The organism is Aquabacterium sp. (assembly GCF_041909175.1).
Taxonomy (GTDB): domain Bacteria; phylum Pseudomonadota; class Gammaproteobacteria; order Burkholderiales; family Burkholderiaceae_C; genus Aquabacterium.
Map to the genome: position 1 here is coordinate 114,133 of NZ_JAYRDZ010000006.1, position 57,671 is coordinate 171,803.

At 61.0% G+C, this 57,671-nt stretch carries 48 protein-coding genes (2 of these 48 only partly in view); 20 read left to right on the plus strand and 28 right to left on the minus strand.

Annotated features, from left to right (window positions below; translation table 11 throughout):
- Positions 1–39, minus strand: the 5' portion of a protein-coding gene (locus ACE3PH_RS10465) for a DUF465 domain-containing protein (RefSeq protein ID WP_374318632.1). Its footprint begins 165 nt before the window's first position; the window shows 39 of its 204 coding nt (coding positions 1–39); it begins with the start codon at positions 37–39; its stop codon lies off the left edge, out of view.
- Between the two features lie 101 nt (positions 40–140).
- Between ACE3PH_RS10465 and ACE3PH_RS10470 the strand changes: the two genes are divergently transcribed.
- Complete coding sequence (locus ACE3PH_RS10470; RefSeq protein ID WP_374318635.1) at positions 141–908, plus strand: PP2C family serine/threonine-protein phosphatase; 768 nt, start codon at positions 141–143, stop codon at positions 906–908.
- A 14-nt stretch (positions 909–922) separates the two neighbouring features.
- Entirely contained in the window at positions 923–2,062 is a 1,140-nt protein-coding gene (locus tag ACE3PH_RS10475; protein WP_374318636.1) for an acyltransferase family protein, read from the plus strand.
- 1 nt (position 2,063) lies between these two features.
- Here ACE3PH_RS10475 and zapE read toward each other — a convergent pair whose 3' ends face one another.
- The 8 genes from zapE to ACE3PH_RS10515 all read right to left on the minus strand — a co-directional run bounded on the left by zapE (position 2,064) and on the right by ACE3PH_RS10515 (position 12,136).
- Complete coding sequence (gene zapE, locus ACE3PH_RS10480; protein WP_374318639.1) at positions 2,064–3,182, minus strand: cell division protein ZapE; 1,119 nt, start codon at positions 3,180–3,182, stop codon at positions 2,064–2,066.
- 86 nt (positions 3,183–3,268) lie between these two features.
- A complete protein-coding gene (gene lpdA / locus ACE3PH_RS10485; protein ID WP_374318641.1) occupies positions 3,269–4,696 on the minus strand; it encodes a dihydrolipoyl dehydrogenase in 1,428 nt (475 codons plus the stop codon).
- A gap of 26 nt (positions 4,697–4,722) precedes the next feature.
- Positions 4,723–5,031 (minus strand): PspC domain-containing protein, encoded by a 309-nt coding sequence (locus tag ACE3PH_RS10490; RefSeq protein WP_374318643.1) that lies wholly within the window; start codon positions 5,029–5,031, stop codon positions 4,723–4,725.
- A gap of 76 nt (positions 5,032–5,107) precedes the next feature.
- Complete coding sequence (odhB, locus tag ACE3PH_RS10495; protein WP_374318645.1) at positions 5,108–6,376, minus strand: 2-oxoglutarate dehydrogenase complex dihydrolipoyllysine-residue succinyltransferase; 1,269 nt, start codon at positions 6,374–6,376, stop codon at positions 5,108–5,110.
- A 109-nt stretch (positions 6,377–6,485) separates the two neighbouring features.
- The gene (locus ACE3PH_RS10500; RefSeq protein WP_374318647.1) at positions 6,486–9,341 is read right to left on the minus strand and encodes a 2-oxoglutarate dehydrogenase E1 component; all 2,856 of its coding nucleotides are present in this window, start codon (positions 9,339–9,341) and stop codon (positions 6,486–6,488) included.
- Positions 9,342–9,636: 295 nt separating this feature from the next.
- Positions 9,637–10,218, minus strand: a complete 582-nt coding sequence (locus ACE3PH_RS10505; RefSeq protein ID WP_374318649.1) for a superoxide dismutase — start codon at positions 10,216–10,218, stop codon at positions 9,637–9,639.
- A gap of 107 nt (positions 10,219–10,325) precedes the next feature.
- Complete coding sequence (gene xseA / locus ACE3PH_RS10510) at positions 10,326–11,651, minus strand: exodeoxyribonuclease VII large subunit (protein ID WP_374318651.1); 1,326 nt, start codon at positions 11,649–11,651, stop codon at positions 10,326–10,328.
- A 302-nt stretch (positions 11,652–11,953) separates the two neighbouring features.
- A complete protein-coding gene (locus ACE3PH_RS10515; protein ID WP_374318654.1) occupies positions 11,954–12,136 on the minus strand; it encodes a hypothetical protein in 183 nt (60 codons plus the stop codon).
- Between ACE3PH_RS10515 and ACE3PH_RS10520 the strand changes: the two genes are divergently transcribed.
- From ACE3PH_RS10520 to hemH, 11 genes are all read left to right on the plus strand, one after another.
- The gene (locus tag ACE3PH_RS10520) at positions 12,135–12,683 is read left to right on the plus strand and encodes a MotA/TolQ/ExbB proton channel family protein (protein WP_374318656.1); all 549 of its coding nucleotides are present in this window, start codon (positions 12,135–12,137) and stop codon (positions 12,681–12,683) included. The two genes, ACE3PH_RS10515 and ACE3PH_RS10520, sit on opposite strands and share 2 nt — an antisense overlap.
- Positions 12,684–12,716: 33 nt before the next feature.
- Positions 12,717–13,154 (plus strand): ExbD/TolR family protein, encoded by a 438-nt coding sequence (locus tag ACE3PH_RS10525; RefSeq protein ID WP_374319004.1) that lies wholly within the window; start codon positions 12,717–12,719, stop codon positions 13,152–13,154.
- A 16-nt stretch (positions 13,155–13,170) separates the two neighbouring features.
- On the plus strand, positions 13,171–14,256 hold the full coding sequence (gene lpxK, locus ACE3PH_RS10530) for a tetraacyldisaccharide 4'-kinase (protein ID WP_374318658.1): 1,086 nt from the start codon (positions 13,171–13,173) through the stop codon (positions 14,254–14,256).
- A gap of 11 nt (positions 14,257–14,267) precedes the next feature.
- The gene (locus ACE3PH_RS10535; RefSeq protein ID WP_374318660.1) at positions 14,268–14,513 is read left to right on the plus strand and encodes a Trm112 family protein; all 246 of its coding nucleotides are present in this window, start codon (positions 14,268–14,270) and stop codon (positions 14,511–14,513) included.
- Positions 14,510–15,271, plus strand: a complete 762-nt coding sequence (kdsB, locus tag ACE3PH_RS10540; RefSeq protein WP_374318662.1) for a 3-deoxy-manno-octulosonate cytidylyltransferase — start codon at positions 14,510–14,512, stop codon at positions 15,269–15,271. Before ACE3PH_RS10535 ends, kdsB begins: the two co-directional genes overlap by 4 nt.
- 164 nt (positions 15,272–15,435) lie before the next feature.
- Positions 15,436–16,092 carry an adenylate kinase gene (adk, locus tag ACE3PH_RS10545; RefSeq protein WP_374318664.1) on the plus strand — a complete coding sequence of 219 codons (657 nt, stop codon included), beginning with the start codon at positions 15,436–15,438 and terminating at the stop codon, positions 16,090–16,092.
- An 88-nt stretch (positions 16,093–16,180) separates the two neighbouring features.
- Positions 16,181–18,235 carry a DNA primase gene (gene dnaG, locus ACE3PH_RS10550; protein ID WP_374318666.1) on the plus strand — a complete coding sequence of 685 codons (2,055 nt, stop codon included), beginning with the start codon at positions 16,181–16,183 and terminating at the stop codon, positions 18,233–18,235.
- A 94-nt stretch (positions 18,236–18,329) separates the two neighbouring features.
- The gene (gene rpoD, locus ACE3PH_RS10555; RefSeq protein ID WP_374318668.1) at positions 18,330–20,573 is read left to right on the plus strand and encodes an RNA polymerase sigma factor RpoD; all 2,244 of its coding nucleotides are present in this window, start codon (positions 18,330–18,332) and stop codon (positions 20,571–20,573) included.
- Between the two features lie 133 nt (positions 20,574–20,706).
- Complete coding sequence (locus ACE3PH_RS10560; protein WP_374318670.1) at positions 20,707–21,648, plus strand: FHA domain-containing protein; 942 nt, start codon at positions 20,707–20,709, stop codon at positions 21,646–21,648.
- Between the two features lie 64 nt (positions 21,649–21,712).
- On the plus strand, positions 21,713–25,354 hold the full coding sequence (locus tag ACE3PH_RS10565; protein ID WP_374318672.1) for a PAS domain S-box protein: 3,642 nt from the start codon (positions 21,713–21,715) through the stop codon (positions 25,352–25,354).
- Positions 25,351–26,394 (plus strand): ferrochelatase, encoded by a 1,044-nt coding sequence (gene hemH / locus ACE3PH_RS10570; RefSeq protein ID WP_374318674.1) that lies wholly within the window; start codon positions 25,351–25,353, stop codon positions 26,392–26,394. Before ACE3PH_RS10565 ends, hemH begins: the two co-directional genes overlap by 4 nt.
- Before the next feature lie 10 nt (positions 26,395–26,404).
- Here hemH and rmuC read toward each other — a convergent pair whose 3' ends face one another.
- From rmuC to ACE3PH_RS10595, 5 genes are all read right to left on the minus strand, one after another.
- Positions 26,405–27,907 (minus strand): DNA recombination protein RmuC, encoded by a 1,503-nt coding sequence (gene rmuC / locus ACE3PH_RS10575; protein WP_374318676.1) that lies wholly within the window; start codon positions 27,905–27,907, stop codon positions 26,405–26,407.
- 82 nt (positions 27,908–27,989) lie between these two features.
- On the minus strand, positions 27,990–28,634 hold the full coding sequence (locus ACE3PH_RS10580; RefSeq protein WP_374318678.1) for a CoA transferase subunit B: 645 nt from the start codon (positions 28,632–28,634) through the stop codon (positions 27,990–27,992).
- Positions 28,635–28,636: 2 nt separating this feature from the next.
- Entirely contained in the window at positions 28,637–29,344 is a 708-nt protein-coding gene (locus tag ACE3PH_RS10585) for a CoA transferase subunit A (RefSeq protein WP_374318680.1), read from the minus strand.
- Positions 29,345–29,539: 195 nt separating this feature from the next.
- Positions 29,540–30,004, minus strand: a complete 465-nt coding sequence (locus ACE3PH_RS10590) for an acyl-CoA thioesterase (protein ID WP_374318682.1) — start codon at positions 30,002–30,004, stop codon at positions 29,540–29,542.
- Between the two features lie 46 nt (positions 30,005–30,050).
- The gene (locus ACE3PH_RS10595; protein WP_374318684.1) at positions 30,051–30,836 is read right to left on the minus strand and encodes an SDR family oxidoreductase; all 786 of its coding nucleotides are present in this window, start codon (positions 30,834–30,836) and stop codon (positions 30,051–30,053) included.
- Between the two features lie 226 nt (positions 30,837–31,062).
- Here ACE3PH_RS10595 and ACE3PH_RS10600 point away from each other — a divergent pair, with 226 nt between their 5' ends.
- Together ACE3PH_RS10600 and ACE3PH_RS10605 are read left to right on the plus strand one after the other, a co-directional pair.
- Positions 31,063–32,748: an FAD-dependent oxidoreductase gene (locus ACE3PH_RS10600; RefSeq protein WP_374318686.1), complete on the plus strand. Its 1,686-nt coding sequence runs from the start codon at positions 31,063–31,065 to the stop codon at positions 32,746–32,748.
- A 98-nt stretch (positions 32,749–32,846) separates the two neighbouring features.
- On the plus strand, positions 32,847–33,968 hold the full coding sequence (locus ACE3PH_RS10605; protein WP_374318688.1) for a beta-ketoacyl-ACP synthase III: 1,122 nt from the start codon (positions 32,847–32,849) through the stop codon (positions 33,966–33,968).
- A 78-nt stretch (positions 33,969–34,046) separates the two neighbouring features.
- Here ACE3PH_RS10605 and tadA read toward each other — a convergent pair whose 3' ends face one another.
- Positions 34,047–34,613 (minus strand): tRNA adenosine(34) deaminase TadA, encoded by a 567-nt coding sequence (gene tadA / locus ACE3PH_RS10610; RefSeq protein ID WP_374318690.1) that lies wholly within the window; start codon positions 34,611–34,613, stop codon positions 34,047–34,049.
- Positions 34,610–34,825 carry a hypothetical protein gene (locus tag ACE3PH_RS10615; protein ID WP_374318692.1) on the minus strand — a complete coding sequence of 72 codons (216 nt, stop codon included), beginning with the start codon at positions 34,823–34,825 and terminating at the stop codon, positions 34,610–34,612. Before ACE3PH_RS10615 ends, tadA begins: the two co-directional genes overlap by 4 nt.
- A 113-nt stretch (positions 34,826–34,938) precedes the next feature.
- Here ACE3PH_RS10615 and ACE3PH_RS10620 point away from each other — a divergent pair, with 113 nt between their 5' ends.
- Positions 34,939–35,412 (plus strand): ribonuclease HI family protein, encoded by a 474-nt coding sequence (locus ACE3PH_RS10620; RefSeq protein ID WP_374318694.1) that lies wholly within the window; start codon positions 34,939–34,941, stop codon positions 35,410–35,412.
- A gap of 32 nt (positions 35,413–35,444) precedes the next feature.
- Here the strand turns inward: ACE3PH_RS10620 and guaA are convergent, their stop codons facing one another.
- Genes guaA through guaB form a run of 3 tightly spaced genes read right to left on the minus strand, consistent with a single transcriptional unit; the run spans position 35,445 to position 39,802 of the window.
- On the minus strand, positions 35,445–37,049 hold the full coding sequence (gene guaA / locus ACE3PH_RS10625; protein WP_374318696.1) for a glutamine-hydrolyzing GMP synthase: 1,605 nt from the start codon (positions 37,047–37,049) through the stop codon (positions 35,445–35,447).
- A gap of 48 nt (positions 37,050–37,097) precedes the next feature.
- On the minus strand, positions 37,098–38,330 hold the full coding sequence (locus ACE3PH_RS10630) for an MFS transporter (RefSeq protein ID WP_374318698.1): 1,233 nt from the start codon (positions 38,328–38,330) through the stop codon (positions 37,098–37,100).
- A complete protein-coding gene (gene guaB / locus ACE3PH_RS10635; RefSeq protein ID WP_374318700.1) occupies positions 38,330–39,802 on the minus strand; it encodes an IMP dehydrogenase in 1,473 nt (490 codons plus the stop codon). Before guaB ends, ACE3PH_RS10630 begins: the two co-directional genes overlap by 1 nt.
- 137 nt (positions 39,803–39,939) lie before the next feature.
- Here guaB and ACE3PH_RS10640 point away from each other — a divergent pair, with 137 nt between their 5' ends.
- On the plus strand, positions 39,940–40,455 hold the full coding sequence (locus ACE3PH_RS10640; RefSeq protein WP_374318702.1) for a DUF4124 domain-containing protein: 516 nt from the start codon (positions 39,940–39,942) through the stop codon (positions 40,453–40,455).
- 30 nt (positions 40,456–40,485) lie between these two features.
- Here the strand turns inward: ACE3PH_RS10640 and ACE3PH_RS10645 are convergent, their stop codons facing one another.
- Both ACE3PH_RS10645 and ACE3PH_RS10650 read right to left on the minus strand, forming a co-directional pair.
- Positions 40,486–40,863, minus strand: coding sequence for an RnfH family protein (locus ACE3PH_RS10645; protein ID WP_374318703.1), 378 nt, complete (start codon positions 40,861–40,863; stop codon positions 40,486–40,488).
- The gene (locus ACE3PH_RS10650) at positions 40,850–41,320 is read right to left on the minus strand and encodes a type II toxin-antitoxin system RatA family toxin (RefSeq protein ID WP_374318705.1); all 471 of its coding nucleotides are present in this window, start codon (positions 41,318–41,320) and stop codon (positions 40,850–40,852) included. The genes ACE3PH_RS10645 and ACE3PH_RS10650 overlap by 14 nt, the downstream gene beginning before the upstream one ends.
- Before the next feature lie 47 nt (positions 41,321–41,367).
- Between ACE3PH_RS10650 and smpB the strand changes: the two genes are divergently transcribed.
- The gene (smpB, locus tag ACE3PH_RS10655; protein WP_374318707.1) at positions 41,368–41,832 is read left to right on the plus strand and encodes an SsrA-binding protein SmpB; all 465 of its coding nucleotides are present in this window, start codon (positions 41,368–41,370) and stop codon (positions 41,830–41,832) included.
- Positions 41,833–41,838: 6 nt separating this feature from the next.
- On the opposite strand, the gene pbpC is transcribed toward smpB, so the two are convergent.
- The 7 genes from pbpC to ACE3PH_RS10690 all read right to left on the minus strand — a co-directional run bounded on the left by pbpC (position 41,839) and on the right by ACE3PH_RS10690 (position 56,225).
- The gene (gene pbpC, locus ACE3PH_RS10660) at positions 41,839–44,052 is read right to left on the minus strand and encodes a penicillin-binding protein 1C (RefSeq protein WP_374318709.1); all 2,214 of its coding nucleotides are present in this window, start codon (positions 44,050–44,052) and stop codon (positions 41,839–41,841) included.
- Positions 44,052–50,084 (minus strand): alpha-2-macroglobulin, encoded by a 6,033-nt coding sequence (locus ACE3PH_RS10665; protein WP_374318711.1) that lies wholly within the window; start codon positions 50,082–50,084, stop codon positions 44,052–44,054. Before ACE3PH_RS10665 ends, pbpC begins: the two co-directional genes overlap by 1 nt.
- A gap of 62 nt (positions 50,085–50,146) precedes the next feature.
- Positions 50,147–51,373: a PLP-dependent transferase gene (locus tag ACE3PH_RS10670; RefSeq protein WP_374318713.1), complete on the minus strand. Its 1,227-nt coding sequence runs from the start codon at positions 51,371–51,373 to the stop codon at positions 50,147–50,149.
- A 28-nt stretch (positions 51,374–51,401) separates the two neighbouring features.
- Positions 51,402–52,823: a 30S ribosomal protein S12 methylthiotransferase RimO gene (rimO, locus tag ACE3PH_RS10675; RefSeq protein ID WP_374318716.1), complete on the minus strand. Its 1,422-nt coding sequence runs from the start codon at positions 52,821–52,823 to the stop codon at positions 51,402–51,404.
- Between the two features lie 68 nt (positions 52,824–52,891).
- Entirely contained in the window at positions 52,892–53,548 is a 657-nt protein-coding gene (ribA, locus tag ACE3PH_RS10680) for a GTP cyclohydrolase II (protein WP_374318718.1), read from the minus strand.
- Positions 53,549–53,613: 65 nt separating this feature from the next.
- On the minus strand, positions 53,614–54,246 hold the full coding sequence (locus tag ACE3PH_RS10685; protein WP_374318720.1) for a response regulator transcription factor: 633 nt from the start codon (positions 54,244–54,246) through the stop codon (positions 53,614–53,616).
- The gene (locus tag ACE3PH_RS10690) at positions 54,243–56,225 is read right to left on the minus strand and encodes a sensor histidine kinase (protein ID WP_374318722.1); all 1,983 of its coding nucleotides are present in this window, start codon (positions 56,223–56,225) and stop codon (positions 54,243–54,245) included. The genes ACE3PH_RS10685 and ACE3PH_RS10690 overlap by 4 nt, the downstream gene beginning before the upstream one ends.
- 129 nt (positions 56,226–56,354) lie before the next feature.
- Here ACE3PH_RS10690 and ACE3PH_RS10695 point away from each other — a divergent pair, with 129 nt between their 5' ends.
- Both ACE3PH_RS10695 and ACE3PH_RS10700 read left to right on the plus strand, forming a co-directional pair.
- Complete coding sequence (locus ACE3PH_RS10695; protein WP_374318724.1) at positions 56,355–57,368, plus strand: TRAP transporter substrate-binding protein; 1,014 nt, start codon at positions 56,355–56,357, stop codon at positions 57,366–57,368.
- 87 nt (positions 57,369–57,455) lie between these two features.
- Positions 57,456–57,671, plus strand: the start of a protein-coding gene (locus ACE3PH_RS10700; RefSeq protein ID WP_374318726.1) for a TRAP transporter small permease. The gene runs 393 nt beyond the window's last position; 216 of the gene's 609 nt are visible here — the first part of the coding sequence; its start codon is at positions 57,456–57,458; the stop codon falls past the right edge of the window.

The window sequence follows — 57,671 nt, forward strand, 5'->3', positions numbered from 1 at the left end:
GATCAGCTGACGATGCGGTGAATGAAGGTTTTCGTCCATCCTTGACGCCATGTTGGTGACGGCCAAAGCCGCCTGACTGCGGGATCACCCGATATACATCTGCATACGGCGCAATCCCAATTAGGCATTATAGTTTTCCAATGATGTCGACCCCATCCAGTTATCGCCTTGTTGCCTCAACAGGTCTGCACCGTGGAGATCGTGCTTATCAGCAGGATCAGGTGGAGATCATTCCGCATCCACGGGAAAAAGGTTGCCTGATGGCGGTGGTGGCCGACGGGATGGGTGGCAAAAGTGGCGGCCGCAAGGCAGCTGATCAGGTCATCCTGACAGCCCGCCAGACCTTCGACCGGTATGTGCCCTCCAAGGAGGATGCGGCGGTCACCCTGCAGCAACTGGTGCAGGAGTCCCATCTGATGATCAAGCTGACGGCCATCGCCTTCGAGGAAGAGCCGCACAGCACCATCGCTGCCTATATCGTCAACCCCGATCTGTCTGCCGCCATCGTTCACGCCGGTGACTCCCGCATCTACCACTTCCGCGGGCCGGAAATGCTCTACCGCACACTGGACCATTCCTACGTGCAGCGACTGGTGAGCGAAGGGCAAATCACCGAGGAAGAAGCCAACGTTCACCCGCAGTCGAATCTGCTGACCGGCTGCCTGGGCACCCAGCAGGACCCCCCTGTCGCCTTGCATTTCATCAACCAACTGGCTGTTGGCGACACCTTGCTGGCCTGCAGTGACGGGCTGTGGCACTACTTCACCCCGAAAGAAATCGGCGCCATCGTGCACACCCTGGCACCACGTGAAGCGGTAGAGATGCTGGTTGGCAAAGCCCGACACCGCGCGCGGTCAGGTGGCGACAATCTGTCATTGGCGCTGGTGCGCGTCGAACCATCCAACTGACCAACTGGTCCCGCATGGCTCGCCCGACCCTGATTGGCACGATGCGGGCCCACTTTCCAGCCTTGGATGGCCTGCGTGGGCTGGCGGTTCTCATTGTCATCGCACACAACACCCAGATGTTCGAACCCACCCCGCCAGGGCTGGGCAACTCGCTGGTGTTCTACTTTCTCAACTTCGGCTGGATGGGCGTCCAGCTATTCTTCGTTCTCAGCGGCTTTCTGATCACAGGCATCCTCCTCGATACCCGATGTGATGCGCACTGGTGGCGTAACTTCATGGTTCGGCGGGTCTTGCGCATCTTCCCGCTGTACTACGGCACGCTGGCCTTTCTGTTCATTGTTTTACCCGCACTGTCGATTCAGCCTGAGGTATTCGCAGAAGACAACAGCAAACAGTGGGCACTCTGGTTGTACCTGTCGAACTGGACAGAGTCGTGGGGGCTCGGAGGGGCATCCGTCCCCCATTTCTGGTCCCTGGCTGTCGAGGAACAGTTCTACCTGATCTGGCCCCTGTTGATCCTCTGGCGACCGCGTCCAGCGTCCGTCTTCTTCTGGTCGCTGCTGGTGGCGGCCGGGGGGATTCTGACCAGAATCTGGATGGCCAATCATCACTTCTCTGCACAGATGATCTACAGCTGGACACCGTGCCGCATGGATGCGCTTGCGCTGGGCGGCGCAGCTGCGGCGGCCATGCGTGTGCCACATTGGCGCGCGTGGCTTGTTCAGCACCGAGCCGCCTGGTTGTCCGTGCTATGGGGGGGCAGCATGGTGGCCTTTGTGCTGACGCGTGGGTTTCCTCGCGTCGGCGTGGCTGACCAGACTTGGGGTTACAGCGTGCTGGCTTTGCTGTTTTGCGGACTGGTGCTTTCAGCCACCTTGAATGACACGGCCCATGCGCCATGTCGAAGCATCTGGCACATGAAGCCGCTGCGTTTCGTCGGGCGCTACAGCTATGGCATGTATGTATTCCACCGCCTGCTGCACGAGGTCTACAGTGCCGCAGTCATGCAGCGCTTGGGACTGACGCCCGCCAACTCTGCCGGGATAGCCATCGCGCACGTCGCCGTGATCACCCTGAGTTCACTCGGGTTGGCTATCGTGTCCTATCACTGCTACGAGTTGCCATTTCTCCGCCTCAAGCGTTACTTCGCCTGACTCAATCCGTCAGTGAGGTATCCACGTCCCGCTTTTCCTCGGCCAGGTATTCCTTCGACTGCATTTCGTTGAGTCGCGACACCGTGCGGGGGAACTCATGCGCCAGGGGCCCTTCCACATAGAGTGCTTCCGGCGCATCTTCCGCGGAGATCACCAGCTTGACTCGCCGGTCGTAAAACACGTCGACCAACCATGTGAAGCGGCGCGCCTCGGATGCCATCTTCACCGGCATGACCGGCACTTCACTGAGGAAGATGGTCTGAAAGCGATTGGCCAATTCCAGGTAATCACTCTTCGAACGTGGCGTGCCGCACAAGGTGTGGAAGTCAAACCAGGCGACACTGCCCGCCACGCGCTGGGCGTTCAGCTCCCGTTGCTCGATCTCCAGCCCCGGGTTCTCATCCGGGCCACTCGCCAACTGGTCAAACAAGGCGTGCATCCGGGCATCGGTCTCGGCGCCCAAGGGGTGCAGGTAGATCTGTGCGGACTCCAGCGTGCGGCGACGGTAATCGGTGCCGGCATCAACGTTCACCACCTCAAACTGCTGCTTGATCAACTCGATAGCGGGCAGGATGCGATCTCGGTGCAAGCCATTCGGGTACAGGCCGTCCGGGTGAAAGTTGGATGTCGTGACGATGCTCATGCGGTTGCGGAACATCGCGTCCAGCAACTTGTACAGCATCATCGCATCGGTGATGTCAGAGATGTGGAACTCGTCGAAACAGATCAGGCGGTGCTTGCGCGACATCCGCTTGGCAAGCACATCCAGCGGATCTGCCGTGCCTTTCAACGTGTGCAGTTGACGATGCACCTCGCGCATGAACTCATGGAAGTGCAGCCGCGTCTTGCGCTCCAGCGGCAAGGCGTCAAAAAAGCAATCCATGATGAAACTCTTGCCCCGCCCCACCCCACCATAAAGGTAAACGCCCTTGGGCAATGCCGGATAACGCAGCATTTTTGTAATCGCGTTGGCGCGCTGCCCTTTGTAGTTTGTCCACTCATCCTGGCAGCGCTGCAGCGCGGCAATACCCCCAAGTTGGGCCTCATCCGCCTTGTAGCCTTTGTCGGCCAGGCGCTGCTGGTAGAGCTCGGTCACAGAGATGGGGGCATCAACAGGCATGGTTCACAACCGGTTTGTTCAAGTCACAAAGAAAAAGGGGCAGCCAAGCCGCCCCCCAGGGTGTCGCAGTCTGCCAGAAAACAGACTCAGAAGTTCAAGGTGCGCTTGTCAACCGCGAGCGCTGCTTCCTTGGTGGCTTCGCTCAGGCTTGGGTGAGCGTGGCAGATGCGGGCGATGTCTTCGGCACTCGCCTTGAACTCCATGGCCACCACAGCCTCGGAGATCAATTCGCTGGCGAATGGGCCAATGATATGCACACCGAGGATTTCATCGGTAGCTGCATCTGCAATGAATTTCACGAAACCGGTGGTATCACCTAGCGCACGGGCGCGGCCGTTCGCAATGAAGGGGAAGGAACCGGCCTTGTAGGGCCGGCCCTCCGCTTTCAGCGCCTGTTCGGTTTTGCCGACCCAAGCGATCTCCGGGCTGGTGTAAATCACCCAAGGGATGGTGTCGAAGTTGACGTGACCATGTTGACCAGCGATACGCTCGGCCACGGCCACACCCTCTTCTTCTGCCTTGTGCGCGAGCATCGGGCCACGCACCACGTCGCCCACGGCCCACACATTGGGCAGATTGGTCTTGCACTCGCCGTCCACCACGATGGCACCGCGTTCATCCAGCTTGAGGCCAACGGCCTCGGTGTTCAGTCCGGTGGTGTTGGGCACGCGGCCGATCGAGACGATCAGCTTGTCGCACTCGAGCTTCTGTTCTGCGCCAGCGGCATCCGTGTAAGCCACGGTCACGCCCTTCTTGGCCTTCTTGATGTCGCTGATCTTGACGCTCAACTGGATCTTCAGACCCTGTTTGGCAAACTGCTTCTGAGCTTCTTTCGCCACCTGCTCATCTGCCGCGCCGAGGAAAGCCGGCATGGCTTCGAGGATGGTCACGTCCGAGCCCAGGCGACGCCAGACCGAGCCCATTTCGAGGCCGATCACGCCAGAGCCAATCACGCCGAGCTTCTTGGGAACTGCATCGATGTTCAGTGCGCCCTCGTTCGACAGGATCTGCTTCTCGTCGAACTCGGCTCCAGCCAGTTGACGTGCGCTGGAGCCTGTCGCCACGATGATGTGCTTGCCTGTCAGCGACTCGGCCTTTTCACCGGCCACGGCCACTTCGTACACACCATCAGCAGCTTTGACAAACGAGCCACGGCCGTGGAAGAAGGTCACCTTGTTCTTCTTGAACAGGTACAGGATGCCGTCGTTGTTCTGCTTCACGACGCCATCTTTGCGGGCAACCATCTTGGCCACATCCATCTGCAGCCCTTCCACGGTGATGCCATGGTCTGCAAAGTGATGCGACGCCTGCTCGAAATGCTCCGAGGATTGCAGCAAAGCCTTGGATGGGATGCAGCCGACGTTGGTGCAGGTGCCGCCGGGGGCCGCGCCGCCCTTGGCATTCTTCCATTCGTCGATACAGGCCACCTTGAAGCCCAGTTGCGCAGCGCGGATGGCTGCAATGTAGCCACCGGGGCCGCCGCCGATGACGATGACGTCAAATTGATTGGACATGATGGTATTGGACAGTTAGACCGGAATCACTCGTCAGGCACGAAGATCCACAGCAGGATGTAGAGCAGGAAACCTGAACCCCAGAACAAGGCCAACAACACGAAAGCGAGACGCCACACCCAGGACTCGATGTCCGTCAAGCGGGCGACCCCACCACAAACCCCTCCGACCCACCGGTCGCCTTTTGAACGACGGAGTCGGTTGACCTGGCTGAGAGCACCGCTGAGTTCGGTGCCCTGCAACAACCGGGTCTTGGCTTGCTGAAACTCGTCTTCCGTCAATGCACCCTGCTGTCGCAGGGCATTGAGGCGTTCGAGCTCATCGGCCAGGGGCATGGTGTGGACTTTCGGTCAAATTGCTGGTCCGAACGGGCCCTTGTGAGGCCCGCCCGGCCGCAAAAAACTGTTGTGCTTAGATGTCGAACAGCAGGCGAGCCGGATCTTCCAGCGCGTCCTTCATGGCGACCAAGCCCAGCACGGCTTCGCGGCCGTCGATGATGCGGTGGTCGTACGACATGGCCAGGTAGTTGATCGGGCGGATCACGATCTGACCGTTTTCAACCACAGGGCGTTCCTTGGTGGCGTGAACGCCCAGGATGGCCGACTGCGGTGGGTTGATGATGGGGGTGGACAGCATGGAGCCGAACACACCGCCATTCGAGATGGAGAAGGTACCGCCAGTCATCTCTTCGATGCCCAGCTTGCCATCACGTGCCTTCACGCCAAATTCGGCAATCTTCTTTTCGATTTCGGCGAAAGTCATTTGGTCGGCATTGCGCAGCACAGGCACCACCAGACCGCGAGGAGAACCGACAGCCACGCCGATATCGAAGTAGCCGTGGTAGACGATGTCATTCCCGTCGACCGATGCGTTCAGCACGGGGTACTTCTTCAGCGCATGCACGGCGGCCTTCACGAAGAAGCTCATGAAACCCAGCTTGACGCCGTGTTCCTTCTCGAACTTTTCCTGGAACTTCTTGCGCATGTCCATCACTGGCGCCATGTTCACTTCGTTGAACGTGGTCAGGATGGCGTTGGTCGCTTGCGACTGCAGCAGACGCTCAGCCACACGCGCACGCAGACGGCTCATGGGCACGCGTTGTTCCGGACGGTCTGCCAGGTTGGTGCCACCAACCGGTGCGTCAACGGCGGGCAGCGACGTAGTCGGCACACCCGTGGGGATGGCTGCAGCGGGGGCCGCAGGCTTGGTGGCGCCCGCTGCCACCGCAGCCAGCACGTCACCCTTGGTCACGCGGCCATCCTTGCCGGAGCCAGCCACTTGCGAGGCGCTCAGACCGTTGTCAGCCAGCAGCTTGGCGGCTGCAGGCATCGCGATATCACCCTTGTTGCCGCCAGCAGCTGGCGCAGCAACAGGGGCAGCGGCCGCCACAGCAGCCGGTGCTGCTGCAGCTGCCGGAGCAGCGGCGGCACCCACCTTGCCATCGGTATCGATCTTGGCGATGACCTGGTCGGACACAACGGTCCCACCGTCAGCCACGACCAACTCGGACAGCACGCCAGCGCTGGGCGCCGGCACTTCGAGCACGACCTTGTCGGTCTCGATTTCAATCAGGATTTCGTCCGCTGCAACAGCCTCGCCGGGCTTTTTCTTCCATTGCAGCAAGGTGGCTTCAGCCACGGATTCGGACAGCTGGGGAACTTTGACGTCAACGATTGCCATGATGTTGTATCTCCTGGAGCAGTCCCTGCCTTCACAAGCCGGTCGGGCTGGAGGGCTGCGCCCTCCGCTCGCGACCAGTCAATGAGACCGGCAGGGTCTGCAATGACCTTTACTTGTTGAGAACGAAGCCTTTGAGTTTGGCAAAGGCTTGGTCGAGCAGCGCCTTTTGCTGCTCCTGGTGCAGGTGGGCGTAACCCACTGCAGGAGATGCCGATGCGGGGCGCCCGGCATAACCCAACTTCTGCCCTTCAACCATGTTCTCGTGGATGTAGTGCTGAACGAAGAACCAGGCACCCTGATTCTGCGGCTCGTCCTGACACCACACCAACTCGCTCAGGTTGGGATACTTCTTCAATTCCGTGGCGAAAGCCTTGTGCGGGAAGGGGTACAACTGCTCGACACGGACGATGGCCACGTCGGTTGCCTTCTTCTCTGCACGCTTCTTGACCAGGTCGTAATAGACCTTGCCCGAGCAGGCCACCAGACGCTTGACCTTCGATGCGTCGATTGTTTCGTCCACTTCACCGATCACCGTGCGGAACTCACCCTTGGTGAACTCGGAAATCGGCGATGTGGCGTCCTTGTTACGCAGCAGCGACTTGGGCGTCATCAGCACGAGCGGCTTGCGGAACATGCGAACCATCTGGCGACGCAGCACGTGGAAGATCTGGCTGGCCGAAGTCGGCTGCACGATCTGCATGTTGTTGTCGGCCGCCAATTGCATGAAGCGCTCCAGACGAGCCGAGCTGTGCTCCGGGCCCTGGCCTTCATAGCCGTGCGGCAGCATCATGACCAGACCGTTGGCACGGCCCCACTTCACCTCACCCGAGGCGATGAACTGGTCGATCACGACCTGGGCGCCGTTGGCAAAGTCACCAAACTGCGCCTCCCAGATCACCAGGCTATTGGGGTCGGAGCCAGCATAGCCGTATTCGAATGCCAGCACAGCCTCTTCAGACAGGATGGAGTCGATGACGACGAACGGAGCCTGGTTGTCAGCCACGTTCTGCAGCGGGATGTAGGTACCTTCATCCCACTTCTCGCGGTTCTGATCGTGGATCACGGCGTGGCGGTGGGAAAAGGTACCGCGACCGCAGTCTTCACCAGACAGGCGAATCGGGTAACCGGAGGCGACCAGCGAAGCAAATGCCATGTGCTCGCCCATGCCCCAGTCCACATTGATCTCACCACGACCCATCGCAGCGCGATCGGCATACACCTTCTTGACCAGTTGGTGCGGCGTGATCGACTCAGGCAGCGTGGTCAGGCGCTCGGACAGACGCTTCCACTCGGCCAACGGAATGGCCGTATCGGCACTGTCCGTCCACTTCTTGCCCAGATAGGGGGTCCAGTCAACCGCGTACTTGCTCTTGAAGTTGGTGAGCACCGGGTCGATGGTGTGGCGACCTTCGTCCATGGCTGCACGGTAGGCCTTGACCATGTCGTCGCCCAGCGTGTCGCCCAGACCTTGCGCGCTCAACTTGTCTGCGTAGAGCTTGCGGGTGCCAGGGTGCATGCCAATCTTCTTGTACATCAGCGGCTGCGTCAGCCCCGGGGTGTCCTGCTCGTTGTGGCCCAGCTTGCGGAAGCAGACGATGTCCACCACCACGTCCTTGCGGAAGGCCATGCGGTATTCCAAGGCCAGCTGCGTCGCGAAGACCACGGCTTCAGGATCATCACCATTGACGTGGAGGACGGGCGATTCCACGCCCTTGACGATGTCGGTGCAATACAGCGTGGAGCGCAGATCGCGAGGGTCCGACGTCGTGAAGCCGATCTGGTTGTTGATGATCAGGTGCACGGTGCCGCCCGTGGTGTAACCACGGGTCTGCGCCAGCGCCAGGGTTTCCTGGTTGACACCTTGACCGGCAAAGGCCGCATCGCCGTGCACCAGGATAGGCAGAACCTGATCCGCGCGGTGGTCGCCACGGCGGTCCATACGGGCACGGACCGAGCCTTCCACCACCGGGTTCACGATTTCCAGGTGAGACGGGTTGAAAGACAGCGACAGGTGAACAGGGCCGCCGGCTGTCGTCACGTCGGAGCTGAAGCCCTGGTGGTACTTCACGTCACCAGCAGGCAGGTCTTCCGGTGCGGTGTGCTCGAATTCCTGGAACAGATCCTTGGGCTGCTTGCCCAGGGTATTGACCAACACGTTCAGGCGACCGCGGTGGGCCATGCCGATCACGATTTCCTGGACACCCTTGATGCCGGCCAGCTGGATCAGTTCGTCCATGGCGGCGATGAAGCTCTCGCCACCTTCCAGCGAGAAGCGCTTTTGGCCCACATACTTGGTGTGGAGAAAGCGCTCCAGGCCTTCGGCTGCCGTGAGGCGATCCAGAATGGCCTTCTTCTTGTCCGACGTGTAAGTGGGCTTGGAGCGAACGCTCTCAAGGCGTTCTTGCCACCAGCGCTTTTCCGTCGGATCGGTGATGTGCATGTACTCGGCACCAATGCTGCCGCAGTACGTTTCACGCAGCGCCTTCACGATTTCGCGCAGCGTCATGTGCTCCGCTTTGGTGAAGTAGGTGTTGGTGGCGCTGAAAGTGATCTCCATGTCCGACTCGGAGAAGTCGTAGAAGGAGGGTTCGAGTTCGGGGATCTTGGGACGCTCGGTGCGCTTGAGCGGGTCAAGGTCAGCCCAGCGGGAGCCGAGGAAGCGATAGGCAGCGATCAGGGACTGGACGTGAACCTGCTTGCGGGCCACAGCCAGATCAGCGGAGCTGGTCTTGACCATGAAGGCGTTGGCCTTGGCGCGCTGAGCAAAGGACTCGATCACGGGCGCGTGAGCGACATCTCGGTGGTCAGTGCCGTCCGTTGCGGGTACGTTCTGGAGGGCATCGAAGTAGGCACGCCAGTTGTCTGGGACCGAGCCTGGGTTGTTGAGATAGGACTCATACAACTCTTCGACATACGGGGCATTACCCCCAAACAGGTACGAGTTCGACCTGAATTGCTGCATCATTTCGCTCACCTCACTCCCGGGTTTCCCAGGGTATTGGCTGGTTGATAAACCTTCCGCGACACGGCTTCACCGATTAGCGGATTGCGACGACCTCAATGAGCCCAAGCCGATGCGTCAGCTCGCTCATCAACGGTACGTAACAAACACGCTGGACTTTACCACCGATTCCTTTTTTGTGCCGATGCCATCGGATTTCGTGGGACAAACCTGCCCATTGGATGAGGTGTGCCACCTTTTCGGACAAGAAAAAAGCCGGGACAAACCCGGCTTTATCTGATTGCGGCTGGATCCGCGTTCAGGCGAAGTTCTGTTCGGCAAAAGCCCAGTTGACCAGGCTGCCAAGGAAAACTTCAACGAACTTGGGGCGAGCGTTGCGGTAGTCGATGTAGTAGGCGTGTTCCCACACGTCGACGGTCAGCAGTGGCTTGTCGCCGGTGGTCAGCGGGGTGCCTGCAGGGCCCATGTTCACGATGTCCACGCTGCCGTCGGCCTTCTTGACCAACCACGTCCAGCCAGAACCGAAGTTGCCGACAGCAGACTTGGTGAAGGCTTCCTTGAAGGCATCGAAGCTGCCGAACTTGGCATTGATGGCGTCAGCCAGGGCGCCAGAGGGTGCACCACCACCGTTGGGCTTCATGCAGCTCCAGAAGAAAGTGTGGTTCCAGATCTGGGCTGCATTGTTGTAGACACCGCCGCTGGACTTCTTGACGATGTCTTCAAGGGCCATGTTCTCAAACTCGGTGCCCGGGATCAGATTGTTCAGGTTGGTGACATAAGCCTGGTGATGCTTGCCGTAGTGGTACTCGAAAGTTTCCTTCGACAGGTGGGGGGCCAGTGCGTCTTGTGCGTAAGGCAGAGGAGGAAGCGTATGTGCCATGGTGCGAATCCTGTTGATTGGAATGGGTAAGAAACCGATCTGATTGTAGGCACGAGCTATTGATCCACGCCGCAAGCATGGAAAAACCAAGCTGGACCGAAGGGTGCTCAACCGCCCTTGATCCCATCCTCGTCGGGTTTCCGCGACACCGTCATACCCAATCGACCATCTGCCAGCACGGCTTGCACGCCCTGCCCCACCGACGCTTGCGTGACACTGCAGATAGGTTGCCCTGCGTCATCACTGAGCCAGGCATAGCCTCGCTCGAGAACCCGTTGTGGCGACAGCGCCTCCAGGCGACCAGCCCACCCGGCCAATCGCTGCTCGGCCAGATTAACCCGGCTGGGCGCGGCGCGACACAAGCGGGCCTGCTGAGCGCTCGTGGACTGCGTTGCCAGACTGATGCGACGCAAGCAGGCACCATGCATGCGTCGCTCCGCCAGCGCCAGCTCATGACGATGCCGAGACACAGCCTGCGCCGGTCGACTCAACTGCATGGCCACCTGATCGAGTCGCTGAGCCAGCCCGTCCAGCCGCGCACCGACGCGGTGGGACATCAATTGCGCCGCGGCTTCCAGCGCTTGAAGCCATTGCGCACGGTCCTGCGCCACCAATTCTGCTGCTGCAGTGGGCGTGGGGGCGCGCAAGTCGGCAGCAAAATCAGCCAGGGTTACATCGGTTTCATGCCCGACACCACAGACAACGGGAACCGGACACCCAACGATGGCCCGCACAACACGCTCATCATTGAAAGACCACAGGTCCTCCATCGAGCCCCCACCTCGACAAACGATGACTGAATCGAAAGGCAGACCGGCCCGATGCGCTGCAGCCATGGAGGCCATGGCGTCAACGATCTGGGCGGGCGCTTCGACACCCTGCACCGAGCACGGAAAGACCACCACTTCAACATGAGGCGCCCGTCGACCTAAAGCCGTGAGCACGTCTCTCAGTGCTGCAGCCCCCAGCGATGTCACCACCGCCACGCGGAGGGGGATGCGTGGTATCGGACGTTTGCGCGAAGCGTCAAACAAACCTTCAGCTTCGAGCTTGGCCTTGAGTCGGAGAAACTGCTCGAACAAGGCACCAGCGCCCGCCTGATGCAGCTCTTCGACCACCAACTGCAACTCGCCCCGGGCCTCATAGACCCCGAGATTGCCGCGGGCCTCCACCAGCATGCCTTCAGTTGGTCGGAAATCCACCAAAGACAGCGCTCTGCGAAACATGGCGCACCGCAAGGAGGCATTGCCATGGGCATCCTTCAAAGTGAAATAACCATGCCCACTGGCAGCACGGGTAAAACCGCTGATTTCGCCGCGGACGACACAGTCGGAAAACCTGACGGCCAGACTGTCGGAAATGGCATGCACCAGCGCCGAAACGCCCCACACGCGCGCCGAGGCGCCCTGCCCTCCATCGCGCCAAGCTGTCATGCTGCCCCCCTCGTGAGGCGCAAACCAGCGCCAGCCAAGGCTGAGCGGCCTGCGCGAAGTCCACAAGCGCGCCAATACAGGCCCAAACAGCCCACAACCACGTCACAAAGCCTTAACAATGTCATAAGTTATTGATTTTATTGGTATTTTTTCTGCTCAAAATTTGAGCAAACTGTAGAAGCACGTGATTTTCCGGGGCTCCGCAAGGCCGTTCACCCGCTTACCCACAAAGTTATCCACAGATTCAGTGGATGACTGCTGGCACAACCCGCAAAGAAAACCCTGATACAAACCCAAGGCCATCAGCCGTTGAAATAGCCATTTTCAAAGCCATAATCAAAGACTTGCAGGACCTTCATCAAGCCCCTTTTGGGTTGTTCACAGGAGTTTTCGTTGCTGTCGATCTTACAAGCGGCCGGTTGGCCCATCTGGCCCCTCCTGATCTGCTCCATTGTTGCCCTGGCCTTGATCATCGAGCGGTTCATGTCCCTGCGCCCAACTCGCGTGGCCCCAGCGCGTCTGCTTGAAGAGGTCATGACGGTCACCCGAACCGGGTTGCCGCCTGCTGACACCATCGACAAGCTGGCCGAAAACTCCACACTGGGTACCGTGCTGGCTGACGGTCTGCGCGCAGCCACGTCTGACAACCGAATCACCGAAGTCAATCTGCGCGGCGCCTTTGAAACCTCCGGACGCCAGGCGGTTCATGACCTGGAACGCAACCTGAACGCACTGGGCACCATCGCCTCGGCAGCGCCTCTGCTGGGCTTGCTGGGAACGGTGGTTGGGATGATCGAGATTTTCGGTGCTTCGGGTGCATCGACCGGCACCGCTGGCGGCAATCCACTCGAATTGGCGCATGGCATTTCCGTTGCGCTGTACAACACCGCGTTCGGCCTGATTGTGGCCATTCCCTCGCTGGCGTTCTATCGCCACTTCCGCGCCAAGGTCGATGCCTATGCGCTGGGGCTGGAGCAAGCGGCCGAACGCATGGTGCCGCACATCCTGCGCTTGCTCGGCGCACGTCGCTGAGATGCCACGTTTACAGGAGTACGCATCGTGGCGATGAACTTTCGAGACAGGCAGCGCGAAGAGCCCGAAATCAATCTGATTCCGTTCATTGACGTGCTGCTGGTCGTGCTCATCTTCGTGATGCTGACGACCACTTACGCCAAGTTCACCGAGATCAAGATCAATCTGCCCGTGGCCAATGCGCAGATCCCTCAGGCGCGCCCCAAGGAAATGGTGGTCATCGTTTCTGCAGATGGACGCTATCTGGTCGATGGCCAAGCCATCGAGGGACGCAGCGTCGAGTTGCTGGCTGCTGCACTGCAAGCCGGTGCACAGGGTAAATCCGATGTGGTCGTGGTCGTCAGTGCCGATGCCTCGGCAACCCATCAAAGCGTGATCAACGTCATGGACGCTTCGCGTCGTGCAGGGCTGACGCAGTTGACATTCGCCACCCAGGCGCACGACCGCGCTTCGGTGACGGGCCAACCCTGAACGCATCACCGGCCATATGAGCGGCGTCACTGATCGACTGGTTTCCAGCTGGTCGCGGCGTGGGCCTCTCGCTTGGTGCCTCGCACCATTCTCTGTATTGATGTGGGCATTGGTCACGCTTCGACGGCAGGCCTTTCGCCTGGGCCTGCTGACCTCCGGCCATACCGGCCTGCCGGTGGTGGTCGTGGGCAACCGCATTGTCGGTGGCGCGGGCAAAACCCCGGCGACCATTGCCTTGATCCAGCACCTGCGCGATCTGGGCTGGCATCCTGGGGTGCTCACCCGTGGCTACCGTCGTGATGCAGCAAGCCAGTCGGAGCTGACATTGCTTGATCAGCATACGGTGTCGCAACTGGGCGTAGAGCAAGTTGGCGACGAACCCATGCTGATCTGGCGCCGAACTCAGGCGCCGATGATGATCGGGCGCAACCGCGTGCAAGCAGGCAAGGCGCTGAAGGAAAGCCATCCGGACATCGACATCCTGATCTGTGATGACGGTCTCCAGCACCTGCGCCTGCACCGCGACATAGAGGTGGTGGTCTTTGACGAGCGTGGTGCCGGCAATGGCTGGCTCCTGCCCGCAGGGCCCCTGCGGGAACCCCTCTCGCCCGCCGCCCTTGACGGATTGGCTTGTGATCCGATCGTTCTGTACAACGCCACCAAGCCGAGTACGGGCCTGACCGGCTATGGCTCCAGCCGCAAGCTGGGCAGCTTCATACCTTTGGCTGAATGGTGGTATCCGTCCCACACGTCTTCGGGCAGGTCGGCGGCAGCCAGCCCGCCGCACGAGGAAGAGGTCTGGGCTGTAGCTGGTATTGCTCACCCCCCTAAATTCTTCAACCAATTGACGCAACTCGGTTTCCGTGTGCACGGGGTCGCATGCCCCGATCACACAGACTTTGCCGACCTGCCCTGGCCGGCAACGGTGCAGCACCTCATCGTGACGGAAAAGGACGCCATCAAGCTTCAACCTGCGCGGATGGCTGCGGAAAGGCCGATGACCCAAATATGGGTCGCCACACTAGACTTGGAGCCTGACAGCCGTTTCTGGCAGGCACTCGATTCGGCGCTGGCTCGCCTGCCGCGTCGCACACACCACTGAAAAGACACCTTATGGATACCCGATTGAACGAACTTCTCGTTTGCCCACTGTGCAAGGGCCCGCTTCAGCGAGACCCGCAAGGCAGCAGCCTGATTTGCCGCGCGGACCGCCTAGCTTTTCCCGTTCGTGATGGCATCCCCATCATGCTGGAAGCCGAAGCGATCCAGATTGAGGACCAAGATGACGCCGTGCCTGCTGCCGCACTGTTGAGCGGCCAGCCCGCCGAGCCTGCAGCACCCGGGGCAGATCGCGCATGACTTTCACTGTTCTGATCCCGGCGCGCCTGGCCTCCACTCGCCTGCCCAACAAGCCATTGGCCGACATTGGCGGACTGCCCATGATCGTGCGCGTAGCGCAGCGGGCAGCACTGAGCAAGGCCCGTCAAGTGGTCGTGGCGACCGACACGCCGGCCATTGTGGATGCGTGCCGCGCGCACGGTGTCGCATGTGTGCTGACCCGTGCCGATCACCCTACCGGCAGTGATCGCCTGGCAGAAGCCTGCGCGCAGCTTGGCCTGGACGGGCAGGACATGGTGATCAACGTCCAAGGGGATGAGCCCCTGATGGACCCAGGCCTCATCAATGCCTGCGCTGACACGCTGGCTGAGCGCCCTGACTGTGTCATGAGCACGGCCGCCCATGCCATCGAAGCACCGGAACACTTTGCTAACCCCAACGTGGTGAAGGTTGTCACGGATGCGCTCGGTCGGGCGTTGTACTTCTCTCGCGCCCCCATTCCATGGTGGCGGGATGCGCCCGTACCAGGCACCCCTGCCTCGGGCTCAGGCACGCCACTGCGCCACATCGGCATTTATGGCTACAGGGCTGGCTTCTTGCGCCAATTCCCCCAGCTGTCTGCCAGCCCGCTGGAGAGCACGGAATCACTCGAGCAGCTGCGCGTGTTATGGCATGGTGAGCGCATCGCTGTCCATGTATCGGCATCCGTACCCGGCCCCGGCGTAGACACCCCCGAAGACTTGGAGCGCGTACGCGCCATCATCGCTGCAGCCCGCTGACAGCCCTGACTCAACCCTTACGCGAAAACCCTAACACGTCAAAACTGTTCAGTAAAGCGGACAAGCCCTGCGGAACCGTTTGTAACGCGCGTGCTATCCTCCACGGTTGTATTGCCCTGGGTCGCCCCCCGCGCGCAGGGCCCTGTTGGACATTGAGGAGAACCATGAAACTGATTCTGTTGGGCGCACCGGGCGCCGGAAAAGGCACCCAAGCCACCTTCCTGTGCCAGAAATACGGCATCCCGCAGATCTCGACTGGTGACATGCTGCGTGCAGCCGTCAAGGCCGGCACGGAACTTGGCGTCGCGGCCAAGAAAGTGATGGACGCTGGCGGTCTGGTCAGCGACGACATCATCATTGGCCTGGTCAAGGAACGTATTGCCCAAGCTGATTGCGCCAACGGTTTCCTGTTTGACGGTTTTCCCCGCACCATTCCCCAGGCCGATGCCATGAAGGCTGCTGGTGTGAACCTGGACTACGTCCTGGAAATCGATGTGCCGGACAGCGCCATCATCGAACGCATGAGCGGCCGCCGTGTTCACGTGGCTTCGGGTCGTACCTACCATGTTGTTTTCAACCCGCCCAAGGCAGAAGGCAAGGACGACGTGACTGGCGAACCACTGATCCAGCGCGACGACGACAAGGAAGAAACCGTCCGCAAGCGCCTAGAGGTCTACCATAGCCAGACCCGTCCGCTGGTGGACTACTACTCCAAGTGGGCTGAAACCGGTGACGCTGCTGCACCAAAATATGCCAAGATCAGCGGTGTGGGGTCGGTGGATGACATCACCACCCGAGCACTGAGCGCCCTGCAAGCCTGATCGGCCGACGCGCACAGGCGCGTTGGCAAACCCACGGCCCCACCGCCATCGCGTTGGGGCCGTTGTCTTTCCTCTGTGTTGTTGCCTTGTGATTCCTCCGTCATTCATTCAGGATCTGCTGGCTCGCAGCGACATCGTTGATGTCGTTGGGCGCCATGTCACCCTGAAAAAAGCAGGCATCAATTACAAGGGGCTGTGCCCATTTCACGGGGAGAAATCCCCCAGCTTCATCGTCAGCCCCAGCCGGCAGACCTACCACTGCTTCGGCTGTGGCGCGCACGGCAATGCAGTGGGCTTCCTGATGGAACATGCAGGCCTGGGCTTCGTCGAAGCCGTCAAGGAACTGGCCCAGATGCAGGGCATGCAGGTTCCTGATGATGACATCCGGGCCGAGGATCGAGAAAAAGCGCGCATACAGAAAGAAAAGCAAAGATCCATCACCGATGTACTGGGGCAGGCCAGCCAGCACTGGCGCAAGCAGCTCAAGGGCAGTGCCCGTGCTGTCCAGTATCTGAAAGGCCGAGGCCTGACCGGTGAGGTTGCTGCCCGCTTTGCCCTGGGCTACGCCCCGGACAATTGGCGTGGCCTGGCCAGTGTCTTTCCTCGCTATGACGATCCTTTGCTGGTTGAGTCAGGCCTCGTGATCGTTCACGAGGCCGAACCGGGCCACGACGAGAGCGAAACGAAGCGTTATGACCGCTTCCGTGACCGGATCATGTTCCCCATTCGCAATCCGCAGGGGGACATCATCGGCTTTGGCGGCCGCGTACTGGACAAAGGTGAACCCAAATACCTGAACTCGCCGGAAACACCTGTCTTCATCAAAGGGCGGGAGCTTTACGGGCTGTTCGAGGCACGTCAGGCCCTGCGCAGCAAAGGCTACGCCATCGTCACCGAAGGCTATATGGACGTGGTGGCACTGGCGCAATGGGGGTTTGGCAATGCGGTGGCGACACTCGGAACCGCATGCACTGCGGACCATGTGCACAAGCTCTTTCGCTTCACTGAGCAAGTGGTGTTCAGCTTTGATGGCGACGCTGCCGGCCGACGTGCGGCGGGTCGGGCCCTGGAAGCCTCCCTCCCCCATGCCACCGATACCCGCCGAGTCAGTTTCCTGTTCTTGCCGGCTGAGCACGACCCGGACTCCTATATCCGCGAGTTCGGGCCGGAGGCATTTGAAGCCTGTGTGCAAAAAGCCGTCCCCCTGTCCAGACAACTGCTGGAACATGCCAAGGGCGACTGTGACCTGGATACGGCAGAGGGCCGTGCTCGAATGCTCGCGCAGGCTCTGCCTCTGATTGCACTGCTGCCGGAAGGCGTGCTGCGAGACCAGATCGCCAATGAACTGGCTGACATGACGCGCATGTCACACGACGACGTCCACAAACGCCTGCGCGGTGGGGCGCCACAGACAGCACACGCCCGCGCAGAGCGGGCCCACGACGAACGGACAGAGCCGGATTGGGGTGATTATCCTTATGGCGAACCGGACAGTGGCAGTTATGAACCGATCGACCATGGCGACACCTCCAGCTTCAGTGGCGGCAAGAAAGGCTGGCGTAAAGGTGGGGGCAAATGGAATCGGCAAGACCGCTGGCGAGGCAAAGGCAGCCCCCTGCCCCAACGCCCGCTTCCGCAGGCAGCCCGCCCTATGGATCGCATCGTCTGGATGTTGACGGCACGCAGTGAGTTGTGGGAGCAATTGCCTTCTGCCCTGCATGATCTCCTGTGCGGGCAATCTGGCATCCATGGCGACTTCTTCCGCTGGCTTGATCGGCTCATCCACGACCAGGGGCCTCTGGCACAGCCCGAGCTGATCCAGGCCATGCAGGAGAGTACGCAGCCACACGAAGATGAATTGCCCGACATGCCCGAGCTTGATGACCCGGAAGGGTTTGCCCCGCTGTTGCAGCGCGTTCAACAGTTTCACGATGTGCTGACCGGGCAGGAATCAGTATCCGACCTGATCGGGCTGATCCGCCCATTTGAACTCCAGGCGCTCAACGACGAATTGGAGCTGCTCACCCAGTCGGGGGAGCTTTCTGAAGCGGCCGAAGCCCGCAAACGGGAACTCATTCGGCAATCATTGAATCTAAAACTGGAAATCAGCCGGATGCGCCCTGTATCCGGCCTGGGAGCCTGATCGAGCCGAAATGAGGCTCATTTTTGACGATCACTCCATCTTTAAGGGATAATGGAGGGTTCGACAAGCTCCCTGCCATCTTTCGAGGACCCGCATGACCGCGAAGAAAACCGCGAAAAGCACCCCAGATACCGCTGAACTGACTGGCGACGCCATTGACAAGGCCAGCGAGAAGAAGGCTGCCAAGACCCGCGTAGCCAAGGCTGAAGCCACTGAGGGTGCGCCTGCCGAGCCCAAGAAGCGCGGCCGCAAGCCCAAGGCGGCTGCAGACACGACCACGACGACGACCAAGAAGGATGCCAAGAAGGAGTCGTTCGACGAGGACGACATGGGCGACATCGAGTCCGATTTGGAAGGCGAAGCGGAATCGCCTGAGGTCGATGCTGCCGACGAAGGCGGAGAAGACAAGCCCAAGGCCAAGCCGCTGCGCATGAAGGTGTCGCGTGCCAAGGAACGCGCACTGATGCGCGAATTCGGCATCGACGAAACCGCCCTGTCCGAAGAGGAAGTGGCCAAACGCCGCAACGAGCTCAAGACGCTCATCAAGATGGGCAAGACGCGTGGTTTCCTGACGCACCAGGAAATCAACGATCACTTGCCCGAAAAGCTGGTCGAAGCCGAAATCCTTGAGGCCATCATTTCCATGTTGAACGACATGGGCGTGGCCGTGTACGAGCAGGCACCTGACGCTGCCACGCTGCTGATTTCCGGCTCGGCCCAGTCGACGGCCACCGAAGAAGAAGCCGAAGAAGCCGCTGAAGCCGCACTGTCCACGGTGGACTCCGAATTCGGCCGCACGACCGACCCGGTGCGCATGTACATGCGCGAAATGGGCACCGTCGAGTTGCTGACCCGTGAAGGCGAAATTGAAATTGCCAAGCGCATCGAAGGTGGCCTGCAGGCCATGATGCTGGCGATTTCGGCCTCCCCTACCACCATCGCTGAAATCCTCGAGCTGTCGGACAAGATTCGCTCGGGTGAACTGCCGATCTCCGACGTGGTGGATGGCTTTGTCGCAGCAGACGAAGCTGACGATTACGTAGCTGAAGAAGACTTCGACGAATTCGACGAAGAAGATGACGACGACGGCGCAGGCGGCTCCAAGGCGCTGAGCAAGAAGCTTGAAGAGATGAAGAACCAGGCCTTGGCCAAGTTCGACCTCTTGCGCACCAACTTCGACAAGATGGCCAAGGCCTTCGAGAAGGACGGCTACAAGTCGGCGTCTTACAACAAGGCCCAGGAAGCCATCAGCGACGAGCTGATGACCATCCGCTTCACGGTCAAGACCATTGAGCGCCTGTGCGATGTACTGCGCTCCCAGGTGGATGACGTGCGTCGCTACGAGCGCGAACTGCGCAAGATCGTGGTCGACAAGTGCGGCATGGCCCAGGATCAGTTCATCAAGAACTTCCCGCCCAACATGCTGAACCTGAAGTGGGCCGAGAAGGAAGCCACCGCAGGCAAGTCCTACTCTGCCGTGATGGGGCGCAGCCTGCCAGCCATCCAGGAGTTGCAGCAAAAGCTGATCGACCTGCAGGCCAAGGCCGTTGTGCCCATTGAAGACCTCAAGTCGATCAACAAGCGCATGAACGAGGGCGAAAAGGCCTCGCGTGACGCCAAGAAGGAAATGATCGAGGCCAACCTGCGTCTGGTGATCTCGATTGCGAAGAAGTACACCAACCGTGGTCTGCAGTTCCTGGATCTGATCCAGGAAGGCAATATCGGCCTGATGAAGGCAGTGGACAAGTTCGAATACCGTCGCGGCTACAAGTTCTCGACCTACGCCACATGGTGGATCCGTCAGGCCATCACGCGCTCGATCGCCGACCAGGCCCGTACCATCCGTATCCCGGTTCACATGATCGAAACGATCAACAAGATGAACCGCCTGTCGCGTCAGCACCTGCAGGAATTCGGCTATGAGCCGGATGCCCCGACGCTGGCTGCCAAGATGGAAATGCCGGAGGACAAGGTCCGCAAGATCATGAAGATCGCCAAGGAACCGATCTCCATGGAAACACCGATCGGTGACGACGACGACAGCCACCTGGGCGACTTCATCGAGGACACCAACAACACCGCGCCCATCGAAGCCGCCATGCAGGCCGGTTTGCGCGATGTGGTCAAGGACATCCTGGACAGCCTGACCCCGAGGGAAGCCAAGGTACTGCGCATGCGCTTCGGCATCGAGATGTCGACCGACCACACGCTGGAAGAAGTCGGTAAGCAGTTTGACGTGACGCGTGAGCGCATTCGTCAGATCGAGGCCAAGGCCATCCGCAAACTCAAGCATCCCAGCCGCTCGGATAAGCTGCGTACTTACCTCGACAATCTGTAAGCATTAGCTACAGTCTCATTAATCAGACAGCCCGGTCACGCCGGGCTGTCTTTTTTTATACGTTAGCAAATACACTCCGAATTACGTGCACTTCTTCACGCCGACCGGCCTCTACTGAGCCAAGATAGCCCCCATGGGAAACACCAAAGAACGTGCAGTGATGTTTGCCGACCTTCGGGGCAGCACCGCACTGTATCTGCGACTGGGAAACAGCGAAGCTGCCACTGTGGTCACCCACAGCCTGGCCCTGCTCGGCCAGATCGTAGCGCGCCAGGGTGGTCGGGTTGTCAAGACACTCGGTGATGGGTTGATGGCTGTCTTTGAGCAGGCTGAGTACGCGGTCGACGCCGCAATCAGTGCCCAGGACTCCCTCGAAAAGCTGGCACCTTTGCCGCGCGAGGGACTCCCGACCAAGGCCACCGCATTGAAGCTCAAGGTCGCGCTGTCATGGGGCGAAATTGTCGAGGTGGACGGCGACTGCTTCGGCGATGCCGTCAATGTGGCTGCACGCCTGATTGACCTGGCCAGCGACAACGAGACCCTGGCTACCGGCCCCCTGATCCGGGAGCTGCCATCAGAGCAGCAGGAACGATTCCGTAGCCTGGATCGGCTGCACCTGCGCGGCCGCAAGGATCCCGTTCCCGTGCTGCGCATGGACAGCCAGCGTTTTGGCGACACCGAGTCGACCATGATGATGGGCGAAGAGGCCCTGACCGACGTGCCTGATGGGGTTCGACTGACTTGGCTGGGCAACGAACGCATTTTTTCGACAGCAGCCATGCCCCTGGTGCTGGGGCGCAGCCCTCAGGCCTCTTTCTGTGTGAGTGACTCCAGGGTATCTCGCTCTCACGCACGCATCGAATCGCACAGTGGCCACATCTACCTGACAGACCTGAGCTACAACGGTACGCACGTCAAGTTCGAACATGACGAGCAGATCCTGACACTGCGCAGAGGCACCTGCACCCTGCATGGATGCGGGGTGATATCCATGGGTGCGCCTCCTAGCGACCCGACCGCGACACAAATTCAGTTTGAAGTGCTGAGCTTTTCGGATACGCTGCCGCAGTGTTGAGCGGGATACCGTACTTGTCCTGTATCAGGTACAGTGCACTCGCTAAATGCCGATAACCTCCAGCATGAGTGCCGTCCCACTGCCACCCGACGAACAGGAGCGACTATCTACCCTGCTCGCGACGCGACTTCTCGACGCAGAGGTAGATCCCGCATTTCTGGCGCTGACCAGGCAACTGGCTGATCGGCTAGGTTGTCCGGTTGGCATGGTCAATCTGGTCGCAGAAAACACGGTCTGGGTCTTGGCAGCAACGGGCGCCGACTTCAAGCAGATACCTCGTAGCGAGGCCTTCTGCGCTACCACCGTAGCCAGAGGGGCACCGTTCTGTATCGGTGACACCCAGAACGACCCAGGCTTTCGCACCTTCCCTGCGGCCCAACCCCCTCTTAATCTGCGCTTTTATGCAGGCGCCCCCATCATGGTTGAGGGCCATGCATTGGGCACGGTCTGTGTGGTGGATACCCACGCGCGCACACTGAGCCATGCCGAGGAGTCTGTTCTGAACGACTTCGCGCGCATGGCCAGCGCACTGGCCGAGGCCAAACTCAGCATCCAGCGCCACCGTACACAAGAAGCACGGGTGAGAACCGCCGGTTTGACCAGTTCCGACTGGCTGTGGGAGACGGACACCAACAACGCCGTGACCTGGGTGTCTACCAGCTTGCTGCAACACACCGGAGAACCGCCCGAAGCCGAACTGGGGAGGCACGCCACCGACATTTACCGCGGCCGGCAGGACGAAACCCAGCCATCGTGGGACAGGGGGCTGGCCGCATTCATCAACAGGAAGCCGTTTCGTGATGCCATAGCGAACCGCGAAACGTCTCGTGGCCCCATCATTGTCAATATCAGCGGGACCCCTGTTTTCAATACAGCCGGCGAGTTCAAAGGCTACCGAGGCTCCAGCAGAAACATCACAGAGTCTTATCTGGCGGAGCAATCACGGCGACAAGCTGATCTGATTCTCCGGCAGGCCATTGAGTCTTTTCATGCCGGCGTCATGATTTCGGACGCTGAAGGTCGAATTACCTTGTGCAACCGCATCTGGCGGGAGAGGTTTGGTGCAACCATCCATCCCCAGGAGACAATCTGGCCAGACATTCTCCAGCGTTGCATTGCCAACGGGCTTTACCCGCAAGCGAAAGGGCGAGAGGCCGAATTTCTGGCATGGCGCTTGAACATGGTCGACGACCCTGGCGCTCATGAAATCCAGTTGAAGGATGGTTGGGTCCTGGCATTCGACCAACGCCTGCCGGATGGTGGCGTGTCGCACTTCTTCATCGACATCACAGAGAGCAAGCGCAATGCGGTGGCGCTGGCCTTGCAACGGCAGGCCCTGCAGGAGTCGCAAGGTCGCCTCACTGCGGTCTTGTCTGCCCTGCCCGACCTGTGGTTTGTGCTGGACGCAGAAGGCACCTACGTAGAAGGTCACGTTGGCCACCCCATGCTAGTGAGACCATTTGAAGAGTTGGTTGGGCAGCCACTGGAGACAGAGGTGCCGCCAGAGGTGGGGCGCCTGTGCCGACAAGCCATACAGAAAGCGCATGCCACAGGCGAACCTCAGGTCATCGAGTACAGCCTGACCGTACAGGACAACTCATACCGACGCTTTGAGGCCCGCATTGCGCCCATGCCCGACCGGCATACGCTCTTCCTGACCCGGGACATGACCGACCGGATGGAGGCCGCCGAGCAGTTGAGGGTCAGCGAAGAGCTGTACAGGTCGGTGGCATCGTCCATCAGCGACGGCCTGATGGTCGTTCAGCTCGATGGCAAGGTGGTGGCGCTGAACCCAGCCGGCTGCCAGATCCTGGGCGTACAAGCCAATGATGGTGAGCAACTCACCATGGATGACCTCGAAAATCACCCCTTGCTTCAGGATGACCTGGTGACGCCCTTGCCCAAGGATGAATGGCCTCTGATGCGGACGATCCGCACCGGCCAGGCCATCCACGGCGAGCTTCATCCACTGAGGCGAACCGATGGTGATCAGCTGTGGGTGACCGTATCAACTCACTTGTTGCGCATCAGTCCTGACGCTCCGGCCTTTGCTGCCGTGGTGGCCTTCCGCGACGTGACTCAGACACACCGTGCAAGTCAGGCGCTGGCCCAGAGCGAAGAACGCTGGAAATTTGCTCTCGAGGGTGCCGGTGATGGCGTATGGGATTGGGACGTTGCCACCAACGAGATGTACTACTCAAGCCGCGGCAAGGCCATGCTGGGTTATGAGGATGATGAGATTGGCGGCCGACTGGATCAGGTCATATCGCTGATTCATCCAGACGACAAATCGGCCGTCCTGTCCGAAATGGATGCTTATCTCGCCCGCGGTGAAGGCCTGTTTCAGGCTGAATTCAGGATGGGGCACAAGGACGGTCGGACGCTCTGGATCCTGTCGCGGGGCAAGATCATGAACCGCGACCGCGATGGCCGGCCTTTGCGTGTGGTGGGGACGCACACCGACATCACGTTGCTCAAGCAGGCCGAACAGGTCATGCGTGACAAACAAATGGCGGTAGCGGCCAGCAAGGCCAAGAGCGAGTTTCTCTCGCGCATGAGTCACGAGATTCGCACACCACTCAACGCGATCACCGGCTTTGCCCAGCTGCTGCAACTGAAGCAAGACAGCGAGCGCGCGTCGCCCAAAGAGAAGATGTTTGTCGAGCAAATCTTGCAGGCGGGCGATCATCTGATGGCGCTGATCAACGACGTACTCGACCTGCAAAAAGTAGAGGCTGGTGTGCTGACGCTGCACATGGAGCCGATGCAACTGGCAGACGAGGTCAGGCAGACGATCGGGATGCTCAAACCGATGGCCGACCAAAAGCAGGTCGTGCTGCACAACGACGTACCTGACGGCCTGTCCGTGATAGCAGACCGGCAACGTCTGCGGCAGGTGCTGGTCAACCTCGGCTCCAACGCCATCAAATACAACCGCCCCTCCGGAACGGTGCACTTCCACGTCGATGCGGCGAGCAGCCCACATGTCCTGCAGCTGCATGTCAGTGACACAGGGCACGGCATCTCGTCAGATGACCTGCTTCGTCTTTTCCAGCCTTTCGAGCGGCTTGGCCGAGAGACTTCGTCCGTCGAAGGAACCGGACTCGGTCTTATCATTACACGCTCGCTGGTCGAGGCAATGGGTGGCAGTTTGGAAATCCAGAGCGCCGTGGACCACGGCACCTCGGTAACCGTGGCCCTGCCACTGGCATCATCGCAGCGTCACCCAGACTTGGTTTCATTGAAATTTCAGGAGCCAGCGTCCAAGCCCATGGAGCCCAGCTCAGTCCACTCAGCTTCGCCCAACATGACTCAAGCCCTGCGCGTCCTCTATGTCGAAGACAACCGCATCAACGCGATGCTGTTTGAAGAGGCCTTGCGTCCCTATAACGAGATCTGTCTGGAAGTGGCCGAGGATGGTGAGGCCGCCCTGGCGATGGCCCAAGCCCATGAGCCCGATGTTCTGGTACTGGATGCCCACCTTCCAGGAATGAGTGGCTTCGACGTCTTTGATGCCCTGCGTAGAGACATCCCATCGCTGATCGGCAAGCCAGCCTTCATGTGCTCCGCTGATGCGATGCCAGACGATCTGGCCCGAGCCAAAGCTGCAGGGTTCACAGGCTACTGGACCAAGCCTATAGACATCATGGAAGTGACCACGATTCTTCGCGGGTTGGCTGCAAAGCGCGACAATGCGCACCCATGAGCTTTCTCACTGAACCACGACTGGCAGCCGGACAGAGCGGTCGCACGGGCATCCTGCTTGTCAATCTCGGCACACCTGATGAACCGACGCCGGCAGCCTTGCGCCGCTATCTGGCTGAATTCCTGAGCGACCCGCGGGTGGTCGAGTTACCGAAGGCATTGTGGTGGCCGATTCTGCACGGCATCATCCTGCGGGTGCGTCCAGCCAAGTCTGCACAGAAATATGCATCCATCTGGACCGAGCAGGGTTCGCCGCTGCGCGCCTGGACTGAAAAGCAGACCACGCTGCTGGAAGGCTTCATGGGCGAGCGCGGCCACTCGGTGGTGATCCGCCACGCCATGCGGTATGGCTCCCCCAGCCTGGCCTCCCAGCTGACCGAATTGAAGGCCTGTGGTGTGCATCGGGTGCTGGTGGTGCCTCTCTACCCCCAGTACTGCGGCGCAACTACCGCCAGTGTGATGGACAAGGTCTATGAGTGGGCACAGCACACCCGGTTCATCCCCGAAATTCGTCACATCAACGAGTTTCACCAGGATGCGGGCTACATCGACGCCTTGGTCCAGTCTGTACGCCGCCACTGGATGAGCAACGGCCATCCTGACAAGGTGCTCATGAGCTTTCATGGCATGCCGGAACGTACCGCCAAACTGGGCGACCCCTACCAAGCCCAATGTCTTGCAACCGCAGACTTGCTGGCCTTGCGCCTGGGGTTGAAAAAGGAAGACTACCTGGTCACCTTCCAGAGCCGCTTCGGTAAAGCCACCTGGCTGCAGCCCTATACCGAACCGAGTCTGCGCGAACTGGGCAAGAAACGCGTTGCCCGGGTGGATGTGCTGTGCCCGGGCTTCGTGTCCGACTGCATCGAGACGCTGGAAGAAATTGCCATGGAGGGCCGCGATGCCTTCCTGAGCTCAGGCGGCCAGGCATTTCACTACGTACCTTGCCTGAACGATGACCTGAACTGGATCCGCGCGCTGGCCTCGCTGGTCGAGTCGCACCTGCATGGTTGGCCCACGCAGTCCAGCACCGTGCCAGCCTGATCACCCCACCTCAAGCGTCCATGTCCGTATCGCTGTTGGCCGCATCCAGTGGCAGCAGCGTTTGCGATTGAGTTTCCGGCAGCGCTTCCACCTGCTTCAACGCCCGGCCCATGACGCGGGTGCGGGTTTCGACCGACGAGATCGTGTTGCTGGCTTCGTCCAGCTTCTTGCGGGTCTTGGCCAGCACGTCGCCGAACTTGGCAAACTCGGTCTTGACAGCGCCCAGCACCTGCCAGACCTCGGACGAGCGCTTTTCGAGCGCCAAGGTCCGGAAGCCCATTTGCAGGCTATTGAGGGTTGCCAGCAGGGTCGTGGGCCCGGCCAGCATCACCCGGTATTCACGCTGCATGGACTCGACAAGCCCGGGGCGCCGCAAGGCCTCTGCATACAAGCCTTCTGTGGGCACAAACAGGATCGCGAAGTCGGCCGTGTGGGGCGGCGCCAGGTATTTGTCACGGATGCTCCTGGCTTCCAGTCGCAGGCGCTGTTCAATGGCCTTGGATGCCTGCTCGACCCCCGCCGCATCGGCTGCCTCCTGGGCATCGAGCAAACGCTCGTAGTCTTCCCTCGGGAACTTGGCATCAATCGGCAGCCATACCGGTGCACTGTCTTGCCCGCCCTGCCCTGGCAGACGGATTGCAAATTCAACACGCGCACCGCTCGCCGGCACGGTTTCCACATTGACACCGTATTGCTCAGGCGTGAATACCTGCTCCAGCAGTCCCGCCAGTTGCACCTCGCCAAAAATACCGCGGGTCTTGACATTGTTGAGCACGCGGTTGAGCGAGCCCACATCGCTGGCCAGGCGTTGCATTTCACCCAGCCCACGGTGCACCAGCTCCAGCCGTTCTGCAACCTGCTTGAAGCTTTCGCCCAGACGGGCCTCCAGCGTGGCGTGCAGCTTCTCGTCCACGGTCTGCCGCATCTGCTCGAGCTTCTTTTCGTTGTCGGCTTGCAAGGCTTGAAGACGGGTCTCAACCGTGGTGCGCACTTCAGACAGGCGCCTGTCATTGGCCTCCGACAGCAGGCGAAGCTGCTCGGTAACCCCCTCGCCCATGCGTCGCAGGGCTGCTTCCTGGGCTTCATTGAAGCGCGCCAGCGCCTGTGACTGCGCCTCACGCAAGGATGTTGACTGCTGGGCCTGCTGATACGCCGCATCACGCAGGCTGTCTGTCAGGGCTTGTTGGGTAGCGGCCAGCTGTACCCGAAAGCTGTCCAGTTGCTCGTTCTGGGTCCGCGTGGCATCGCCTTGCTGGGTCAGCACAGTCTGTTGAAACAGGGCCATGCTGCCGGACAACTCCTGACGTGCGGCCGTGGCACTGCGTGCCAGCTCGTCCCGCAGCTCCCGCCCCATCTGTTCACCACGCTGGCGCTGTTCCTCCGCCCTGCCCCGCAGTTCATCGAACAGGCTCTGCAGCCCCGCCGGTACGCCTGACGACGACAGGGCCCGCCAGGACAGCCACAGCAACAACAGCAGATTGAGCGCCAGCAAGGCGACGATGATCGAGTTCATGCCTGGATTGTCTCAGAGCGCGCAGGCAAGAAAAAACCGCCCGAAGGCGGTTGCTGTGTACCAGGCCGTCCAGTGACCAGGATCAGGCTTCGAGATGTGAGAGGTGAACGTGCGCGCCCGTCTTGACGCGAATTTCTTCAAGCGTCACCCCAGGTGCCAACTCGACACATTTGAACCCTTCCGGGGTGACATCCAGTACGCACAGCTCGGTGATGATCCGGTCAACCACGCCCACGCCGGTCAGTGGCAGGGTGCAATTTTGAAGCAGCTTGTGCTCGCCATTCTTGGCCGCGTGCTCCATCAGCACCACCACACGCTTCACTCCGGCCACCAGGTCCATGGCGCCGCCCATGCCCTTGACCATCTTGCCGGGAATCATCCAGTTGGCGAGGTCCCCCTTCTCGGACACCTGCATCGCGCCCAGAATGGAGAGGTTGATCTTGCCTGCACGGATCATCCCGAAGCTCTCGTGCGAACCAAAGATGGACGAGCCCGGCAGGCAGGTGACCGTCTGTTTGCCTGCATTGATGATGTCGGCATCGACCTGGTCATCGGTTGGGAACGGACCGATGCCCAGCATGCCATTTTCAGACTGCAGCCACACTTCCATGTCCGCAGGCACGTGGTTGGCCACCAGGGTAGGCAGGCCAATCCCCAGATTCACATAGAAGCCGTCCTGCAGCTCCTTGGCAGCGCGCGCTGCCATCTCGTCGTGCGTCCATGCCATGGTCAAGCTCCTGCCTTCTCGGTGATGGTGCGCTTTTCGATGCGCTTCTCGGGGTTCGGGTTGTGCACGATGCGGTGCACAAAGATGCCCGGCAGATGGACGGCGTCAGGATCCAGTTCACCTGTTTCCACGATCTGCTCCACCTCGACGACGGTGAGCTTGCCAGCCATCGCTGCAGCAGGATTGAAGTTGCGTGCCGTGCGGCGGAAGATCAGGTTGCCGGACTTGTCGGCAATATGGGCTTTGACAAGCGCCACCTCGGGCACCAGCGCACGCTCCATCACATAGGTTTCACCATCGAACTCGCGCAATTCCTTGCCTTCAGCCACGATGGTGCCCACACCCGTCTTGGTGAAAAAGGCCGGGATGCCAGCACCACCCGCGCGCAGCTTCTCCGCCAGCGTGCCTTGTGGCGTGAACTCAAGCTCCAATTCGCCTGCCAGATACTGGCGTTCGAATTCCTTGTTCTCGCCCACATAGCTGGAGATCATTTTCTTGATCTGCCGGGTGTTGAGCAACTTGCCCAGGCCGAACCCATCCACCCCGGCGTTGTTCGAGATGACGGTGAGATCCTTGACCCCCGTGGCTTGAAGCGCGTCGATCAGCGCCTCCGGGATACCGCACAGGCCGAAGCCTCCCACGGCCAGCAACTGGCCGTCTTTCACAATCCCAGCCAACGCGCTGGCGGCATCGGGATAGACCTTGTTCATCCAATCACTCCTTGCGCATGAGTTGCACTCGCCTGCCGAAACTGGCAAGCCGCTTCGCTGCACTGCAACATTACCAGCCTACACCGAATGCGTCGAGAAATTCGAAGGTGTGGGCCGAAAAGCCCTCATGGCAACCCTAGGGCAGATACGCAATGCAGTGTCGCGACTGGTGAACTAGCAAGGAGTGAGCCGGCGTCAACCCGGCAAGGCGGGTGGTGGCTCATTGGCGGGTAGAGCCTTCTGGCCAGCCAGACCGAGGATATGGGGCGGCAAGGGAATCGGTCGGCCAGAGTGCCCGCTGACCCAGACCAGGGTGGCACCGCCCGCAGCACAAATGGCACCAGGCTCATCGGCACGCTCGATCGTCACGAAGGTGTCGATGCTGGTGCGCCCGGGGTTGGCCACATACAGTTTCAGACGCAAATCTGCCGGGAACACCAGTTCCTGATAGAAATTGCAGAAGGTGTTGGCGATGATCGGGCCATCCGCGCCGTTGGTGACAGGCCCGCCAATGGTCGTGATCCACGACACGCGGGCCTGCTCCATGTAGCGGAAGTAGACCGTGTTGTTGACATGACCGAGCGCGTCCATGTCGCCCCAGCACACCGGCAAGGACACTTCGTGGACCAGGATCTTGTGTTCAGGGATGTCGAGTCTCATGGCACCCAGATAGGACCCTGTCCGTCGATTTCAAGACCTGCAGGCCTCAAGCCGCCACGACGCCATCGTCGGCCGAAATGATCGATCCGTTGATGAAGTCACTTTGGGGGGCACACAGGGTGACCAGCAGCGAGTCCAGATCCTTGGGCTGCCCGACACGCTTGCGCGGCAACAGGTTGACCAGCTTCTGCCCGGCTTCACTGCGCAGGTAATCGCTGTTGATCTCGGTCTCGATGTAGCCTGGGCAGATGGCATTGGTCGTGATACCGAACCGGCCCCACTCAGCAGCCATGACCTTCGTCATGTGGATCACCGAGGCCTTGCTCATGCAGTACACACCGATCATCGGCAAGGTACGCAACCCCGCTGCCGAGGCGATGTTGACGATGCGACCGCCAGCAAAGGTGCCGGGTGCCGCCCCCTTGGCACGAGCCAGCATGCGCTTGGCTACCTCCTGCGCCATGAAGAAAGCACCACGCACGTTCGTGTCGAACATGTAGTCAAAGCTGTCGGGTGACACGTCCTGCAGTCGCTCGGACACACTCACGCCCGAGTTGTTGATCAGGATGTCGATCGGGCCCACTTCCGTTTCTGCGTGAGCCACAGCAGCCTTGATGCTGTCGATACTGGTGACATCCAGCTTCACCACGTGGGCATCACCGCCTTTGGCTTCGATTTCGGCGCGCAAGGTCTTGAGTCGCTCGACCCGGCGGCCTGCGAGCACGACGGCCGCACCGGCCTCAGCCAGTGTCAGTGCAAATTGGGTACCCAGGCCGCTGGAAGCGCCAGTGATGAAGGCGACGCGGCCGGACAGATCGATGGTGTAGCTCATGCTCGAATACTCTCTTCAGATTGCTCCTCAACGCCGCGACATTAGCATGCGCCATCGCTTGACGGGTCAAGGCATGCCTCAGCTTGTCCGATATCCCAAGATTCAAAGCAAATTTTCGAACGGTCGTTCGTTTTTTGCGAGAGAATGCGGGCCAGACGCGTTTTAGAATCGCGCACTTGCTAAAAGAATAGCCCCGAATAACCTCCCGATCCGAGAAGGAAGCACGATGACGCCCCAGGAAATCCTTGAGCAGTTTGGCCCGCGCGAGTCGATGGAATACGACGTCGTGGTCGTTGGCGCCGGCCCTGCTGGTCTGTCCACTGCCATCCGCCTGAAACAACTGGCCGAAAAGGCTGGCAAGGACATTTCCGTTGTCGTGCTGGAAAAGGGTTCCGAGCCCGGCGCCCATATTCTGTCCGGCGCCGTGATGGACCCCATCGCCATCTCCGAACTCTTCCCCAACTGGAAGGAACTGGGCGCGCCGCTGAACCAGGCCGTGACGGAAGACCAGGTGCTGGTGCTGACCGAAACCGGTGCCCACGCCACCCCTCAAGGCCTGATCCCGAACAACTTCCACAACCATGGCAACTACGTCATCAGCCTGGGCAATGTGGTGCGTTGGCTGGCTCAGCAGGCCGAAGCTCTCGGCGTAGAAATCTTCCCCGGTTTCGCTGCGGCTGAGGTGCTGTACAACGACGACGGTTCCGTCAAAGGTGTGGCCACCGGCAACATGGGCATCGACAAATCGGGCGAGCCCACTGACAACTTCCAGCTGGGCATGGAACTGCTGGGCAAGTACACCATCTTCGCCGAAGGCGCCCGTGGTCACCTGGGCAAGCAACTGATCGCCAAGTTCAAGCTGGACGAAGGCAAGGACCCGCAAAGCTACGCCATCGGTATCAAGGAACTGTGGGAAATCGATCCGGCCAAGGCCAAGCCTGGCCTGGTGATCCACACCGCAGGCTGGCCGATGGACACCCAGACCTACGGTGGTGGCTTCCTGTATCACCTGGAAGACAACAAGGTCACGCTGGGTTTTGTCACTGGCCTGGACTACAAGAATCCCTGGCTGAGCCCGTTCGAAGAAATGCAACGCTGGAAGACTCACCCCAGCATCAAGCAGTTCCTCGAAGGCGGCAAGCGTCTGAGCTATGGCGCCCGCGCCATCACGGCCGGTGGCATCCTGTCGCTGCCCAAGACGGTGTTCCCGGGCGGCGCTTTGGTGGGCTGTGATGCCGGCTATCTGAATGCCGCACGCATCAAGGGCTCGCACGCCGCCATGAAGACCGGCATGCTGTGTGCCGACGCCATCTTCGAGGCGCTGAGCGCCGACCGTCAACACGACGAATTGGCGGCCTACCCTGCCTCGTTCGAAAACAGCTGGCTGAAGGAAGAGCTCAACGCTTCCAAGAACTTCAAGCAGTGGTTCAAGAAGGGCATGTACATCGGCATGCTGATGACCGGTATCGAACAGTGGCTGCTGCCCCGCCTGGGCTTCAAGTCGCCGCCCTGGACGATCCACCGCGCCGCAGCCGATCACACCTTCCTGCAGCCTGCTGCATCGATGCCGAAGATCGACTATCCGAAGCCGGACGGCAAGATCTCCTTCGACCGCCTGAGCTCGGTGTTCATCTCGAACACCAACCATGAAGAGCACCAGCCCGCTCACTTGACCTTGAAGGACGCCTCGGTGCCAGTCAACGTCAACCTGGCCAAGTTTGCCGGCCCCGAGCAGCGCTATTGCCCGGCAGGTGTGTATGAGTTCGTGAAGAACGACGACAACAGCGACCGCCTGGTGATCAACGCCCAGAACTGCGTGCACTGCAAGACCTGCGATATCAAGGACCCCACCCAGAACATCGTCTGGATTACACCGGAAGGTGGCGGCGGCCCGAACTACGGCAGCATGTAAAATGCCCTCTTTTCCGCGCCCTACTCGGGCGCGGTTTTGCATCCGCGCCTGACCGCACCCCGTCATGACGCGGAATCAGACCTCGCGAGGAAGCATTCATGACAAAAGTCGTCATCAGCGGGACTGGCTTGTTCAAGCCCACCGACATCATCACCAACGCTGAACTGGTTGAGTCGTACAACGGCTACGTAGAGTTGTACAACGCTCGGCACGCATCCGAGATCGAAGCCGGCCAACTGCAAGCGCTGCAACCATCCAGCGTCGAATTCATCGAAAAGGCCTCCGGCATCAAGCAGCGCTACGTCATGGACAAGACGGGCGTGCTGGATACCAGCCGCATGTATCCCAAGCTGGCACCGCGCAGCGATGACGAACTGTCCCTGATGGCCGAAATCGCCGTCAAGGCTGCCAAAGAAGCCATGGCAGCTGCCGGCAAGGAAGCCAAGGACATCGACGCTGTCATCTGTGCAGCCTCCAACATGCAGCGCGCCTACCCGGCCATGGCGGTCGAGATCCAGAACGCCATCGGCGCAGGCGGTTATGCCTTTGATATGAACGTGGCCTGCTCGTCTGCTACGTTCGGTATCGAGCAAGCTGTCAACGCCCTGCGCTCGGGCAGCGCTCGCTGCGTGCTGATGGTCAACCCCGAAATCACCTCCGGTCACCAGGAATGGCGCGACCGTGACTGCCACTTCATCTTTGGTGATGCATGCACGGCCGTCATCATGGAGCTGGCTGACACCGCAACCAGTGCGGTCCAGTGGGAAGTGCTGGGCACCAAGCTGGCCACCCAGTTCTCGAACCACATTCGCAACAACTTCGGCTACATGAACCGTTGCGAAGACACCCCTGCAGACGCGCGCGACAAGACCTTCCGCCAGGAAGGCCGCAAGGTCTTCAAGGAAGTCGTGCCGATGGCCGCTGCCCACATCGAAGCCCACCTGAAGTCGGTGGACATCGAGCCTACGCAGGTGCGTCGCTTCTGGCTGCATCAAGCCAACCTGAGCATGAACCAGTTGGTGATCAAGAAGCTTGTTGGTGGTGAAGTGACGCCCGATCTGGCGCCGCTGATCCTCGACGAATTCGCCAACACCTCCTCGGCCGGCTCGGTGATCGCATTCCACAATGCCAGCCAGGATCTGGCCAAGGGTGACCTGGGCGTGATCTGCTCCTTTGGCGCAGGCTACTCGATTGGCAGCGTGATCATCCGCAAGCTGTGATCCAGACCAGCATCGGGCAATCAAAAAAGGCGCCCATTGAGGCGCCTTTTTCATGGCCTGGTCTGACGGGCTCGACGGTCAGCCGTCTTGAGGCGGCTCTTCGATAACCAATCCGACCGGGATAGGTTCCTCGATGCCACCCAAAGCCTTGACGGCATCCCGCTCTGCCTTCAGTTGCGCACGGCGCTCGGCAAAAAACTCCTTCAGCAGGCGTGAGGCGGGATCCGCCAACACCCCACCGGACACCACCGTGTGGTGATTGAGTTGCCGCATGCCAAACAGATCAAACGCCGAACCCGCCACACCCGTTTTGGGATCATGCGCAGCGAACACCACACGCTTCAGACGCGCATGCATCAGAGCCATGGCGCACATGGCACAAGGCTCCAGCGTCACATAGAGCTCACACTCGGGAAGCCGATAGTTTTCCAGCAACTGAGCGGCATGTCGCAATGCCACGATTTCGGCGTGAGCCGTCGGGTCATGCGTGGTGATCGGTCGGTTGTAGCCTGTTGCGATCACCTGCCCATGTCGCATGATGACTGCGCCCACAGGCACCTCGCCCGCCAACCAGGCGTTGTGAGCCTGATCCAGCGCGATCCGCATGGCAAATTCATCCTGCTGAGGGGAAATCGGCTCGCTCAAGGCTGACCATCCTTCATTTCACGATTGAGCTGCTCAGGACGTGCATCCATCATCTTGTTGAGATCGGTTTGAATCTGTGTTGGCAGTGATGCCGTCGCACTGGCTGGTGCTGCCGCACCTTCCACCTGATGGCTGGCCCGCAACTGGGTGCGCACCAGCATGGCCACGATGGCCAGCACAACGACAAGGGACAACAGGCTCAGTGCTCTCATGATGTTTCGCGTGATGGATTGACGCAGCATCCGCTGCACCGAAAAACCCATGACAATGCTGCCACGGCGGGCCGCGCTATTGTGCAACGCGGGGCCTCGCTCAACGCAGCCTCATGCCCCATCTTTCACCAAAATCGATACCTGCAGATCATCTGTGCTGGCACATCGCCTGTGACGGCAGTGCGCAGCCCAACCCAGGCAAGATGGGACTGGGCGCTGTGCTCCAGGCACCGGATGGAAGAGTCTTCCGCCTGTCCTGTACCGCCCCTGGTCATGGCTGCAATAACGAAGCGGAAATCAGAGCCTTGATTGCCGCCTTGCAGCTGGCCCGGTCAGAGCACGCACAGCAGTTGCGCATCCAGAGTGACAGCAGCATTCTGATCGAGCAACTCTCCCAAGCCACCTCGGCGTCCCTGGCCCGATTGGACGCTCTGATTGAGGAGGCCCGGGCATTGAGCGCCGAATTTGAGTCGATCCAGTGGGTCTGGGTGCCTCGCCATCGCAATGCTGAAGCGGACACGCTGGCTCGTGCGGCCTTGGGCCTCAAACCGAAAGTCGCAACCGCCGCCAGGAGGCTGCGGCGCTGACATGAAAAAAGGGGCTCACGCCCCCTTTCCGCTTACTCCCACTCGATGGTGGCGGGCGGCTTCGAGCTCACATCGTACGTCACGCGGTTGATGCCGCGCACCTCGTTGATGATGCGGCCGGAGGTGCGCTTGAGCATGCTGTAAGGCAGCTCCGCCCAGTCGGCGGTCATGAAGTCTGACGTTTGCACGGCACGCAGAGCCACAACGTAGTCATAGGTGCGGCCATCGCCCATCACGCCCACGCTCTTGACCGGCAGGAACACGGTGAAGGCCTGCGAGGTCAGGTCGTACCAGTTCTTACCGGTGGCCGGGTCGATGGTGTTGCGCAGCTCTTCAATGAAGATGGCATCGGCGCGACGCAGCAGGTCAGCGTATTCCTTCTTCACTTCGCCCAGGATGCGCACGCCCAGACCCGGGCCAGGGAAGGGATGACGGTAGACCATCTCGGGCGGCAGCCCCAGCGCCACGCCCAGCTCGCGCACTTCGTCCTTGAACAGTTCGCGCAGCGGCTCCAGCAGCTTCAGACCGAGCTGTTCTGGCAGGCCACCCACGTTGTGGTGGCTCTTGATGGTGGTGGCCTTCTTGGTCTTGGTGCCGCCAGACTCCACCACGTCAGGGTAGATGGTGCCTTGCGCCAGGAAGGTTGCGCCCTTGTGGCCTTGGCCGCTGGCCTTGAGCTTTTCAGCCTCGGCCTTGAACACGTCCACAAACAGGCCACCAATGATCTTGCGCTTGCGCTCTGGGTCAGTCACCCCGGCCAGTTGCCCCAGGAACAGTTCGGAGGCATCCACGCGAATCACCTTGGCGTGCAGCTTGCCTTCGAACATGTCCATGACCATGTCGCCTTCGTTGAGGCGCAGCAGGCCGTGGTCCACGAACACACAGGTCAACTGATCACCAATGGCGCGATGGATCAGCGCAGCAGCCACCGAGGAGTCCACACCGCCCGACAGGCCAAGGATCACTTCTTCGTCACCCACCTGCTCGCGGATCTTGGCCACAGCCTCTTCGATGTAGTCGCCCATGATCCAGTCGCCCTGACAGCCAGCGATCTCGCGCACGAAGCGGGTAAGCATGGCCTGTCCCTGGATGGTATGGGTCACCTCCGGGTGGAACTGAACAGCGTAGTAGCCCTTCTCTTCGTTGGCCATGCCAGCGATCGGGCAGCTCGGTGTCGAGGCCATCAGCTTGAAGCCCTCGGGCAGCTTGGTGACCTTGTCGCCGTGGCTCATCCACACCTTGAGCATGCCGTGGCCTTCAGCGGTGGTGAAGTCGGCAAGGCCGTCGAGCAGCTTGGTGTGGCCGTGAGCCCGCACTTCGGCGTAACCGAACTCACGGGTATCCGACCAGCTCACTTCTCCACCCAGTTGCACGGCCATGGTCTGCATGCCGTAGCAGATGCCCATCACGGGCACACCCAGATCCCACACTGCCTGCGGTGCACGCAGTTGGTGGTCTTCGTAGGTGGAGGCGTGGCTGCCTGAGAGGATGATGCCCTTGGGGTTGAACGACTTGATGAAGTCGTCCGACACGTCATTGGGGTGGATTTCGCAATAGACGTGCGATTCACGCACGCGACGGGCGATCAACTGCGTGACCTGTGAGCCGAAATCGAGGATGAGGATCTTGTCGTGCATGATCGAGACCAGTCAGAAAGTCAGAAGGCGAAACAACAGCGGCGACGCTCAGGCCGCTGCAGCGCTCAGCGGATGCTGGCGCGCAAAATAGCGAATACCTACCCAGGCCGCGATGGCCTGCAGTGCAGCGCAGAGGAAGAACGGCATGCCGATGTGCCAGTCACCTTGCGGATAGTGCGAAACGGTAGCCAGCACAGGCGCGCCCAGCAAGGGGGCCAACACGGCAGCCACGCTGTTGATCGACGAGATGGCACCCATGCTCTCACCTTGCCGCTTGGGGTCTACCGCATTCGAAATGATGGCCTGGATGGTCGGGTTGACCGCATAGCCAAACAGGTTGGCGCAAACCACCACATACATCATCCAGCCGTGCGGAACTGCACCGTAGCCGATGAACGCCAACGTGGATGAAATCAACCCGATGCTGGCCAGTTTGGGTGCAGGGATGTACTTCTGGAACTGACGCATCAAACCACCTTGCACCAGCACGGCCATCAGCCCCACCACGAACAGCGACATGCCGTTGTCTCGCGGGGACCAACCGAACTTGAACTCGGTGTAGAGCATCCAGCAGGTGTGCAGGATGAACTGCGCCAGGGTCGACAAACCGATCACCCAGATCAGCGACTCGACACCCTTGAACTCACGCAAACGGGCCACCGCGGCAAACGGATGAACGCCCTTGAGATCAAACGTGCGGCGGCGCTCTTGTGGCAGGGATTCAGGCAGGATGAAATAGCCATACAGGCCATTCAACAGGGCCAAAGCACCCGCGGCGAAAAAGGGCCAGTGGATGTTATGGTCACCCAGCAGCCCACCGGTGACCGGCCCCAGGATGAAGCCGAGGCCAAACATGGCGCCCAGCATGCCGTAGTTGCGTGCCCGGTTTTTGGCTTCGGTGATGTCGGCCACGTAGGCATTGGCCACCGCCACGTTGGCGCACAGCATGCCGCCCACCATGCGCACCACCAACAGTGTCCAGAAGGCGGTCGCCAGCGCTGTGACAAAAAAGTTGATGGCCATGCCGAACAAACCCAGCAAAAGGATGGGTCGCCGGCCATAGCGGTCGGAGAGCGCCCCCAGCACAGGGGCGCTGAAAAACTGGGCCAGCGCGTAGGCCACCTGCACAGCGCCATAGGCGAAGGAGGTATCGGCCGCGCTGCCCATGAAGCCGCCCACCAGTTTGGGCAGCACAGGCGCAATGATGCCGATCGACATCATGTCGATCAGCACCGTCAGCATGATGAAGGGCATGGCCGCCTTGCGGCCAGTCGCTCCCATTACTCCATGCGGTAGTTGGGTGCTTCCTTCGTGATCTGCACGTCGTGGACGTGGCTTTCACGAATACCCGCAGCCGTGATCTCGACGAACTCGGCCTTGTTGCGCATGTCTTCAATGGTGCCGCAACCGCAGTAGCCCATCGAGGCCCGCAAACCACCCGCCATCTGGGTGATGATGCTCAGCAACGAACCCTTGTAAGGCACGCGACCTTCAATCCCTTCCGGCACGAGCTTGTCGGCATTCGGATTGGTGGTTTCGTCGTTTTCCTGGAAATAGCGGTCGGCAGAACCAGCCTTCATGGCGCCGATCGACCCCATGCCACGGTAGCTCTTGTAGCTACGGCCTTGGTACAGGATGATTTCGCCAGGGGCTTCTTCGGTGCCTGCGAACATGCCACCCATCATCACCGTGCTGGCACCTGCCGCGATGGCCTTGGAGATGTCGCCAGAGTAGCGGATACCGCCGTCAGCGATCAATGGCACGCCAGTGCCTTCCAGGGCCGTCGCCACATTGTCAATGGCTGTGATCTGCGGCACACCCACGCCAGCAATGATGCGGGTCGTGCAGATGGAGCCGGGGCCGATACCAACCTTGACACCGTCTGCACCAGCCTCAGCCAGCGCCAGCGCGGCGGCACCCGTGGCGATGTTGCCGCCAATGACGTCAACTTGCGGGAAGTTCTTCTTGACCCAGCGCACGCGCTCGATCACGCCGTGGCTGTGACCGTGCGCGGTATCGACCACGAGCACGTCAGCACCGGCCTTGACCAGCAACTCGATGCGCTCTTCGGTGCCCTCACCCACGCCCACGGCAGCGCCGACACGCAGCTTGCCTTGTGGGTCACGGGCCGCATTCGGGAAGGTGGTCTGCTTGGTGATGTCCTTCACCGTGAACAGACCGCACAGCTCGAAGGCATCGTTGACCACCAGCACGCGCTCCAGCTTGTGCTTGTGCATCAGTTCCTTGGCTTCCAGCAGCGACGCACCCTGCTTGACCGTGATCAGACGCTCACGCGGGGTCATGATCTCGCGAACGGGTGCATCCAGGCGGGTTTCGAAGCGCAGATCACGGCCGGTCACGATACCGACCACCTTGCCGTCGTCCACCACGGGGAAGCCGGAAATGCCATGCTGCTGCGACAGGGCCATCACGTCGCGAACGCGCACGCCCGACGAAATGGTGATCGGGTCGCGCAAGAGACCGGATTCGAAGCGCTTGACGCGCGAGACCTCGGCAGCTTGCTGCTGCGGGGTCAGGTTTTTGTGGATGATCCCGATGCCGCCCTCTTGTGCCATGGCAATGGCCAGGCGGGCTTCGGTGACCGTGTCCATGGCCGCAGAGACCAGGGGCAGGTTCAGTTGAATATTACGGGTCAGACGAGTGGCCAGCGAAGTGTCACGGGGCAACACTTTGGAAAACGCGGGCACCAGCAGCACGTCGTCGAACGTGAGTGCTTTACCAAGCAGGCGCATGAACAGGCTCCAGACGCAAAAGCGGATTATACGAAAACCGGGAGCCTGAGATCGGGCGATGCGTGGGATTTGTTACGAATCGGCACTTTCCCGTCATCCAGCCAGCATGACTGCACACTAAACTGATGACTATGAAAATGTCCCGCACTGTCCCCGCCCTGTTGCTGTCGTGGCTTGGCCTGACGGCCCTGTTGTATGCCCCTGCCGCGCACGCGCAATGGAAATGGCGTGATGCCAGTGGCGCCATCCAGTACAGCGACCGCCCCCCGCCAGCTGGTGTGCCGGAATCGGCCATCCTGCAGCGCCCGTATGCACCGCGGCCTGTAGCAGCACCCAAACCTGTGGCGTCCGATGCCGACGCGGCTTCAGCACCGGTAGCCAAGCCCGCTCCGACCAAGGCCGAATCAGAGCTCGAAGCCAAGAAGCGCAAGGCTGAAGAAGAGCAGCAGGCCAAGCGCAAGGCTGAAGAAGAGAAGAATGCCAAGGCCCGAGCTGATAACTGCCAGCGTGCCCGCCAGTATCAGAAAACACTGAATGACGGCATCCGCATTGCGCGCACCAATGCCGCTGGTGAGCGCGAGATCCTGGATGACAAGGGCCGCGCAGAAGAAATGCAGCGCACCCAGGAAGCGATCTCCAGCAACTGCAAGTGACGGCTGCAGGCTGATTCAGCCCAGGTGTGCTCAGTCACCCGGGTTGGATCGGTCTTTCGGTCGGTGGATGCCCTTGGGCAATTTCTCACCGTGTGCACGGTAGCGCTGGCGACGGGCTTCCTTGGGATCAACACGCAGGAAACGGTAGATTTCGACCCGATCCTTGTCTCGCAGGCCCTGGTCCAGCGTAGCGCGACGCCCCCAGATGCCCAAGGCCAGCGCACCGCTGTGAATGGCATCCCACGTCAAGGATGGCACCTGCCCAAACAGGCCACAGGCGTGCAAAGCGTCCTGCACCCTGGCTCCGGCGCTCAATTGGACTTGCGCACATTCAACCACTCTTGGCTCGGGGCTGAATGCAACCTCGACCATGATGGAAGCGGCGACGGCCTGATCAGCGTGGGCCATAAACCTGCTCCGCGCGTTTGACGAAGGCATCCACAAAGGTATTGGCAATGCGATCAAAAACTGGACTGATGACCAGCGCCAGCGACTTGCTGGCGAAGGCATAGCGCAGCGAGAACTCCACCTTGCAGGCTGTTGGCTCGGTATCTGGTGCCGCCGCAGCCCCAGGCATGCTCAAAGGGTGGAAAATCCAGCTGCCTTCCAATTGAGAAAAAGGCCCATCCACCAACTTGAGATGCACCTCTCTGCCCTCCACATTGACATTGCGTGTGGTGAAAGCGTGACGGATGCCTGCAAAAGCCAGGTGGACGCGGGCGGTCATCCCGTCTGGATGACGCTCAAGCACCTCGCCTTTTTCACACCAGGGCAGAAATTTTGGATAGTCCTCAACTGCGGTAACCAGGTCATACATCTGACGTGGCGAGTACCAGAGCAGGACTGACTTGTTGACTTGCTTCATAGAATGTCGCCATTTTAGGGAAGCTGAACCCTCTTGTTCACCACATCATGACGATCGCCGAAAACAGAAAAGCGCATTTCAACTATTTCATCGAAGAGCGTTTCGAGGCCGGTATCGTGCTCGAAGGCTGGGAAGTCAAGGCGATCCGGGATGGCCAGGTTCAACTCACGGATGGCTATGTGCATATCCGCGACGGGGAATTGTTCATGGTGGGGCTGCGCATCAACGCCTTGCGCTCAGCCTCCACGCACGTGCGACCGGATGCCGATCGCATCAAGAAGCTGCTGATGCACAAGGAGCAGATCCGCCGCCTGATTGGCAAGACCGAGCAAAAAGGCTACACCCTGGTGCCGTTGGATCTGCACTACAAGGATGGCCGAGTGAAGGTAAACATCGGCCTGGCCAAGGGCAAGGCCTCTCACGACAAGCGTGAAACCATCAAGGAACGCGACTGGGAGCGCGAAAAGGGCCGCCTGATGCGCCACAAGGTGTCGTCGGGCCCGAAGGACTGAACGCACTCATCGGCCGGCAGGCTTTCGCCCCACGGCCTTGGCTGCAGCGGGAGATGACACCTTCAGGCCGGCCCCTCGCACCTCGAAGCGGATGGTGTCGACCACCCTGCCCTGTTTGCGCCACGCCAGTTCGTGTCGGCCGGGCCAGGGCTGCCACCAGTCCCGCTGGCGGGACGACAGCTTGCGCCCGTCCAGCCACCACTCCCCCCCGCTCTGATTGCTCTGCAGTGCGATTTTCTGCACATGAACGGGCATGTCGGGGTCAAGGGCAAAGATGGCACCATCTTGCGGCGAGTGGATGGTGCGCTCTGCTGTGGCACCGCCCCCAGGGGCCAGGCGCCAGACGGCCATCTCCGTCCCGCGCAGGAATACCTCGCTTCGGTCAGCGTCCAGTGGCTCATTCCCCTGGCGCTCAAAGTGCACCGGCAGGCGTACAACCTCTGCAGGCAAGGCTGGGGTAATCGAAGGCTGGCTGCGGTGCAGTTCACGCACCAGCGCGGCCCACAGCGGCGCTGCGCCAGACACGCCACTGACGTCATGCATGGGGCTGCCACTTGTGTTGCCTACCCACACGCCCACCGTGTAGCGGCTGGTGTAGCCCATGCACCAGTTATCGCGCATGTCCTTGCTGGTGCCTGTTTTGACGGCGGCGAACCCACGGGTGGCCAGCACGCTGTCGAGGCCAAAGGTCAGTGATCTCGCCGTGTTGTCAGACAGGATGTCTGACAACAGAGACGCCACAGCCGCAGACATGACCTTGCTGCGCGGCTGCTTGCCCCCGCCCGGCAACAGGCGGACCGGCGACCACCAGCCGGCATTCGCCACGCTGCGGTAGGCATTGGAGAGGTCCCTCAGCGTGACCTCGGCACTGCCCAAGGCGAGCCCTGGCCCATAGAAGCCGGCTGGCTGCTGCAGGGCCAGCCCCAGGCGATTCAGCTGATCTGCCACGGCGTCCACACCCAACATGGCCCCAGCCCGCACCGCCGGCACGTTGAGGCTGTTGCCCAGTGCTGTGCGGACGCTGACCCAACCCTTGAATTGACGGTCGTAGTTTTGCGGCACATAAAAGCCGGAGCCCGTTGGCAACTGAACGGGTGAATCGTACAGGAGGCTGGCCGGCGTCAGCAGACGCTTTTCGAAGGCCAGACCATAGACGAAGGGTTTCAGCGTGGAACCAGGTTGCCGGCGCGCCAGCACGGCGTCGACATGTGGCGTGTCAGACAGCCCGCCACTGCTGCCGACCCAGGCCAGCACGTCGCCGCTCTGGTTGTCCAGCACCAGCACCGCACCATCCTCGACCTCACGCCCGCTCAATTCGCTCAACTGCTGACGCAGCAAGGATATGGCGAGGCGTTGCCAACGGGCGTCCAGCGTGGTCATGACACGTGGCGGGGGCACTTGCCCCTTGGGCAAGCTCGCAGACACTTGCTTGAGCACCTGCCGTGCAAAGTGTGGCGCGATCTGCTGGCCCAAGGGGGCGCCCCCTCGCCGTGTCAGCGCTGTCTGCACCACGGCTTCAAGGCCTGCACAGGGGATACGCTGCAAGGTCAGAACCTGACACGCGCGCTTCGTCACCGTCGGCTGCGCTGCATTGGGCCCCCGCACCAACGCTGCAGCAATCGCCGCTTCGCGGGCGTCCAGCCCGTCCGGATACTTCCCAAACAGCATTTGGGTCATGGCCGGCAAGCCCACCAGTTCGCCCCGGAAGGGAACCAGGTTGAGATAGGCCTCCAGAATGTCGCTCTTGCGCCAAGCGGCCTCCAGCCGGCCGGCCATCCAGGCCTGACTGACCTTCTGCACCACACTGCGCCGGCCCGATGGCCTTGACAGGTCATCGGCGAGCAACCCGGCCAACTGCATGGTCACCGTGCTGGCACCACGGGTTTTGCGGTTCCACAGATTGGCCCAGGCACTGGCCGCGACGGCTTGCCAATCCACCCCACTGTGTTGCCAGAAACGCTGGTCTTCCGACAACACGATCGCCGTGCGCATGGCGGGCGACACGTCCTCCAGCCGCACCCAGGGCAAACGACGAGCGCCCTGGTCTACACGGATGCTCTGGACCACCTCACCGTGACGGTCCAGGATCTCGATGTCGCTCGGATGGAAGACGGACTTCACCTCCGCAAAGGAGGCAACGGCCATCGCGCCGGGTGAAACGATCAGAAGCAGCGCCGACAGCCCAAGGGCGAGCGGCCGGCCGTTGCGGCAGGAACGCATCAGGGCGCCACCTCGACCAGGGCATTCGGGGTTTCAGCGAAGCTCTCTGGCGCATACATGGCTTCAACCCTTGTGGGCGGCAGGTTGAAGCGCCCGGGGTTGTTGAGACGCACCGAGTACTCGATGACGTGATGCCCCTTCGGCAAATAGTCGAAGTACGCGCGATAGGCCTCGAACGCACGCTCGACGTAGATCGGCCAGTAGCCTTCACTGCGCTCGCCTTGTGTGGCCAGTTCCGAGTCACGACCCAGGCCGCTGCCCAGGATGGTTGCACCACCCGGGACCGGATCGCTCACCACGACCCAGGTCATGTCGCTTTGGGCGTCGACCTCCAGACGCACCCGCAGGACGGTGCCACGTGCCAGCGGTCCCTTGCCGACATTGACGGTGGCTTCACCATCCTTGATGGTGACCGAGCGAGTCACAGCGTAGCCTGCGCGCAGCGGGCTCTTCAGTGGCACGGCAGACAGCACCTGTGTGGTCAGCCAGGGCTTGCCAGCGCCCTGGTGCGTGACGCTCAAACCGGAGATGGCCGGCACCTTGGCCCCTGCTATGGCCACAGGCCAAGGCAGTTGCAAGACACCACCATCAGCAGACTTGCCCCAATCAAGTGTGCGCTGGGTGTTGCCCAACACCGCCGTGCTGGCACCCGCTACAGGCACCTTCTCGAAACGGGCCGCAAATTTATCGAGAGCCAGGGAGCCCCAGAGGTTGGCGTTGGTGGTCATCCAGGCGCCATGCCGCTGACGGCCCAAGGAACCCACCACCAGGCGCGGCAGGTCTTCCTGCCAGGCAGGTTGGGTCATCACAGCCAGGATCAGGCGGGCGGCATTGGCATCAGGGTTGTCCATCAGCCACCACCAGAAGTCATCCTCCTCGGTGGAGAACTTCATGGTGGTCCCGGCAAAGGTAAGCCGCGACCGCAGGATCTGATCGGCCTGGGCCAGCCGCTTGTCGCGATCCGCCACACCGGGCAGCCTTTGCAGGACGCTGTACCAGTTGATGACTGCCGCAGTCGGCCAGGTATTGGGCGCCAGCGTGATGGCATCCAGCATGCGTGGCTCGGCACGGCCATAGCGCGACAAGGCCTCGATAGCCGACAGGCGGCGCACATCCAGCATCAGGTTCTGCGCACGACCAGGAGGAGACCAGGTCGACCGCTGGATACGCCCCTGCACAAAGGCCGTCAGGCCGCTGAGCATGGCATCGCGAGCCTGCGGCGGCAACTCGAAACCCGCCTCATGCGTGGCCGCCAGCACATAGGCCGTGAGGTAATCACTGCCATGTGCGCCCTCTCCTGCCATGGGTGGGAAATACGAAGCCAGGCCATCGGCATCCAGGTAGCTGGGCAATTGGCGCGCGACGGCGTCCCACAGCGTGGCATCGTGCAGGCCGACGGCTTTCGAGGTCTTTTGCTCCAGGCAGATGAAGGGATAGGTCTCGAAGTAGCGGCGAATGCCAGGCAAGGCACTGGTCAAACGGGGCTGGAGGCCCAGTTGAACACCGCCACGCGGACGCAGCCCCTGCGGTGTACGGTCGAGCAGCCCGTCTGCAGGAGGGGCCACCTGCAGTGTCTGGCTACCGGCCAACTGGCTGAGCGTGGCCTGCAAGACGCGCACCGGCACGGCCGGGCGAACCTGTTGGTCAACCTTGACGCGGTCACTGGCGCCAGCAGCTTGCGCCGAGGCTTCCCACTTGATGCTGCTGATGCCCGCAGGCACGTCAATTGGCCAACGGATCTCCTTGGCGCCCTCGGCCGGCACATCCACTGAAACCGGCGCCATGGCCAGCTCAATTGGTCCGCCAGACAGCTCGACACCTGCCCAGCCCGTCTGCGGTGTGGCGACGCCCTTGAGCATGGCCTGTACCTTCATCGGCTTGGACGTGGTGTTACGCAGCGTGAAGATGGCTTCAAAGCGATCGCCTTCTCGCACGAGCGGTGGCAAGCCCGGCAGCATCTGCAGGTCCTGTGAGACACGGATCGTGGCCGCACCGGTTCCGAAACGCGACAAGCCCGAGGTGGCCACGGCCACCAGTCGGAAACTGGTCAGCGAGTCGTTGAGCGGCACATCCACTGTGGCCTCTCCGCGCGCGTCCAGCCGGACGCTGCCCTTCCAGGTCAGCAAGGTGTCAAACAGCTCTCTGGATGAGCCCATGCCGCCGCCGCCGCCAGCGGCAATGGCTTTTCGACCGTAGTGGCGTCGCCCCACGATTTCATTCTGAGCGGTGCTGGTCTCGACAGCCCACGGCCTTGGTTGCAGCATGGCATCGAGCACATCCCAGGAGCCATTCGAAGACAAGGCAAGCAAGGCTTCGTCGACAGCGGCAAAGGCAAACTCACCTTGCACAGGCTGCCCTCCCTGTGTCACCTTGACGCGCGCATGGGCCGTCTGGCGGATGGCGTACTGCGACTTGTCGGGCACCACCTCCACCTTCAGCGCATGCTCGGCTGTGCCGATGCGCAGTGCGGCCACACCGATCTTGTAGGCGGGCTTGGAGAGGTCCACCATGGCTGTAGGCGCTTGGTACTCGCGACCTTCGTACCAAAAGGCCTTGAACCACTCGACAGGGCTGCGCCAGCCCCAGGTGAAGAAGCTGTACCAAGGCACTTCGCGAATGCGCCCCCGCAGGGCCATCACGCTGACATAGACATTGGGCGCCCAACTGCGCACTTCGCCATCCGGCCCCTTGGTCGCACGCGGGATGGGCAACTCAATGACCGGGTCATCGCCCCGCAGTGTCATCACCCGGGTATCGATCACGCCCTCACGCTCGACCGAGACCAGGACTGTCGCCTCACGGAACGGCATGCGCACCTGCAGCCGAGCGGTTTCACCCGGTTCATAGCTGCGCTTTTCAGGCAACACATCCATGCGGTCATCGTTGTCCTGCTCGAACCACAACTCGCCCTGGCGTGTCACCCAGACCTGGGTGGCAGCCTGACTCAGACGACCGTCGCCATCCTTGGCTTTGGCCACCAGTTCGACCTCACCGGCCTGGTCGAGCACGGTTTCGCACAGCAGCATGCCGCGGTTGTCGGTCTTGCCGCTGCACACCTTGCCGAGATCCTTGATTTCGGTGTGGTTGTCATAGGCATAGAAGCCGCCCACGATCCGTTTGCGGGTGCTGAAGGTCTGGGCCAGTTGCGCCTGTACCTCCACGGCTTGTGAGGCCAGCGGCTTGCCTTGCACATCCAGCGCCAGAACCTGGAATTTCACCTTGCCCTGATTGCTGCCACCCGTGCCCGCCCAGCGGGTGCTGTTGATACCGAGCACCACGGCACTGGGCCACAGGGGCACCCGGGTCGATACCGTCTGCACTTCACCATTCGGGTCCGTGAAAGTCATCTCGGCATGCATGTCGCGTGGGCGATCCGAATTGCTCAGTGCCTTGACGCGGATGGTGGCTGCGCCCTCACGGTCAGTCACGGCAGACAGCTTGTCAGCCACCACCTGATCCGCCCCACCTGACTGTGGTGCTTCACCATCGTCTTCGCTCGAAGTCGTACGAACGGCACGAGGTGGCGCAAAGCTGAACTCGTCATAGCCAGCAAACTGGGGCAAGCGGTCACGCACCACCGCCGTCACCTGAACCGGGGTCTGGGCCACGCCGCCGCCCGCCAGATAGCGCAACTGGGCAGACAGCGCCAACTCCTTGGGCGCAATCTGCGCTCCCTTGGGCGGGCTCAGCCGCGCATCGACCAGCGGCAGGCGGAACTCTTCCACGCGGAAACTGCCACTGGCGTAGCTGCGACGCCCCCCATGGCGGCCACCGGGGCCTTCCAGCTCGACATCGTAGGAGCCCAGCTTGGCCTCGGTGGGAATGGTCCAGCTCGACAGCGCTTGGCGACCGCCATCCCAATGCACGGGCAGGCTGTATTCGGTGCCCGTGCCCACATGGGTGATGCGCACCTTGTCGGGCAGCTGATCAGCGGGCCACGCGCCCAGGCTGGTGATGGTTTCCTTGCGGATGAGGTGCTTCATCGACACCGTTTCCCCCGCGCGGAACAAGGTGCGGTCCAGCACCGTGTGAGCGCGCAAGTCATCTTGCTCGCCGCCATAAGAAGGTGAAGCCGTCGGCTGGTTGAAGCGCCACGACTCGATGCCCTTTTGCCAATCCGTGAAAACAAATGCCAGGTCAGTCCGGCCCTTGTACGGGCCGTCCATCACCGCTTTGCGGGCCGTGATAAAGAGCCCGTCAGACACGAGGCAGTTGCTGTGCTCGACAGCCAGCTCGGCATCAATGCGGGCCAAACCCTGTTCATTGGTCTTGCCCGACCACAGCTTCGTGCCTCGGCAGTTGTTGACCGTCACATCGGCGCCAGCAACAGGCTTGCCCTTGTCCAGCGAGGTCACCCACACCAGCGAGTTGCTCCGGCCAAGCTTGAAGTGCACGCCCATGTTGGTCACCAGCACGCCGGTGCGCACATACATGGGCGCCGGATGGGCCAGCAAGGCTGCGCCCAGGCGGGCCGATTCGACTTCGATCACGTGGTAGCCCGGTCCATCAACCGGAATACCCACCACCTCAAACGGTCTTGGGTCATTCGGATCGGCCGCCGGCACCTTCAAGGTCTTGGCACTGGACTCCTTGTTGAGCAGCGAGATCTCTCGGCTGCCAACCAGCCGCTCGCGCTGGAATCGATGGCGTGTGCCGTCTTCGTCCTCCTGCGTCACCCACTCCTGCCATTGCGATGCCGGATAGCCGAGCTCGCGGGCCGTGAAACTGGTCTCGTGGAAACGCCGCACTTTCGACATCCACTTGAGGATGTCCCCATCTTGCTGAATGGTCTTGGCCCGCACCGCTGCCGCATCCAGCCCCTTGACGCCCAGCGACTTCTCGACATGCCGCACCGTGATGGGCACCATGGGTGGCTGGCCAGGCTCGGCCAGCAACTCGATGACGCCAAACGGTGCCGCAGCGAATTTGGCCAGCGGCGGCATAGCAGACGTCCCCACCTTCAGAGGAAAGGCGCCCTCGTTGTCCAACTTGCGGCCGGTCACGTCGCGCAAGCCATCTGGCAGTTTCACCCGCATGGCCGTCGACTCTGGCAAAGGCGGCATGAAGGTCACATCCGTCACCTCTTCGCTGCGATCATCCTTGTCAAAGAAAGGTTTGACCGAGTCCCCCGAGTCAGGGGCAAGGCGGATTTTTCCCGCATCCTTGCGACTGATGGGCGAAGAAAAACGGACTGTCATGGGACGCAGCGGCAGACAGGGCGACTGTGCACGCTCACGCTCACAGGTGAACTCGGCCGTGAAAGCTGGGCGAACCTTGAAGTCAAAGGTCTGCACCACGGTGGTGACCACCTGCGAGACCGCCCTCGCGGCGATACCTTTGCCCCAGACCAGCTTGACACGCGCGCCATTCGGCAAGGGGCGCTGGCAACTCAGCAAAACACTGCGCTCGGCCTGTACACCTTTGATGCTGCGCTCTTTCAGCAGGTCGTCGCGCACCCTGCCAGTGACCACCTTGACCGGCAAGGTTTCGCCAACACCTTCGGCCTGGCAATAGGCCTGACGTTCGATGCTCGCCACATTGGCGGCGCCATTGAGCATCAACAGAAAATGCTGATCTTCTTCGATGTCATTGCCGGCATAAGGCCAAACCTGCCGAACCGCCGGACCGCCGGTCTGGAAACGGAAGGCCTGCGCCTGCAAGCTACCCGCGGCTTCGAGCTTGGGAGCCCAGGCCTTGCGTGGTTCGACACTGCATCGCACACCGGGCCCGAGATCTTCCTCGAAGTCATACAGCCAGACCTTGTCGGTTGACCAGCGGCCTTGCCCGCGAGGTACCTCACCCTGGCAGTTCACCGTGAAGGGGTCTGGCTGACGCAAATCGCCCAAGGGCATCACGGCTTGTGAAAACACCACCGTGATCTGCCGCACCTGGGCCACTTCACCCTGGGGGCTGGCTCGCTGGACGGTGACCGCCAAAGCACCAGACATCCACATGGCCAGCAGCGAGCCGACCACCCCTGCCGTGACACGCTCACGCGGACACAGCTTCGCCAATGATGCGCGTACGCTCATGAACTCCCCCCGACACGGTATTTTTAGACTGATGCGGCGAGTCTAAACCGTCCGGAAAGACGTCAACGTGACAAGCTGTTGAAGGCCTGAGCCAGATCAGAGATCAGATCGTCCACCCGCTCCAGCCCGATGGCCAGCCGCACCAGCGTTCCCTGTTTCTGCTGGGCGAAACGGCCGAACTGGCGCATGCCTTTCAGGGGATAAGGCATGACCAGGCTGACCGGCCCGCCCCAGGAGTAACCGATGCGGAAAAGCTGGAGTGCATCCACCAAAGCGTGTGCCTGTGCCTCGCTCCAGCGCGCCCCATCAAGCACGAAAGACACCAGTCCGCCCGCAGCGTGTGCTTGCGCCTTCCAGGCCTCGTGCCCGGGGGAGCCAGGCAACGACGGGTGCAGCACGGCTGCCAGCTCATCACGGGTCAACAGCCACTGAGCCACCTGCCGAGCAGACGCATCGTGTGCGGCATAACGAACATGCAGGCTGTAGAGCCCGCGCAGGATGCCCTCGGCATCGTTCGCACCCACACCGATTCCCAACCGCATGTGCGTCATCTTGAGTCGATGGTGCAGCGCAGGATCACGTGTCACGACGCTGCCCATGAGGATGTCTCCACCGCCCGACGGGTACTTGGTCAATGCATGGATCGTCAGATCCACACCGGCCGTGTCTACTGGCCCCGGCACGCCCAGATCAAACGCATTGAAGGCCAGACCGGCACCCCAGGTGTTGTCGAGCGCGATGGTCAGACCAGCATGCTGACGGGCCACCTGCAGCAAGCGCGTCAGGTCGGGGAACTCCAACGTGACGGAGCCGGCCGCCTCAAGCCACAACAGCCGGGTCCGCTCGGTGATCAGCCCCGCCAGTGCATCAGGGTCCATCGGATCATAGAAGCGATGGGTAATGCCCCATTGAGCTAGCTCACCCCGCGCCAGGTCCTTGTTCGGGCCATAGGCGTTATCCGGAATCAGGACCTCATCACCAGTGCGCAGCAAGGACAGCGCCACCAGGCCAATGGCGGCCAGGCCGGAAGGCGCGAGCAAGGTCTGCAGCCCGCCCTCCAGCGTCGCCAGCCGCTCTTCCAGTGTGAACGTGGTCGGCGTGCCATGCAGGCCGTAGGTATAGCCGCTCTTGTCCTTCCACTGCCGGGTCTGCAAGGCCTGGGTGTTCTCGAAGATCACCGTCGATGCCTTGAACACGCCAGGCTGAACAGACTCAAACCCACCCGGCGGCAGATAGGGATGGTGAATCAGCTCGGTGGCGCTCGCTGGCTCCGACTTCGTCTTGCTCATGGCTGGCTATGGTGGTGTCGCACGTGAATCAGATTGGCAACGCGACCAGATCGTGCCCTTCAACGGCGACGATGCGGGCACGCGTGAACTCACCGACCTTGAGGGTTTTGCTGGCCTTTTCAGGCGGCAACAAACGCACGGTGCCATCGATTTCGGGCGCATCGGCATAAGTACGCCCCACCCCACCTCGACGGCCCAGCGCCGGTGCGCTGTCCACCAGCACCTGCATCGTGGCACCTACACGGCGCTGCAACTTGGTGATGGACACCTCTTCCGCCACGGCCATGAAGCGGGCGCGGCGCTCTTCCCGCACCTCATCCGGCAAGGCCCCGGGCAGTGCATTGGCGGGCGCCCCTTCGATCGGCGAATAGGCGAAGCAACCGGCGCGGTCGATTTGCGCTTCACGCATGAAATCCAGCAGATACTGGAATTCGTCTTCTGTTTCACCCGGGAAACCGGCAATGAAGGTGCTGCGAACGACGATTTCGGGACAGATTTCGCGCCAACGCAGCAGGCGGTCCAGGTTTTTCTCGCCGCTAGCTGGGCGCTTCATGCGTTTGAGGACATCGGGATGCGCATGCTGGAACGGCACGTCCAGATACGGCAGGATCAAGCCTTCAGCCATCAGCGGTACGATCTCGTCCACATGGGGATAGGGGTACACATAGTGCAAGCGCACCCAGGCCCCATACGCCTTGGCCATCTCACCCAACTGAGCGGCCAGGTCATACATGCGGGTCTTGACCGGCTTGCCGTCCCAGAAACCGGTGCGGTACTTGACGTCCACACCGTAGGCGCTGGTGTCCTGGCTGATAACCAGCAGCTCCTTGACCCCCGACTCGAACAAGGCCCGCGCTTCAGAGAGCACCTCGCCCACCGGACGTGAGACGAGGTCACCGCGCATGCTGGGGATGATGCAGAAAGCGCAACGGTGGTTACAGCCCTCGCTGATCTTCAGATAGGCATAGTGTTTCGGGGTGAGCTTGATGCCGGCCACGCCGCGCGCTTCTGGCACCAGATCCATGAACGGATCATGCGGCTTGGGTACGTGCAGGTGCACGGCATCCATCACCTCCTGGGTGGCATGGGGGCCCGTGACCGCCAGCACCCTCGGGTGAACTTCCTGAATCAGGTTGCCCCCCTCTGCCCCGGCCTTGGCACCCAGGCACCCGGTGACGATGACCTTGCCGTTTTCCGCCAACGCTTCACCAATGGTGTCCAGGCTTTCCTTGACAGCATCGTCAATGAAGCCACAGGTGTTGACGATGACCAGGTCCGCACCGGCAAAGGTCTTGGAGGTGTCATAGCCCTCCGCGCGCAACTGGGTCAGGATGAGTTCCGAGTCGGTCAGCGCCTTGGGACATCCCAGGCTGACGAACCCGATCTTGGGTGGGGTGACAGAGTTGGCAGCGCCCTGATCGGCCTGCGCAGAAGATGGCAATGAGGTCATAGCCCGACATTGTCGGGGAAAACACCTTCATTGCGGGGGCCTGGGGGCATCTGCGCCCGTGCAAAAGCTCAGATCCAGTCGATCTGGTGTCCCAATTTGCTGGCTTTGGTCGCCAGGTAGCGCTCGTTTTCAGACTGGGTGGCACTGCGAACCGGCACCCGCTCTGTCACCTTGACCCCATGCGACTCCAGGGTCGTCACCTTGCGCGGGTTGTTGGTCATCAGCCGGACCGACTTCACGCCACACAACTCCAGGATGCGGGCTGCCACATCGAAATTACGCATATCGGCCGGGAAACCCAGGCGGTGGTTGGCCTCAACGGTGTCGAGCCCTTCATCGTCTTGCAACTGATAGGCCCGGATCTTGTTCAGCAAACCGATCCCCCGGCCCTCCTGACGAAGGTACACCACCACCCCACGGCCCTCCTGGCCAATGCGCTCCAGCGCCAGATTCAATTGGGGACCGCAGTCACAACGCAGTGACCCGAACACATCACCCGTCATGCATTCGGAGTGCACGCGCACAAGCACGTTCTCGCCCATGTCACCCATCACCAGCGCGAGGTGCTCCTTGCCAGTGCCCTCTTCCTTGAACACTTTCAGGGTAAAGGTGCCATCAGGCGTAGGCAGGCGCGCCTCGGCAGCCTGGACCACGGGGGCGGTCGGCTTGGGCGCGGGGTCGCCTGCGTAGGCGACGGTGGACGGCTGTGGGGTCTCCGGCGACATGAAATACATCCTCATCCCGCATCAGCGGGGGGTGCAATGTTAGCCGCAAGTCGACCTGCTTGCATTCAGCGGGCATTAATTCGACTCAGCCAACCAGCCAGTTCTGCTGCAGAACGCACGCCGAGCTTGGAAAATACGCGGGCCCGATGCACTTCCACCGTGCGCACCGCGATGTGCAATTCATCGCCAATCACCTTGTTGAGCTTGCCCGCTGCCACCCTGACCATGACCTCTCGCTCGCGCTCGCTGAGGCTGGCAAGACGGGCAGACTGTTCAGCTGCCTGCGTGTCTTGGGTGTGCATGGCTGCCTCGACAGCCAAAGCCTGCTCAATGCGGTCCACCAGGGTGTTGTCGCTATAGGGTTTTTCGAGGAAATCGAAAGCGCCTTTCTTGAGGGCTTCGACCACCATTGGAATATCTCCGTGACCGCTGAGGAACAGCACTGGGTTGCGAATGCCATCCTCCACCAGTTGCTCCTGCAGGCGCAGGCCCGACATGGGCTCCATGCGCACATCGAGCAAGAACACCCCCCTTACGGGCTTGGGCATGCGCGACAGGAATGACTGCAAGGCGAGCCCACTCTCGAACGAATGCACCACCAGCCCGCGAGACCCCAACAGGAACGCCAATGCCTCCCGTACCACGGCCTCGTCATCAACCAGATACACCACCCCGGTGTGGATGTCATCGAGCTTCATTCTTCCCTTTCTACTTGCTCATCGTGGTCCGCGCCGTCACGGGGCACGGTGAAGGAGAAACAGGCGCCGCCCCCAGGCATGTCCTCGGCATCAAAGGCACCATAGTGCAACTCGATGATGGAGCGGCAGATGGCCAAGCCCATCCCCATCCCTTCATCCTTGGTGGAAAAGAACGGCTCGCATAGCTCCTCGACGCACTTGCCGCCCAAACCCGGCCCGTTATCCGTGACGGACACCTTGACGAACCGGTCACCCATGGCCAGAGACGTCGACACCGTCAAGCGACGTTGGCCGATGAAGCCCGACAAGGCGTCGCAGGCGTTGCGAACCAGGTTGACCACCACCTGCTCGATCAAGACCGGGTCAATGATGGCCTTCGGGATGCCAGGATCCAGCGCCCAGATCAAATCGACCTGCTGTCGCGCGAAATCGCGCTTGAGCAAGGCCACGGCGGACTCGACCACAGGATTGAGGTCGCAGGCCTCCAGCTGTGGCTCGTGCCGCGTGAGGAACTCCCGAATGCGCTTGACGATGCGGCCAGCGTGCGCAGCCTGTTCACCCATGCGCTGCAGGGCACCCAGCAACTGGGCATCGGTCTCATGCCGGCGCTGCAGGGCGTTCAGCAAACCGGTGTTGTAGCTGATGATCACACTCAGCGGCTGGTTGAGTTCATGAGCCAGGGTCGACGCCACTTCGCCCAGCATCGTCAGCCGTGCGTGGTGGGCCATGGCTTCGACTTGCTTGCGCTCCCGCTCTTCCAGTCGCTTGCGCTCCGTGACATCGATGACGGAAGCCATCCAGCCAATGTGCTTGCCTGCGGCATCGACCAGCGGCGCTTCGTAGACCATGACATCCACCACATGACCGTCCCGATGCAACCAGCGTGACTCATACCCGCCACGGATGGCCTGCCCGGCCATCGTCCTCTGGTGACGACGCATGATCTGATCCAGGTCATCGGGCACCCAATACGGCATGGGCGGCATCAAACCGACCAGCTCCTCTGGCTTGAAGCCGACCATGTCGGCCAGCGTCTTGTTGACGTAAACCAGCCGGCCTTGCAGATCACGTGCGCGGATGCCCACGGCCAGCGAGTCTTCCATCGCCGTCCGCCAGGCCACCTCGGTTCGCCAACCCATTTCGGCTCGTGAGACGACGCGCATCTGGCGCCGCAGCATCCAGCTGGCCACGCTGAGCAGGCCTACGAAGCCGGCCATGAGGGCAACTGGCATCGAGCGCCACCAGGGCTGGATCTGCTCACGCGCAGTGAGCTCCAGAAAAGCCTGCGGCAACGACGGCCCCAAGGCAACACGGTACCAAGCCAGGTCCTTCTGCCTGGCACCGTCGGAGGTCGAGGCGATGACCTCCCCCAGTTCGTCCACCAAGCGGACCTCGTATTTGCGCGCCAGCCACCACGGCACCTTCTGTCTCAAAACGGCCACAGCAGAATAGCGCGCCACCAGAATACCGGCCGGCTTGCCATCTTTGCCGGCCACCGTTGCCGACAAATGCCCGGACAAGCCACCGTCATCACCCAAGGACCGTGCGGCAGAGTTGGCCGGCAAGGTGTCATCCGGCACCTGCGAGACAATCCGGCCTGAGCCGTCGATCCACGTGACACTCACCCAGAAGCGCCTCAGACCGTCTAGTACCAGGGCGTTCTCAGCAAAACTGCGGGCATCCACCCGGCCTGCACCGATGATGTCGGCCAGGCTCTTGAGGCGGGCGCCCTCGGCCTCGATCCGGTTGCTCAACTGAGACTCGAGTGAGAGCGCATCCGTGATCATTGCCGCGCGTTGCGCCTCACGCTCGCCCACCTCGACAGACCGCAGCCAGAACATCACCCCACCAACGAACAGCAGGGACAACACCAGCGGCCACGCCCACATGCTGACGAGCATGGCGTGGTGCCAGGGGCTGCGACTCTGACCGGAATCGGGCAACTCTGGTCGCGGCGGTGGGGCAATCGGTGTGGTCATCAGGCATCAAGTCTATGGGCCAGCACATACAGCGCACATCAACACCGTGCACGTATGTGGAACTCCACAATTCCGGTCAAACGAAGGGGTCGGAACAATCCGACACATACCAACACTAGGAGACTGACCATGACCTCTCTTCTGCGACGCAGCCTGCTGGCCCTGACCGCATCCGCTGCGCTGGTGCCTGCGGCGTTCGCCCAATCGCCCATTGTCATCAAGTTCAGCCATGTGGTTGCTGCCGACACCCCAAAAGGTAAGGCTGCCGACTTTTTCGCCAAGCGCGCCGCTGAACTGACCAAGGGCCGCGTGAAGGTCGAGGTCTATCCGAACAGCCAGCTCTACAAGGACAAGGAAGAGCTGGAAGCCCTGCAACTGGGCTCGGTCCAGATGCTGGCCCCCTCGCTGTCCAAGTTTGCACCGCTGGGCGTGAAGGAATTCGAAGTCTTCGATCTGCCCTTCATCTTCGATGACTACAACGATCTCCACAAGGTCACCCAGGGCCCCGTTGGCCAAGGCCTGCTGAAGAAGCTCGAAACCCGCGGCATCACCGGGCTGGCCTACTGGGACAACGGCTTCAAGGTCATGTCTGCCAACAAGCCACTCAAGTCCGTGGAAGACTACCGTGGCCTGAAGATGCGCATCCAGTCCTCCAAGGTACTCGATGCCCAGATGCGTGCGCTGGGCGCCCTGCCTCAGGTGCTGGCTTTCTCCGAGACCTACCAAGCCCTTCAGACTGGCGTGGTCGACGGCACCGAAAACCCACCGTCCAACCTGTACACCCAAAAGATGCACGAAGTGCAGAAGTACCTGAGTGTCACCAACCACGGTTACCTGGGCTATGCCGTCGTGGTGAACAAGAAGTTCTGGGATGGGCTGCCGGCTGACATCCGCGCTGCGCTGACCAAGGCGATGGCAGAGGCCACCAAGGTAGGCAATGACGCCGCCTTCAAGGACAACCAGGACGCACTGGCCAAGGTGAAGGCCTCAGGCAAGACCACGATCTACCAACCCACGATCGGCGAACGTTTCTTGCTGAAGAAGGCCCTGATCCCCGTGCACAAGCAAATGTCGTCGCGCATTGGCGAGTCCATCATCCAGGAAATCTACAAGGAAACCAACTTCGATCCCACCAAGCTGTGATCGATGTGGGTTGACCACTCAGACCCACGCCCCGGCGTGGGTTTTTTATGGTCTGAGCAGATTCAAAACTACTGAGGAGACACAGCCATGAAATGGCTTGATCATCTCGAAGAGTGGCTGATTGCCACCTTCATGGGCGCCGCGACGCTCATCACCTTCATCGCAGTTGTGCACCGCTATGCAGTCGGCTTCTCATCGCCGCTGCAAAACTGGCTGCTGGGCATCGACATGGCCTGGGCACAAGAAGCCACCATCTACCTGTTTGTGTGGATGGCCAAGTTCGGGGCGGCCTACGGTGTCCGC

Coding starts and splice junctions, on each gene's coding strand:
- ACE3PH_RS10470 (WP_374318635.1), top strand. CDS start 141: ATGATGTCGACCCCATCCAGTTATCGCCTTGTTGCCTCAACAGGTCTG.
- ACE3PH_RS10475 (WP_374318636.1), top strand. CDS start 923: ATGGCTCGCCCGACCCTGATTGGCACGATGCGGGCCCACTTTCCAGCC.
- zapE (WP_374318639.1), bottom strand. CDS start 3,182: ATGCCTGTTGATGCCCCCATCTCTGTGACCGAGCTCTACCAGCAGCGC.
- lpdA (WP_374318641.1), bottom strand. CDS start 4,696: ATGTCCAATCAATTTGACGTCATCGTCATCGGCGGCGGCCCCGGTGGC.
- ACE3PH_RS10490 (WP_374318643.1), bottom strand. CDS start 5,031: ATGCCCCTGGCCGATGAGCTCGAACGCCTCAATGCCCTGCGACAGCAG.
- odhB (WP_374318645.1), bottom strand. CDS start 6,376: ATGGCAATCGTTGACGTCAAAGTTCCCCAGCTGTCCGAATCCGTGGCT.
- ACE3PH_RS10500 (WP_374318647.1), bottom strand. CDS start 9,341: ATGATGCAGCAATTCAGGTCGAACTCGTACCTGTTTGGGGGTAATGCC.
- ACE3PH_RS10505 (WP_374318649.1), bottom strand. CDS start 10,218: ATGGCACATACGCTTCCTCCTCTGCCTTACGCACAAGACGCACTGGCC.
- xseA (WP_374318651.1), bottom strand. CDS start 11,651: ATGACAGCTTGGCGCGATGGAGGGCAGGGCGCCTCGGCGCGCGTGTGG.
- ACE3PH_RS10520 (WP_374318656.1), top strand. CDS start 12,135: ATGTCCCTGCGCCCAACTCGCGTGGCCCCAGCGCGTCTGCTTGAAGAG.
- ACE3PH_RS10515 (WP_374318654.1), bottom strand. CDS start 12,136: ATGAACCGCTCGATGATCAAGGCCAGGGCAACAATGGAGCAGATCAGG.
- ACE3PH_RS10525 (WP_374319004.1), top strand. CDS start 12,717: ATGAACTTTCGAGACAGGCAGCGCGAAGAGCCCGAAATCAATCTGATT.
- lpxK (WP_374318658.1), top strand. CDS start 13,171: ATGAGCGGCGTCACTGATCGACTGGTTTCCAGCTGGTCGCGGCGTGGG.
- ACE3PH_RS10535 (WP_374318660.1), top strand. CDS start 14,268: ATGGATACCCGATTGAACGAACTTCTCGTTTGCCCACTGTGCAAGGGC.
- kdsB (WP_374318662.1), top strand. CDS start 14,510: ATGACTTTCACTGTTCTGATCCCGGCGCGCCTGGCCTCCACTCGCCTG.
- adk (WP_374318664.1), top strand. CDS start 15,436: ATGAAACTGATTCTGTTGGGCGCACCGGGCGCCGGAAAAGGCACCCAA.
- rpoD (WP_374318668.1), top strand. CDS start 18,330: ATGACCGCGAAGAAAACCGCGAAAAGCACCCCAGATACCGCTGAACTG.
- ACE3PH_RS10560 (WP_374318670.1), top strand. CDS start 20,707: ATGGGAAACACCAAAGAACGTGCAGTGATGTTTGCCGACCTTCGGGGC.
- ACE3PH_RS10565 (WP_374318672.1), top strand. CDS start 21,713: ATGAGTGCCGTCCCACTGCCACCCGACGAACAGGAGCGACTATCTACC.
- hemH (WP_374318674.1), top strand. CDS start 25,351: ATGAGCTTTCTCACTGAACCACGACTGGCAGCCGGACAGAGCGGTCGC.
- rmuC (WP_374318676.1), bottom strand. CDS start 27,907: ATGAACTCGATCATCGTCGCCTTGCTGGCGCTCAATCTGCTGTTGTTG.
- ACE3PH_RS10580 (WP_374318678.1), bottom strand. CDS start 28,634: ATGGCATGGACGCACGACGAGATGGCAGCGCGCGCTGCCAAGGAGCTG.
- ACE3PH_RS10585 (WP_374318680.1), bottom strand. CDS start 29,344: ATGAACAAGGTCTATCCCGATGCCGCCAGCGCGTTGGCTGGGATTGTG.
- ACE3PH_RS10590 (WP_374318682.1), bottom strand. CDS start 30,004: ATGAGACTCGACATCCCTGAACACAAGATCCTGGTCCACGAAGTGTCC.
- ACE3PH_RS10595 (WP_374318684.1), bottom strand. CDS start 30,836: ATGAGCTACACCATCGATCTGTCCGGCCGCGTCGCCTTCATCACTGGC.
- ACE3PH_RS10600 (WP_374318686.1), top strand. CDS start 31,063: ATGACGCCCCAGGAAATCCTTGAGCAGTTTGGCCCGCGCGAGTCGATG.
- ACE3PH_RS10605 (WP_374318688.1), top strand. CDS start 32,847: ATGACAAAAGTCGTCATCAGCGGGACTGGCTTGTTCAAGCCCACCGAC.
- ACE3PH_RS10615 (WP_374318692.1), bottom strand. CDS start 34,825: ATGAGAGCACTGAGCCTGTTGTCCCTTGTCGTTGTGCTGGCCATCGTG.
- ACE3PH_RS10620 (WP_374318694.1), top strand. CDS start 34,939: ATGCCCCATCTTTCACCAAAATCGATACCTGCAGATCATCTGTGCTGG.
- guaA (WP_374318696.1), bottom strand. CDS start 37,049: ATGCACGACAAGATCCTCATCCTCGATTTCGGCTCACAGGTCACGCAG.
- ACE3PH_RS10630 (WP_374318698.1), bottom strand. CDS start 38,330: ATGGGAGCGACTGGCCGCAAGGCGGCCATGCCCTTCATCATGCTGACG.
- guaB (WP_374318700.1), bottom strand. CDS start 39,802: ATGCGCCTGCTTGGTAAAGCACTCACGTTCGACGACGTGCTGCTGGTG.
- ACE3PH_RS10640 (WP_374318702.1), top strand. CDS start 39,940: ATGTCCCGCACTGTCCCCGCCCTGTTGCTGTCGTGGCTTGGCCTGACG.
- ACE3PH_RS10645 (WP_374318703.1), bottom strand. CDS start 40,863: ATGGCCCACGCTGATCAGGCCGTCGCCGCTTCCATCATGGTCGAGGTT.
- ACE3PH_RS10650 (WP_374318705.1), bottom strand. CDS start 41,320: ATGAAGCAAGTCAACAAGTCAGTCCTGCTCTGGTACTCGCCACGTCAG.
- smpB (WP_374318707.1), top strand. CDS start 41,368: ATGACGATCGCCGAAAACAGAAAAGCGCATTTCAACTATTTCATCGAA.
- pbpC (WP_374318709.1), bottom strand. CDS start 44,052: ATGCGTTCCTGCCGCAACGGCCGGCCGCTCGCCCTTGGGCTGTCGGCG.
- ACE3PH_RS10665 (WP_374318711.1), bottom strand. CDS start 50,084: ATGAGCGTACGCGCATCATTGGCGAAGCTGTGTCCGCGTGAGCGTGTC.
- ACE3PH_RS10670 (WP_374318713.1), bottom strand. CDS start 51,373: ATGAGCAAGACGAAGTCGGAGCCAGCGAGCGCCACCGAGCTGATTCAC.
- rimO (WP_374318716.1), bottom strand. CDS start 52,823: ATGACCTCATTGCCATCTTCTGCGCAGGCCGATCAGGGCGCTGCCAAC.
- ribA (WP_374318718.1), bottom strand. CDS start 53,548: ATGTCGCCGGAGACCCCACAGCCGTCCACCGTCGCCTACGCAGGCGAC.
- ACE3PH_RS10685 (WP_374318720.1), bottom strand. CDS start 54,246: ATGAAGCTCGATGACATCCACACCGGGGTGGTGTATCTGGTTGATGAC.
- ACE3PH_RS10690 (WP_374318722.1), bottom strand. CDS start 56,225: ATGACCACACCGATTGCCCCACCGCCGCGACCAGAGTTGCCCGATTCC.
- ACE3PH_RS10695 (WP_374318724.1), top strand. CDS start 56,355: ATGACCTCTCTTCTGCGACGCAGCCTGCTGGCCCTGACCGCATCCGCT.